The organism is Pseudomonas parasichuanensis, assembly GCF_021601385.1.
GTDB classification, from domain to species: Bacteria; Pseudomonadota; Gammaproteobacteria; order Pseudomonadales; family Pseudomonadaceae; genus Aquipseudomonas; species Aquipseudomonas parasichuanensis.
Map to the genome: position 1 here is coordinate 56,011 of NZ_BQHO01000015.1, position 55,035 is coordinate 111,045.

Consider the following 55,035-nt stretch of genomic DNA (forward strand, 5'->3'; position numbering starts at 1 on the left):
CAAGGTGCTGTCGGAGCGCGAGCTGGAGATTGCCCGGCTGGTGTTGCGGGGGTATTCGTCAAAGGCCATGGCCGAGCGCCTGGCGATCTCGCCGGAGACGGTCAAGGTGCATCGCCGGCACCTCTACGCCAAGCTGGATATCTCGTCGCAACCCGAGCTGTTTTCATTGTTCCTGCAGTCGTTGGGGCATGATCCGCAGGACCCGTGAGGCCCGACCGGCTAAAGTTGAACCACCTCGGCCAGAAGGCGCGCGCCCAAGGCAAAAATGCAGCCTCACCCTGCAGATTTGCCAATTGTGCAGGGAAAATTCCCATGACAGGATCCTGCGACCCGCCCGCGCATTCCAGGCTTCACTTGGAAAATCAATAACAAAGCAGGGAGAACGCGATGACCGCGCACGCTCACACCTCGGCAACGGATCATGTACTGGCCGAGGTCCGTAACCATATCGGCCACCTCACCCTCAACCGCCCCGCCGGCCTCAACGCCCTCACCCTGGACATGGTCCGCAGCCTGCAAAAACACCTGCACCGCTGGGCCCAGGACACCGAAGTGCATGCCGTGGTGCTGCGCGGCGAAGGGCCTAAGGGCTTCTGCGCCGGTGGCGATATCCGCTCGCTGCATGACAGCCACAAGGCCGGCCAGCGCCTGCACCTGGACTTCTTCGAAGAGGAATACGCCCTCGACCTGTGCATCCACCGCTACCGCAAGCCGGTCATGGTGCTGATGGACGGCTTCACCCTGGGCGGTGGCATGGGCCTGGCCCAGGGCTGCGACCTGCGTATCGTCACCGAGCGCAGCCGCCTGGGGATGCCCGAGGTGGGCATCGGCTACTTCCCTGATGTCGGCGGCAGTTATTTCCTGCCCCGGGTGCCCGGCGAGCTGGGTATCTACCTGGGCGTCAGCGGCACCCAGATCAAGGCCGCCGACGCCCTGTACTGCGGCCTCGCCGACTGGTACCTGGACAGCGACAAGCTGGCCGCGCTGAATGAAGGGCTCGACCGCCTGACCTTCGGCGACCATCCGCTCAAGGACCTGCAAGGCCTGCTGGCGCGCCTTGGCACCCAAACCTTGGGCGATGCGCCGCTGGCCAAGCTGCGCCCGGTGATCGACCACTTCTTCGCCCTGCCCGACCTGCCCAGCATCATCGAGCAGTTGCGCGCGGTGAGCATCGGCGACAGCCACCCATGGGCGCTGGACACCGCCGACCTGCTGCAGACCCGCTCGCCGCTGGCCATGGCCGTCACCCTGGAGCTGCTGCGCCGGGGCCGTCACCTGTCACTGGAAGACTGCTTCGCCATGGAGCTGCACATCGACCGCCAGTGGTTCGACCACGGCGACATCATCGAGGGCGTGCGCGCCCTGATCATCGACAAGGACAAGCAACCGCGCTGGAACCCGCCCACCCTGGCGGCGCTCAATGCCCAGCGGGTCGACCAATTCTTCGAAGGCCTGTAAGGCCGGGAGTACGCAGATGCAAGACCTGGAACTGAGCGAAGAACAGATCATGATCCGCGACATGGCCCGGGATTTCGCCCGCGGTGAGATCGCGCCCCACGCCCAGGCCTGGGAAAAGGCCGGCTGGATCGATGACGAGGTGGTGCGCAAGATGGGCGAGCTGGGCCTGCTTGGCATGGTCGCGCCGGAGCAGTTCGGCGGCAGCTACACCGACTATGTGGCCTACGCCCTGGCGGTGGAGGAAATCTCCGCCGGTGACGGCGCCATCGGCGCGCTGATGAGCATTCACAACTCGGTGGGCTGCGGCCCGCTACTGGCCTACGGCAACCCTGAGCAACAACAGGCGTGGCTGCCGAAGCTGGCCAGCGGTGAAGTGATCGGCTGCTTCTGCCTGACTGAACCGCAGGCCGGCTCCGAAGCCCACAACCTGCGCACCCGCGCCGAGCTGGTCGACGGCCAGTGGGTGATCAACGGTGCCAAGCAGTTCGTCAGCAACGCCCGCCGCGCCAAGCTGGCCATCGTGTTCGCGGTAACCGACCCCGAGCTGGGCAAGAAAGGCCTGTCGGCGTTCCTGGTGCCCACCGACAACCCAGGCTTCAAAGTCGACCGCAGCGAGCACAAGATGGGTATCCGCGCCTCCGATACCTGCGCCGTGACCCTGGACAACTGCCGCATCCCGGCCGCCAACCTGCTGGGTGAGCGCGGCAAGGGGCTGGCCATTGCCCTGTCCAACCTCGAAGGCGGGCGTATCGGTATTGCGGCCCAGGCCCTGGGCATCGCCCGGGCGGCGTTCGAAGCGGCGCTGCTGTACTCGCGTGAGCGCATCCAGTTCGGCAAGCCGATCAACGAGCACCAGAGCATCGCCAACCTGCTGGCCGACATGCAGGTGCAGATCAACGCTGCGCGCCTGCTGATCCTGCATGCCGCGCGGTTGCGTACAGCGGGCAAGCCGTGTTTGTCGGAGGCCTCCCAGGCCAAGCTGTTCGCCTCGGAAATGGCTGAGCGGGTGTGCTCGATGGCGATCCAGGTGCATGGTGGGTATGGGTACCTGGAGGACTACCCGGTGGAGAAGTACTACCGCGATGCGCGGATTACCCAGATCTACGAAGGCTCGAGCGAGATCCAGCGCATGCTGATTGCGCGGGAGTTGAAGCACTACGCCCTTTGACTGCGCTTGCGCGATCCCTGTAGGAGCGGCCTTGTGCCGCGAAAGGGGCGCGCAGCGGCCCCATTCCAGGTGTTTCTCCGAGATCGCTGGGGCCGCTTTGCGGCCCTTTCGCGGCACAAGGCCGCTCCTACAGAGGGCGCGCGAGGTCTTGGATCTTGCACACCAGCAGCTAGACTCAATGCACCACACCCGCACCGCAGCGCACGGCCGGGGCGATACCTGAACGGGGGGCTACCACACGTGGAGGTGTGCGATGAGCCAGTTCAAGCGTTTGTTCGTCATGCTCGGCCCGCAGATGCGCTACAGCCCTGCCCTGCAACGGGCTGCAGCCCTGGCCGAATCCAGCGGGGCCCTGCTGGACATCAATGTATTCGTCGACGACGTCGATACCTTCGGGCTGATGAGCGATGGCCGCGAGCGCGAACGGCTGCTCGCCGATAACCGGCAGTGGCTGGCCGATGCTGCGGAGCAATTGCGCGACAGCGGGCTGGATGTGTCGACCGAGCTGCTGTTGACCCGTGACCCGCTGGGCAGTGCCGTCGAACAGATCGAACGCCTGGGCTGCGACCTGCTGGTCAAGGACGTTCAGCACGAACCGGTGCTCAAGCGCCTGCTGGTCACACCGCTGGACTGGCAACTGCTCAAGGACAGCCCGGTGGCCGTGCACCTGGTCAGCGATATCCGCCTGCCCCTGCCGCGGCAGATCGCCGCGGCGGTCGACCTGAACCTGCACGGTGCCGGCGAGCACCTGGACGACCAGGTGTTCCGCAGCGCCCATGCCCTGGCCCTGCAGTGCAACGCCGAACTGCACCTGCTGCACGTATGCGACGCGGCCAAAACCCATATCGCCGACTTCGGCGCTGGCACCGTGACCATGCCTGGCTTCGATGGCAGCGTGCGCGCCGGCCAGCGTGCGGCCTTCAACCGCCTGGGCGATCACTACGAGATCCCCCTGGAGCGCAGGCATTTCCTCGAAGGGCCGGCGACCAAGGCGATCGCCCAATACGTCAGCCACAGCCGCATCGACGTGATCGTCATGGGCACTCACCGGCACGATGCGCTGCACACCTTCCTCGGCGGGACCACGTCGCATGTGCTGGAGCACCCGCTGTGCAACGTGCTGGCGATCAAGGCGGTGCGCTGACAGCGCCCGCCTTCTTGGGGGCTTAGAAGCCCTTGCTGTAGAACAGCGAGTACGACTCGATGCCGTCGTTGGGCTGTTTGATGCCCGCGTTGGAGTAGTGCATGGCGCGGATGCCGATCTTCTGATCGGCCGGCAGTTTGAGGCCAAAGCCGATGCGATCTTCGAAGTTGACCGCCGAGCCCAGACGCTGGTCGCCGACTTCGGTCTTGGAGAACGCCGCCAGGCCGATGCCGGCCTCGATGAATGGGGTGTAGGTGAAGCCTTTGAACTCATAGACAAACACCGGGCTGAACGACAGCGAGTGGGCGCCGCTGTAGTCGCCACCTTCCCAGTAGGTGTAGGCCGCATCCCAGTAGCCGGTCAGGTGACCCGCACTGCTTTCCAGCCAGCGCTTGTCCCAGTCGAACGACGCCCCAAGCCGGTAGGTCATGTCGCCCTGGCTGGTGGCGCCGACTGCGCCGGACAGCTGTGCGGCCTGGGCCAGGTTGGCGCCGGCGAGCGCCAGCACGACAGCGGCCAGGGAACTGGCTAGACGGGTGTTCATCAATGACTACTCCTGAGGGTCTTCACGAACAGGCCCGGCCTGACGTGCGCAGGCCTGCGGCGAATGGGGGCTGGGGCCCCTCGTTATGCACCTGTGGCCTGATGCATCCAGCCAGGTCACAAGCGGTAATAGTTTTCTCGATTATTGTCTGATCACGCTACAAGTTGAAAGTACTTTGCCACTACTGGCCAACGGCTTGTTCAGTCGTAAACCGACTCTTCGTGCTCGCCCAGCAAGCGCCGCTGGCGGGGCGTGGCCGCGGCGAGCACCTCGGGGTTGAAACGCCAGGTGAGATAGGGCGAGAACTTCTGCGCCACCATGCGCCGACCGTAATGCACCTGCAGCATGTCCCGCACCCGCCCGGCACTGCGGTTGGCACCGCCGCTGTGCCAGACATCGCTGCGCATCACCAGCGCGTCGCCGGCCTGGCACAGCACCGGGCGCAGGCCCTGCCCTTGCCAGCTGTCCTCTAGCGCATGGGGCGCGCGGCCAGCGCGGTGGCTGCCAGGGATAATCAGGGTCGGCCCCACGTCCAGGTCGATGTCGTTCAGGTACAGCTGGGCGGTGAGAATCTGAGCGGGCAGGCTCAAACGACCGCACAGCTCGGGCGGCAGCGCCATGAACAGATGGTCCAGGTGCAGGCCCATGCCCGGGTAGCCCGGATGGCTGCGCCAGGCGGTCTGGCCGATGACGTGGCAGTCGCTGCCCAGCGCAGCTTCGGCCAGCTCGATCAGGGGCGGCAAGTCGAGAAACGGCAACCACAGCGGGTCACGGTTGAATACGCACTTGTAGTGTTCGAGCAGGCCCTGATAGTCCCAGTGCAGGGGTTGCAGGGTGTCGATGGCTTCGCGCAACAAGGCGATACGCTGAGCATCAAGCACGCCGGTCATCAGGGCGAAGCCCTGCTCGTGGAGGGATTGAAGGGGGGTCATCGGTGTCCCTCCACGGGCAGCAGTACATTTGTACTCTTTATGGATCAGCGCCAGTTCAAGTCCACCCGTGCCGGCGTCTTGCCGTCAACGTTCACCTGCTGTTGCACGCTCTGGCCGTCGGCATTGCCGGTCACCCGGTAGTGCCCCGGCGGCAGTTGCACGAAGATCAGCGGGCCGACGTCCTGCAAGGCCAGTACCGACTTGCCCTGGGCAGACTGGATGTCCAGCGCGGCGCCGCTCTGGAACTTGCCTTCGGTACCGGTGGACAAGGTGATGTGCAAATCGTAGCCGGGGGTCCGGCGCAAGGCGTTGGCCTCGTCCTGGCCAATGCCGCCCTGCAGGTAGCGGATGCCGTTCTGCTCCTGCGGCTGCAGTTGCACGGCTTGCGGGTCGATGGGGGCGTTGAGGTCGGCGGCGGCCGCCAAGGTCCAGGGCATGGCCAGGGTGATCAGCAGCGCCGCGCAAAGCCCGTAGTGATGAGTACGCATGGTGCATTGCTCCCTTGTAGGGATGGTCTACACAGATTTGATACCTGCCTACAGGGCACGTTCGCGTGATTTGAGACCGTTAGTCAGGGGCCGCACAGGCGAACGCCATCTACAAACCGATACACAACCACCAAACCGTCGACACACTGCAGATACCCGGCCCCCACACACTCCTGCCCACGACAGAGCGACGGCACCCCGCCGTCGTCGCACACTCCGGGAATACCCTCGATGAAGGCCCTGCCCTGCGGCTGGAAGCTGTTTGCCATCCTCGCCGCCATGATCCTGCTGATGACCGCCGCCGTGCTCGCTGCCTATCCACCGGGCGCTGAGGGCCTGCGCAGCGCCATCCGCGCCACCGCGCGCAGTTCATTCGTGCTGTTCCTGCTGACCTTCCTCGCCTCGTCAATGGTCACCTTGCTGCCCGGCGCGGCCAGCCGCCAGCTGTTGCGTGAACGGCGCTACCTGGGCCTGGCCTTCGCGTTTTCACACACGGTGCACGGGGTGCTGATCTACCGCTACGCCCAGCACTTCCCCGAACTGTTCTGGGCGGGGCGCACGGCGCTGGCCAACCTGCCCGGCTCACTGGGTTACCTGTTCATCCTGTTGCTCGCCCTTACCTCGTTCAAAGCCCCCGCCCACTGGCTCGGCCCACGCCTGTGGAAGGGCCTGCACAGCACCGGGGCCTGGGTGCTGGCAGCGGTGTTCTGCCTGTCATTCTACAAGCGCATCCCGCTCGGTGGAGGGTACCCGCTGGCATTCGCCCTGATGTTCGCCGCCATCGCCCTCAAGCTCATCGCCAAGGCCGCCCTGCAACTGCGCCGCCCGGCCACGTCCCACTGAACCCAAGGAGCACTGCCATGTTGACCCACACCCTGACCCGCCCGTTTACCGCCCTCGACCGCATCGGCAGCTGGGGCGCCGACCTGCCACTACGGCTATTCCTGGCCTGGGAGTTCTTCGAATCGGGCTTGGAGAAATTCAACGGGGCCAATTGGTTCGCCGACCTGCAAGGGAACTTCCCGTTCCCCTTCGACCTGCTGCCGGCGGGCCTGAACTGGCAGTTGTCGATGTGGGCCGAGCTGCTCTGCCCACTACTGTTGCTGTTGGGCCTGGGCACGCGGCTGGCCAGCGCGGTGCTGGCGGTGGTGACGCTGGTGGCGATTGCCGCCGTGCATTGGCCGGCCGAGTGGTCAAGCCTTGCGGAACTGGCCCAGGGCTATGCGATCAGCGATCAGGGGCATGGCAACTTCAAGCTGCCGCTGATCTACCTGGTGGCGCTGCTACCGTTGCTGCTCAAAGGCGCGGGGCGCCTGAGCCTGGACCACTGGCTGTGGCGTCGGGCCTGAGTCAATAAAAAGGGGCCCACGCTCGGTGAGCGTGGGCCCTGTTCTTTACCTGGTATTCGGTTAGTGTGCAGGGCCGGCCTCGACCCCGCCCATCTGGCCGAAGCGCCCGGCCTGGAAGTCGTCGAACGACTCGGCGATTTCCGCCTGGCTGTTCATCACGAACGGGCCGTAACCTACGATCGGCTCGTCGATTGGCTCGCCGCTGAGCAGCAGCACGCTGACGTCCTCCAGCGCGTCGATTCGCAGCCCCTCGCCGTCACGCTCGAACAGCACCAGGCTGGCCGGGCCGGCCTCGCGCTCGTCGTTGACCCGTAGCGTGCCGCGCAACACCACCAGCGCCGCGTTGCGCCCGCTGGCAACCGGCAATTGCAGGCTGGCACCGGCCTTCAGGCGCAGGTCCCACACATCCATGTCGGTGAAGGTGCGGGCCGGGCCCTGGTGCTCGAGGTAGCGGCCGGCGATCACCCGCAGGCTGCCCGCCTCGCCTTCCAGCGCCACCACTGGAATATCGCTGGCCAGGAGGGTCTGGTAGCCCGCGGCGGCGCGCTTGTCCTTGGCCGGCAGGTTGACCCACAACTGCACCATCTCCAGGGTGCCGCCGCGCTGGGCGAAGGCCGGCGAGTGGAACTCTTCGTGAATGATGCCGCCCGCAGCGGTCATCCACTGCACGTCACCCGGACCGATCAGGCCACCGGCACCGGTGGAGTCGCGGTGCTCAAGCTCGCCCTGGTAGACGATGGTCACCGTTTCGAACCCGCGGTGCGGGTGCTGGCCGACCCCACGGCGGGCACTGGTGGGGGCGAAGTCGTGGGGGCCGGCGTAGTCCAGCAGCAGGAACGGGCTGATATGCCGGGCCAGATGGTCGTAGGTGAACAGGCTGCGCACCGGGAAACCGTCACCGACCCAGTGGGCATGGGGGCTGCGATGGATACCCTGAATCATTTTCATGAGAAACCTCCTCTCGTGGATGAGCACCACCTTACAGATGAGGTTAATCGTGCGCTAGATGGCCGAAACAGCATGGATCGTTCTACAGATAGAACAATTCAAGCCCCTTGTGCTTCGGCCTGTTCATGGGCCTGACGCAGGCGCTCTCGGCTGTTGCTCAGGTGCAGGCGCATGGCCATTTTCGCGCCTTCGCTATCGTGCCGGGCAATGGCCTCGTAGATGGCCTCGTGCTCATGCATCAGCCGGCCCATGTAATGGGCTTGGTCGTCATGGGCCAGGCGCGCGGAGTTGAGGCGGGTGCGCGGGATGATGCTGGTGCCCAGGTGGTTGATGATGTCGGCGAAGTAGTGATTGCCACTGGCCTGGGCGATGCGCAGGTGGAACTGGAAGTCCGCCGACACCGCGTCCGAGGCGTGGGCCGCCCCTTCGTTCAGTTCATCGAGTGCCGCGCGCATGCCAGCCAGCTGTTCGTCGCTGCGCCGCTGCGCGGCAAGCCCGGCCGACTCGATCTCCAGGGCGATACGCAGCTCCAGCACCGCCAGCACTTCACGCAGGGTGACAACGGTGGCCGGGTCGATACGAAAACCTCCAGCAGTCGGCGCGTCCAGCACGAAGGTTCCGATGCCGTGGCGGGTCTCGACCTGGCCTGCGGCCTGCAACCGCGAAATGGCTTCCCGCACCACGGTGCGGCTGACGCCCTCCTCGACCATGATCTGCGATTCGGTGGGAAGCTTGTCGCCGGGCTTGAGCTGGCCAGTGCGAATGCGCTCGGTCAGCACCGTGACCAGTTCCTGCGCCAGACTACGCGGCTTGCGCCGGGTGCGCGGCTGTACCTGCTGCTCTGTCATGCCCTGTACATCATGTTGTGAAAGACAGGCGTGATGATAGCGCAAGCGGTTGTACGATCACATACGTCTGCTGGGGATTTCACCCCTCATCGCCCCGGCAGGTATCGAATGCTGGCGAACTGCCCTGCCATGGCGCTAGGCTGCGCGTTCCCCCATGTCCACCAAGGAAGGAGCCCGCATGAAGACATTCGATCGCCTGTTACTCGCCAGCGGCCTGCTGATCCCGTTCTGGCTGCTGATCGGCGTCACGCTGACCGCCCAGGCCTACCCCGGCTACAGCCATCTGCAACAGGCCATGAGCCAGCTCGGCGCGGTTGACGCCCCCACCCACACGCTCTCGCCCTGGATCAACAACTTCCCCCTAGCATTGCTGTTCGCCTTGTTCGCCTGGGGCCTGGCGCGACGTTGGCGGCAATCCAGGCTGGCGCAGCTAAGCGCGCTGCTGATCCTGCTGCACGGCGTGGGCAGCCTGGGTACCGGTTGGTTTGCCTGTGATGCAGGCTGTGCGCCGGTGACACCTTCGCTGTCGCAGCAACTGCACAACCTCAGCGGGTTGCTGATGTTCCTCTCCCTGACCGTGGCCTGCGTGCTGTGGATCGGACTCGGCCAACGCCTGGCTCGATCGCGCGGCCTGGCCTGGTGGTCGTTGCTGTGCGCCGTACTGGCAGTGGTCACGGTGCTGCTGATGGCGCGGGCGGCCGAGAGCGGGCAACTGTTCGGCCTGTATCAGCGCCTGAACTACGGGGTTTCGTTGCTGTGGCTGGCGGCCCTGGCCCTGGTGTCGCTGCGCGCCAGCCGCCACAACCCGCTACGCATGGCCATCGCCTGACGGCAAATTGCTGGCCCCCAGGCGTTTGAAGTGCGGGCAAACTCCGTTTTCCTTCAGACGCTTAGGACAGCAACATGCGGGTATTTCTAGCAAGCGTAGCCGGCTGCCTGCTGGCCGTCGCCACCTTCGGCGCCCAGGCCCGGGCACTGAGCCAGAACGAACGCCAAGTCTGTGGCTGGGGCGCGCAGATTGCCGCTGAGGCCCAGCAGGCCAAGCTTTCCGGGGTCACCCTGTACGCCACGCGCAAGAAGCTGCAGGCCCGCAAGTTCGCCAAACCCTGGATGCGCATGACCGCCTTCGGCATAACCGAGCAGACCTACAACAGCCGCTCGCAACTCAAACCGGCGGCGATCAAGCAGACCTACTATGAGCAGTGCGCCCAGCATGCGATTGCAAAGCGATAAATGCTTATAAATCAATAATTTAAAAAGAAACACGAAAGCGATTTATCCAGATCTGTCGCGCTCAACGTCTATCTGGATAAATCATTTAAATTCAATGACTTATAGAACATATCTAATTTAGTACCGAGAATCCTGTCGCCATGGCGCACCACCCTTGAAACAGGCCTCGAGCCACGCCTTGAACGCTTGCATCACCGCCGTGTTCAGCCGCGACGAAGGCCGCACCAGGTAGATCCCCGCTGCCACATCCAATTGCCATTCCGGCAGTACCCGCACCAGCCGACCGGCCTGCAGGTCCTCGACCATCAACCAGTCGCCGCCAGCAAGAATCCCTACGCCCCGCCGCGCCGCCTCCAACAGTGCCTCGTTGTCATTGCCGCGCAGGCTGCCAGTGACCTTTACACTTGCCTGGCGGCCCTGGGCGGTGAGGTGCCACTCGGGGAACGAGCGCAGCCCGCTGAAGCCCAGGCAGTTATGGCTGGCCAGGTCCGCCGGCAACTGCGGCGTACCATGGCGCGCCAGGTAGCCAGGCGCGGCACAGAGGATGCGCAGGTGTTCGCACAGCTTGCTGGCCACCAGGCGGTTGTCGGCCAGCTCGCCAATGCGGATGGCCGCATCGAAACCTTCGCCCACCAGATCGACGAAACGGTCGGCGTACTCGGCGTCAATCGTGACCTGCGGGTGGGCCAGCACGAAGTCGGCCAACAGACCGCTCAACCAGCGCCGGCCCATGGCCGCCGGCAGCGCCAGGCGCAAGCGGCCGCGCACCTGTGCCGCGCCCAGTGCAGCCTCCTGCTCGGCCTCGTCGATCAACCGGCTGGCATGGCGCAGGCGCTCCGCCAGACGCTCGCCTTCGTCGGTGAAGCGCAGCTGGCGAGTGGTGCGCTCCACCAGGCGGATGCCCAGGCGCTGCTCCAGCGCACCCAGGCGCCGGGACAGCACCGAGGGGTGGCGCTCCAACTGGCGCCCGGCGGCGGCAAACGAACCCTGCTCGTGCAGGGCCAGCAAGGTGGCGAGCTCGTCGGCGCGACGGCTGTCGAAGGGGTCCATGGCAAGGCTCTTGTGGAATCAGGGGGTAAGGATCAGCGCCCCCTCCGACCGGCCAAGCTCCAAGTCTTCATGGGCCCTGGCCACTTCGGTCAACGGGTAGCGGCGCCAGATCCGCGGCTGGATGATACCCCCGGCGAGCGCCGCCAGCACAGCTGCCGCACGCCCCTGGTATTCCTCGACGGTACGGGTGTGGGCGGCCAGCGACGGCCGGGTGACGAACAGCGAGCCCTTGGCATTGAGCGTGGCGACCTCGATGGCTGCCGGCGCGCCGGAGCTGCCGCCGAACGACACCAGCAGGCCACGCGGGCGCAGGCTGTCCAGCGAAGCCTCGAGCGAGAGGCGCCCAACGCTGTCGTAGACCACGTCCACGCCCTCTCCGGCGGTCAGCTCGCACACCTCGGCGGCCAGGGTGGCGGCGTTGAACTGCAGCACGTGGTCACAGCCTGCTGCCTTGGCCCGGGCCACGCTCTGTGGCCGCGAGACCACACCGATGACGGCCGCACCCAGGTGCTTGGCCCAAGGCACCATCAACTGGCCGAGCGCCCCGGCGGCGCCGTAGATCAATACCCGCGTGCCAGGCCCGACCGGGTAGGTGCTGGTCAGCAGGTACTGGGCGGTGATGCCCTTGAACAGGCTGGCGGCGGCTTCTTCCTCGCTCAGGCCCGCCGGCAATTTCACCAGGCGCTCGGCCGGGTACAGGCGTGCGCTGGCATAACCGCCAAGCGGGCCGGTGGCATAGCCCACGCGGTCGCCCACCTGCACGTTGGTGACCCCCGGGCCCACCGCGGCTACCCGCCCGGCGCCCTCCAGGCCCAAGCCACAGGGCAGCGGCAACGGTGCACCGCCCTTGCGTTGCAGCACGTCCAGCGGGTTGACCCCGATGGCGGACTGCTCCAGCCATACCTCGCCGGGGCCGGGTTGTTGCACTGCCAGATTCTGCAGGTGCAGGACCTCGGTGCCGCCAGCCTGCTGCAGGACGATTCGCTTGGCCATGATCGTTTCCTTGGGTGATTGCAAAGTCAGGCCAAGGCTAGAGTGCTGCAGGGAATCGAACAATTGGAGCTGCTGAAGATCATTACTGCACTGGGTGCAGCAATTTAGATCTGATGGTGGCCAAGCGCCTGACTTGGGATCGCATGGGGGCCTCCAGGTGCTTGCCGGTGTTTTTGCAGCGCCTGTGAGATCGAGCGCCGCGCGGGCGGCGCTCGATCTCACAGGCGCTGCATCCCCATAGCCATGCACCTGGTGGCCCACATGCGATCCCAAGACAGACGCTTGGCGCCCATGGGCATTCAGCGCTTGCGCGCCACCACGCCGTACAGCATGTCGCCGATATAGATCCCCGCACTGCCCTCGCGCTCCGCATCCAACCGCGCCTGCAAGGTGTCGATGCCTACCTGCCTGGCACTGGCCACGCCCTGTTCGACAATGCGCGGCAGACAGGCGCGAACGATATCAGCCAAGGCGTAACGGCTGTCGGGCGTCTGCACCAGGCATTCGGCGCGCAGGTCCTCCACCGCAAGCCCGGCCTGGCTGAAGATGCGGTGCAGGTTGAAGCCGATGTGCAGGTCGGCGCCCTCTTGCACCAGCATGCGCTGCAGCCACTGCTGGGCCTTGCGGTGCAACGGGAAAGGTTCGAGGCTGGCCGGCGTCAGGCTGGCGTCGTGCTCCTGGAACACCATCACGCCACCCGGCAGCAGGTGCCGGGCCAGCCCCCGCACGGCCTTGAGCGCGTCCGGCTGATACATCAGCACCCGGCGCCCGACGATGGCATCGAACAGCCCCAGCGAAGCGGGTAGCGCGTGCAGGTCGGCCTCGATGAACTCAGGTTGCGCGGCGCCGGCAGGCAGGTCGCGCTGCCGGGCGATGTCCAGTGCCGCGGCGGCCTGGTCGATACCTACCACGGCGCCTTCGCCGTCCACCAGCTTCGCCAGCAACACACTGACATCGCCGGTGCCGCATCCGACATCCAGCACACGCATGCCCGGGCCGATCTCGGCGTCGAGCAACAACCGCGTGGTGAAATCCGCTTTCGCAAGTGCCATGCCGTGCTCCTTAGCGAGGACGTGCCAGTGTGCCGAGCAACGGCCCCCTGGCACAAGGCGGATCTGGCCTATCCTTGTGCCACCCGCGCCCACCGGAGCCCTTCAATGCCAGCCCCACAAGACCCGCTGCTGCACAGCTGGCAACTAAACGCCCAGGCCTGGATCGACGCCGTGCGCAGCGGCGCCATCGAGTCCCGCCGCCAGGTCACCGACCAGGCCATCCTGCTTGCCGTGCTCAGCCGCCAGCCGCAGCGCGTGCTCGATCTGGGCTGTGGTGAGGGCTGGCTGTTGCGGGCATTGGCCGCGCGGGGTGTCGAGGCGGTCGGAGTAGATGGCGATGCCACGCTGGTGGCTGCCGCACAGGCGGCGGGAGCGGCCAAGGTGCACCTGGCCAGTTATGAGCAGTTGGCCGCTGGAACGGTGGATATTGGCCGCGAGTACTCGCTGATCTGCGCCAACTTCGCGTTGCTGCACCAGGACATCATTCCTTTGCTGTGCGCACTGGGCGGGCTGTTGGAGGCCCAGGGAACGCTGGTGATCCAAACCCTGCACCCATGGACAGCGGCCGCCGGGGACTACCAGGATGGCTGGCGCGAAGAATCGTTCGCCGGGTTCAGCGGTGATTGGCAGCCGATGCCGTGGTATTTCCGCACCTTGGCCAGCTGGTTGAAGGCACTGGAAATGGCTGGGTACAGGCTGCTGGAACTGCACGAGCCGCAGCATCCACAGAGCGCGCTGCCGCAATCGTTGTTGCTGGTGGCGCAACGCAGCCCTGTATAGGGGGCGTGCAAACCCTGGATCGTAGATTCCTACAGCGCAGGCGGGGTCAGCTGCAGCACGCGGTCGCGACCGCCTTCGGCGAGCAGGTAGCCACCCTTGCCGTCCGGCACGATCGCTTGCGGCGCCTTGAGGAAGCTGAGCACGGTGTGCCGCGAGCCATCGCCATCGATACGCAACAGCCGGGCACGGTGGGTGGAGTCTTCGCTGATCCACAGCCCGCGGGCATCGCAGAGCAGGAACGTCGGGTTGCGCAGGCCGTCGACCACCACCGGGTCCTGGCCATCCTCGCTGAGTGCCCGAATTTTGCCGTTGGCCTTCTCGGTGTACAGCAGGCGCCCGTCATTGCAGCGAGTCAGCCCCTCGGTTTCGGTCAGCCCCGAGCGCAACACGTCCAGCTGACCACTGCGCCAGTCGTAGCGCATCAGCCGGCCGTCACCCTTGCGGTCTTCGATGGCGTACAAGTGCTCGCCATCGTTGTACAGGCCCTGCACATTGTTGCCTTGGAACAACGGCATGACCTGGCCATTGCGCGACAGGCTGACTGGCGCCTCGCCCACCTCCTGGCTGAACGCCCAGCCGCCTTCAACGGCGACCATGCCATCGGGCTTGGACAAGCCTTCGATCAGCACCGCGCGGCTACCGTCGGCGCCGATCTTGACGATGCTGCCTTTGCCGCCGTTGAGTTCGCGGCTCACCAGCAGGCTGCCGTCGGCCTGTGGCAACAACGAAGCGGCCTTGTCCAGCGCACCGTGCAACACCTGCACGCGCCAGCCATCGGCGGCCTGCACCGGGTAGAAACTCTGCCAGGCAAAGAAGCCCAGGGTGCAGCCCACGAGCCCTGCGCTGGCCGCCAGGGCCAGGCGGACAGTGCGCTTGCGCAACACATGCATCATCGATTCAGCTCCAGGAAAGTGGCGCGATCGTAGCAAGGGCGTGTGAAAAAAATGTCAAAGGTCAACGTTTAGCTACGCGGTAATAATTTATGGATATAAAAATAACAAATCAGTCTAACTAAACGACATAAAAAAATTGAAATACCCCCTGCCGGCTCCGTAGGCTGAAACCACGCATTCCCGTCTGCCCAAGGAGCCTTCACCGTGCCTTCCCGTGTCTTCTCCCCTCTGCGCCGTCTGCTGATCGGCGGCCTGCTGGCCAGCGTCGCCAGCGCCCTTCTGCCTTGGTCCAATGCGATTGCCGACGATGGCAAGACCCTGCGTATCGGTTACCAGAAGTTCAACAGCATCAACATTCTCAAGGGCAGCGGCGCCCTGGAGAAGGCCCTGGCGCCGCAGGGCGTGAAGGTCAGCTGGCATGAGTTCGCCGCCGGCCCGCAACTGCTCGAAGCGCTGAGCACCGGTGCCATCGACCTGGGCCACGCCGCCGACGCGCCTTCGGTGTTCGCCCAGGCCGCCGGCAAGCCGGTGGTATACCTTGCCGCCGAGCAGCCCTACCCACGCGGCATCGGCCTGGTGGTACGCGAACAGGACAAGATCACCTCGGTCGCCCAGCTCAAGGGCCAGCGCGTGGCCACCGGCCGCGGCTGGAACGCCCAGTACCTGCTGGCCGTGGCCCTGGAACAGGCCGGCCTGAACTACCAGGACATCACGCCGGCCTACGTCAACAACGCCGCCGATGCCGTCGCCGCGCTGCAGTCGGGCAGCGTGCAGGCCGTCACCCTGTGGGACCCCTTCCTCGCCGCCGCCGAAAAGCAGCCGGGCCTGAAAAACCTGCGCGACGGTAGTGGGTTGTCGAACAACCGCACCTTCTACCTGTCCACCGCCGACTTCGCCGACCAGCACCGCGCGCTGCTCAAGACCTTCTTCGCTGAACTGGCCAAGGTCAGCCAATGGGCCAACGCCCAGCCCGGTGAGGTCGCCAGCCTGCTGTCGCCGCAACTGGGGATCGGTGCCGACGTGCTCAAGACCGCCAGCGAGCGGCGCAACTACAACGCGGTGGCCATCACCCCGCAGATCGTCGCCGAACAGCAGAAGCTGGCCGACACCTTCCAGGGCCTGGGCCTGATCCCACGCAAGCTGAACGTTGCCGACGCGGTCTACCCGGCCTCCGTGCTGCCCTGAGCAAAGGACTCGACGATGCCCCGCCCGATCCGCTTCAACGCCTTCAGCATGAACGCCGCCAGCCACCAGTCGCCCGGCCTGTGGCGCCATCCGCGCAACACCAGCGTGGCATTCAACCGGCTGGACTACTGGACCGACCTGGCCCGGCTGCTGGAGCGCGGCCTGTTCGATGCACTGTTCATCGCCGACGTGCTGGGCATCTACGACGTCTACCAGGGCGGCCCCGAGGCGGCCCTGCGCGGCGGCGTGCAGGTGCCGGTGAACGACCCACTGCTGCTGGTGCCGGCCATGGCTGGCGTGACCAAGCACCTGGGCTTCGGCGTGACCTTTTCGCTGACCTACGAGCACCCGTACCCCTTCGCCCGGCGCATGTCCACCCTCGATCACCTGAGCAATGGCCGGGTTGGCTGGAACATCGTTACCGGCTACCTCGACAGCGCCGCGCGCAACCTGGGCCTGCCCCGCCAGCTCGGCCACGACCAGCGCTATGACCTGGCCGAGGAATACCTGCAGGTGCTGTACAAACTCTGGGAACAGAGCTGGGAGGACAACGCGGTGGTACTGGAGCGCGAAACCGGGCGCTATATCGAGCCGAGCCGGGTACACCCGATCAACCACCACGGCGAGCACTTCCAGGTACCCGGCATGCACCTGTGCCAACCCTCGCCGCAGCGCACCCCGGTGCTGTTCCAGGCCGGCGCCTCGGCACGCGGCCAGCAGTTCGCCGCGCGACACGCCGAGTGCGTGTTCATCAGTGGGCCGACGCCCACGGTGCTGCGCCGCTACACCGACGGCATCCGCCAGGCCAGCGAGGTGGCCGGGCGCGGGCGTGACGAGGTACTGATCTATGCCCAGGCACTGCTGATCGTCGGTGATACCCGCGAGCAGGCCGAAACACGCTTCGCCGAATACCGCCGCTACGTCGACCTCGACGCCGCCCTGGCCCTGCTCTCGGGCTGGACCGGCATCGACTTCGCCGGCCTGGACCCCGACTCACCCATTGAATATGTAGAGAATGATGCCGGCCGCGCCGCCCTGGCGGCGTTCACCGCCGCCGACCCGAACCGCCGCTGGACCGTGCGCGAGGCGGCCGAGTTCGTCGGCCTGGGTGGGCGCGGGCCGGTACTGGTGGGCAGCGCCAGCGAAGTGGCCGACCAGCTGGAGCAGTGGCTGGAGCAGACCGGCATCGATGGCTTCAACCTCACCTACGCCGTGCAACCGGACGACCTGGCCCATGTGGTCGAACAGCTGATACCCGAACTGCAGCGCCGTGGCCGCTACCCCACCGCTTACAGCGATGGCACCTTGCGCCACAAGCTGTTCGGCCACGGCGACCGCCTGCCTGAGGCCCATGCCGGGCGACAGGTACGCATTCAGCAAGCAAATACCGGGTATTTCAACATTTAATTTGTGGATGCCACGGGCAGGCTCTTATGCTGTCCCGGCATCCCCTGCACGCACCGGCCGGTGTGGTCAAAGGCATGGGGAGAGAACAACAAGTCGAGACCGTTCATGTCGAAACCATCCTACTTCGCCCCCCACGGTGGGCACCCGGCTCAGACCGAGCTGCTGACTGACCGTGCCATGTTCACCGAAGCCTATGCCGTCATCCCCAAGGGCGTGATGCGTGACATCGTCACCAGCCACCTGCCGTTCTGGGACAAGATGCGCATGTGGGTCATCGCCCGCCCGCTGACCGGTTTTGCCGAAACCTTCTCGCAGTACATCGTCGAAGTTGCCCCGGAAGGCGGCAGCGAGCGCCCTGAGCTGGACCCGAACGCCGAAGCGGTACTGTTCGTGGTCGAAGGCCAGATCGACATCACCGTCGAAGGCAAGCACCACACCCTGGTGCCAGGCGGCTACGCCTTCCTGGCCCCGGGCGCCGAGTGGAGCCTGCGCAACAACAGCCAGGCCAATGTCACCTTCCACTGGCTGCGCAAGCACTACCAGAAAGTCGAAGGCCTGCCGGTACCGGAGTCGTTCGTCACCCACCGCGACAACGCCACCGTCATCGAGATGCCGGGCACCGAAGGCGCGTGGAAGACCACCCGCTTCGTCGACATGGCCGACATGCGCCACGACATGCACGTCAACATCGTGACCTTCCAGCCGGGCGGCGTGATCCCGTTCGCCGAAACCCACGTCATGGAACACGGCCTGTATGTCCTGGAAGGTAAAGCGGTGTACCGCCTGAACCAGGACTGGGTCGAGGTCGAGGCCGGCGACTTCATGTGGCTGCGCGCCTTCTGCCCACAGGCCTGCTACTCCGGCGGCCCTGGCCCGTTCAGCTACCTGCTGTACAAAGACGTCAACCGCCACGTGCACCTGACCCTCAACCCGCAGCGTTGAGTTCAGGTTGATGGCCACTAGCCCGCCTTGATGGCGGGCTTCGTTTTTGTGGCCATACTTGCAGCTTGCCTTCGCTGCGACCACCGACCATGCCCCTCTCCCGCCTGCTGCTTGCCCTGCTGCTGTCGCTACCAGCCCCCTTGCTGGCCGCCGACGACTGGCAGCTGGCCTATGACCGCGAAGGCATTCGCGTCTACCTGAGCAGCGTTGCCGGCTCCCCCTACCAGCAGTTCCGTGGCGTCAGCACCATGAATGCCAGCGTGCGCACGCTCACCGACCTGCAGGAAAACCTGCGGGTGGCGTGCAAATGGCTGTATGCCTGCGAGCAGATGCGCCTGCTGGACGTGGAAGGCGACAGCACCTGGGTCTACCTCACCACCAACCTGCCCTGGCCCACCCTGCCGCGGGACATGGTGCTCAAGGTCAGCACCGAGCGGTTGGACGACGGCACGCTGGTGCGTCACCTCAGCGCCGACCCTGGCAGGGTGCCCGAAGAGCCAGGGCTGATCCGCGTAAGGCATATCAACGGGGAATGGATCATGAAGCCGGTGGGCGCAAAGCGGACCGAGGTGACCTATCAGTTGCAGGCTGATCCGGCCGGGGATGTACCGGGCTGGCTGGCGAACCGGTTCGTGGTGGATGCGCCGGTGGTGACACTGCGCACGTTGCGTGCGGTGGCGGAGCGGCAGCCAAAAAGATAATGGGGCCGCTGTGCGGCCCCAAGTACACCGATCAGTCAGCCAAACGCCAGGTGGTCGTACCCTTGCTGTCTTCCAGCACCACACCCATGGCGGCGATCTGGTCGCGAATCCGATCGGACTCGGCCCAGTTCTTGTCGGCCCGCGCCTGCAGGCGCGCCTGGATCAAGGCTTCCACTTCGGCGGCATCGACCTTGCCTTCGGCCCCTGCGCGCAGGAAGTCGTCGGCCTCCAGTTGCAGCACACCCAGCACATCGCCCAGCTCACGCAGACGACCGGCCAGGCCAGCGGCAGCCTCAGGGTCGCTGTCACGCAGGCGGTTGATCTCGCGCACCAGGTCGAACAGCACGGCGCAGGCTTCGGGGGTGCCGAAGTCGTCGTTCATCGCGGCGCTGAAGCGCTCGACGAACTCATCACCGCCTTTGGCCGCCACGCGCGGCAGGCCGCGCAGGGCGTGGTAGAAGCGCTCCAGTGCGCCTTTGGAGTCACGCAGGCTGTCTTCGGAGTAGTTGATCGCGCTGCGGTAGTGGCTGGCCACCAGCAGGTAGCGCACCACCTCCGGGTGGTACTTGTCGAGCACGTCGCGGATGGTGAAGAAGTTGTTCAACGACTTGGACATCTTCTCGCCATTGATACGGATCATGCCGCAGTGCATCCAGGCGTTGGCGTACTGCTTGCCGGTGGCCGCCTCGCTCTGGGCGATCTCGTTCTCGTGGTGCGGGAACTCAAGGTCGCTGCCGCCGCCGTGGATGTCGAAGCTCTCGCCCAGGCAGCAGGTAGACATTACCGAGCACTCGATGTGCCAGCCCGGGCGGCCAGGGCCCCAGGGCGAATCCCAGTACGGCTCGCCCGGCTTGACGCCCTTCCACAGCACGAAGTCGAGTGGGTCTTGCTTGGCCTCGTCGACTTCGATGCGTGCGCCGATACGCAGGTCTTCGATCTTCTTGCGCGACAGCTTGCCGTAGCCGACGAACTTGCCGACGCGGTAGTACACGTCGCCATTGCCCGGGGCGTAGGCATAACCCTTGTCGATCAGGGTCTGGATCATCGCGTGCATGCCGGGGATATGGTCGGTGGCACGGGGTTCCAGGTCGGGCTTGAGGATGCTCAGGCGGCGCTCGTCCTCGTGCATCGCGTCGATCATGCGCGCGGTCAGGGCATCGAACGACTCACCGTTCTCGTTGGCGCGGTTGATGATCTTGTCGTCGATGTCGGTGATGTTGCGCACATAGGTCAGGTCGTAGCCGCTCTTGCGCAGCCAACGGGTGACCAGGTCGAAGGCCACCATGCTGCGGCCGTGGCCCAGGTGGCAGTAGTCGTACACGGTCATGCCGCAGACGTACATGCGCACCTTGTTGCCATCGAGCGGCTTGAAGGCTTCCTTGGTCTTGCTCAGCGTGTTGTAGATGTTAAGCACAACGGTTCCTCAGCTGCCCCAGGAGTCACGCAGGGTGACGGTGCGGTTGAACACCGGGCGGCCCGGCTGGCTGTCTTTCAGGTCGGCGCAGAAGTAGCCTTCGCGCTCGAACTGGAAGCGGTCTTCGGGTTGAGCCTGGCCCAGCGATGGCTCGGCGCGGCAACCGGTCAGCACCTGCAGTGAATCGGGGTTGATGTTGTCGAGGAAGCTGCCGCCGTCTTCGGTCTTTTCCGGGTTGGCGGAGCGGAACAGGCGGTCGTACAGGCGTACTTCGCACTCGACGCTGCCTGCGGCCGGCACCCAGTGGATCACGCCCTTGACCTTGCGGCCTTCGGGGTTCTTGCCCAGGGTGTCCGGATCGTACGAGCAGCGCAGCTCGACGATGTTGCCATCGGCGTCCTTGATCGCCTCGTCGGCGCGGATCACGTAGCTGCCGCGCAGGCGCACTTCACCGGCCGGTTCCAGGCGCTTGTAGCCCTTGGGCGGCTCTTCCATGAAGTCGTCACGGTCGATGTACAGTTCGCGGGCGAACGGCAGGACGCGTACGCCCATGTCTTCTTTCGGGTGGCGCGGCAGCTCGAGCTGCTCGACCTGGCCCTCTGGATAGTTGGTGATGACCACTTTCAGCGGGCGCAGCACGCACATGGCGCGTGGCGCGGTACGGTCGAGGTCGTCACGGATGCTGAACTCGAGCATCGCCATGTCGACCACGCCGTCGGAACGGTTGGTGCCGATCATTTCGCAGAAGTTGCGGATCGATGCCGGGGTGTAGCCACGGCGGCGGAAGCCCGACAGGGTCGACATGCGCGGGTCATCCCAGGCGCTGACGTGCTGCTCGTCGACCAACTGCTTGAGCTTGCGCTTGGAGGTGATGGTGTAGTTCAGGTTCAGGCGGCTGAACTCGTACTGACGCGGGTGCGCCGGTACCGGCAGGTTGTCGAGGAACCAGTCGTACAGCGGGCGGTGGCCTTCGAACTCCAGGGTGCAGATCGAGTGGGTGATGCCTTCGATGGCATCGGACTGACCGTGGGTGAAGTCATAGTTCGGGTAGATGCACCACTTGTCACCGGTCTGGTGATGGTGGGCATGGCGAATGCGGTACAGGATCGGGTCGCGCAGGTTCATGTTCGGCGAAGCCATGTCGATCTTGGCGCGCAGCACGCGCTCGCCGTCCTTGAACTCGCCGGCCTTCATACGGGCGAACAGGTCGAGGTTGTCTTCGACGCTACGCTCGCGGAACGGGCTGTTCTTGCCAGGCTCGGTCAGGCTGCCACGGTATTCCTTGGCCTGATCAGGGGTCAGGTCGCAGACATAGGCCTTGCCACGCTTGATCAGTTCAACGGCCCAGTCGTGCAGCTGGTCGAAGTAGTTGGAGGCATAGCGCACCTCGCCGGCCCAGTCGAAGCCCAGCCATTTCACGTCGCTCTGGATGGCGTCGATGTATTCCTGGTCTTCCTTGGCCGGGTTGGTGTCGTCGAAGCGCAGGTGGCAGACACCGCCGAATTCCTTGGCCAGGCCGAAGTTGACACAGATCGACTTGGCATGACCAATGTGCAGGTAGCCGTTAGGCTCTGGCGGAAAACGGGTGACGATGCTGCTGTGCTTGCCCGCGTCCAGGTCGGCCTGGATGATCGGCCGCAGGAAGTTCACAGGGACGGCGGGGGCGCCTTTGGCAGCGGCGTTGGGCGCGTTGTCGGCAGTGGGCTTGCTCATAGTGTCCTTGAATGCAGGTAGCTGGCCTGGGTAGGCCGATTGAAACAAAGGGCCTATCATAGCCGAAGCAGTCAAGCTGCTGACAGCCGGGCGCAGACAAACTGACGCGATTTGCGCAGCTATTTGTCGCAGCCGCCGGTCTAAACCGGCAGAATGGCCGCCGCGCACCCTGTGGCATGTGCCGCGGCCTGCTGATCCTGCGTCAGCTAACCCGAGCGCCCTGCGCCCCCTATTCCCGATGCCTTGAGAGCGAACTTAAGCATGTCCAAAGTCAAACTGAGCACCAACCACGGCGACATCGTCATCGAGCTGAACGCCGAAAAAGCCCCGATCACCGTGGCCAACTTCATCGAGTACGTTAAGGCCGGCCACTACAGCAACACCGTGTTCCACCGCGTGATCAAGGGCTTCATGATCCAGGGCGGCGGCTTCGAGCCAGGCATGAACGAAAAGCGCGACAAGCGTGCCAGCATCCAGAACGAAGCCGACAACGGCCTGAAGAACGACAAGTACACCATCGCCATGGCCCGTACCATGGAGCCGCACTCGGCCTCCGCGCAGTTCTTCATCAACGCCTCCAACAACGACTTCCTCAACCACAGCGGCAAGAACGTCCAGGGCTGGGGCTACGCCGTGTTCGGTAAAGTGACCGAAGGCACCGAGGTTGTCGACGCCATCGAAAAGGTCGCCACCGGTTCGAAGGCTGGCCACCAGGACGTGCCGAAAGAAGACGTGATCATCGAGAAAGCCGAGATCATTGAGTGATTCTGCTGATCTCCGATCTGCACCTGCAAGAAGAACGCCCGGACATTGTCCGGGCGTTTCTTGATCTGCTCGACGGCCGCGCCCGTCACGCCAAGGCGCTGTACATCCTTGGCGATTTCTTCGAGGCGTGGATCGGCGACGATGCCATGACCCCGTTCCAGCAGTCGATCTGCCGGGCCCTGCGCCAGCTGAGCGACAGCGGCACGGCGGTGTACCTGATGCACGGCAACCGCGACTTCCTTATCGGCCAGGCGTTCTGCGAAGCCGCCGGCTGCACCCTGCTGGCCGACCCCAGCGTGGTCGAGCTCGGTGGCGAGCAGGTGCTGCTGATGCATGGCGACACCCTGTGCACCCGCGACGTGGCCTACATGAAGCTGCGCCGCTACCTGCGTAATCCGCTGACGCTGTGGATCCTGCGGCACCTGCCGCTGTCCACGCGGCACAAACTGGCGCGCAAGCTGCGCAGTGAAAGCCGCTCGCAGACGCGCATGAAGGCCACCGAGATTGTCGACGTGACCCCGGATGAAGTGCCCAAGGTGATGGCCGCCCACGGCGTGCGCACCCTGGTGCACGGCCACACGCATCGCCCGGCGATCCACAAGCTGGTGGTCGATGGGCAACCGGCGCGGCGCATCGTGCTGGGCGATTGGGATCGGCGTGGCTGGACGCTGCAAGTGGATGACCAGGGCTTCCAGCTGGCCCCGTTCGATTTCGCCTGACGCTATGTGGCGCCCCCTGTAGGAGCGACCTTGTGCCGCGAAAGGGCCGCAAAGCGGCCCCAGATTTCAGCGTCGCCGCAGAAATCGCCGGGGCTGCTCTGCAGCCCTTTCGCGGCACAAGGCCGCTCCTACAGCGGCAGCCGGCGAGCCTTACTGGGCGCTGACGACTGCCGCCCTGTCCTTCTCGCTGATCACGTACCGCCGATACTGCGGGTCCGCCTTGATCTGCGCTTCGGTGAACGGAATCGCTGACAGCTGCTTGGCCGCAAAGGCGCGGGTCTGGTCACCGGCATGGGCAGAAGCTGCCTCGCTGGACAGCGAAAACGCCAACAAGCCCTGGACCTGCGGCCCCTGCTCGGTGAAGCTGACCACCTGCAGGTAGCTCGACCCACTGACCACCAGGCGCTTGCCCGGCGCGACCGGCACACTGAGCATGGCGTTATACACCCCCAGTTCCTGCGGACCGCCAGGCACCGGCGTGCCGTCGCTGGCCTGCTGGATCTGCCCCCAACGCTGCTCGGCAGCGATACCGGCTTCGCCAACCTGGACTAACGAGGCCAGCGCAGCCTGGTGCAACAGTTTACCCACTGCCGCCTGCTCCACCGCCAGGCCGCGGGGGGTATGCAGCGGGTCGGCCGGGTCGAACGCCACACGCCAACTTTCGCGATGCTCGGCCAGGGCGCCGGCGATGTTCTCGAAGTGCACCAAGCCGATCCCGGCCTCCAGGTCAGCCTTGCCATTCCAGGCCTGCAGGCTGCCGCATACCGCCGCGACATCCGCCGGCGCGCCTTTGCACCATTGCAACAGGTCGGGCAACAGCAGGCTGGCCAGGTACACCTCGTCATCAAATACCATGCGCTTGAGTGCCTCGCCGTCCAGCTTGCCGCTGCCTTGCAGACGTTGCAGGACGAAGCGGCTGCGCATGCCCAGCGGTTGTTCGGCACGGCTTTGCAGTGGCGAGAAGCCGGTCAGTGGCTGGGCGGGGTTGGCCAACCAGGCCGAGTCATTGGAATGCTGCACGTAGTCGCTGCGTACAAGGCTCGGTTGCAGGCGCGCCGGGAAGATCCCCGGCTGTGCGGCCTGGGCGTCGACCTTCCACTGGCACGCACTGCGCGAGCCGTCCAGCACCACCACCGGGTCGGTGACGCCAGGGTTGCCGCAGCGGGCCAGCAGTTCGTCGTCGACATAGGGCACCACCGACTGGTTCAGGTACAGGGCCTGCCCGGCGGCGTCGACCGCCAGGGTGTTGACCCAGGGGATGCCCTGCAACTGCGCCACCGACGCTTGCAGCGCATCCAGGCTGTCTGCACGATTGATCCGGTACCACTGTTGCAGCACCCGGGTGTTTTCCAGGTTGGCGTCACGTAGCGCATAGGCCGCCTGGTTGTCCCAGTCCAGCCGGCCGGGCCACTGCACCACCGGGCCGAACTTCGACAGGTAGATGGGCCGTTCGACCTGCTGCAGCGCGCCGCCCTCGCCTTTCACCAAGACGCTGACCTTCTGCTGCTCAAGCGGCAGCGACTGGCCATCGAGCAAGTAGCGGGTCGGGTCTTTCGGGTCGAGCTGTAGCCGGTACACGGTGAAGTGCTTCGCTGTGTCGACCGTGTGGGTCCAGGCCAGGTGCTTGTTGAAACCGATGTTGACCACCGGCAGGCCCGGCAACGCCGCCCCCATGACATCCAGCTGCCCGGGGATGGTCAGTTGCATCTGGTAGAAGCGCATCCCGCCCATCCACGGGAAATGCGGGTTGGCCAGCAACAGGCCCTGACCATTGGCCGAACGCTGCGCGCCCACCGCAACGGCGTTGCTGCCGCGGCTCATGGCGAACTGTTGCTGCCGGGCCAGGGCCACGCTGTAGTCGACCGCGGGCCGTTGGGCCGCAAGGTTGGGCGGCGTCGCCGCCACCAGGGCCTCGGCAAACTGACCGACGCCTCCTTCGGCCAACAGGCGCCGGGTCAACTTGACCAAGTCCAGGCTGGTGATCGGCCGCACCCAGTCGCCCGCACCGCACTCGGCGGGCAGGCCCTGGGCCCGACGTTCGCCCAGGGCGCGGTTATAGCCGCGGGCATAGCCTTCGAGCAGGTCGCGCACCGCTGCCGGTTGCGCCTGCAGGAAGCCGTTGACCGCGACGGGGTTGTTGAGCCAGGTAAAGAACAGGTCGCTGGCGAGGTTGTCGCGCTGCTCCACGGTCTTGCCGTCACCACCGAAGTAGCGCGAGCGCTCGCCATTGACCGTCAGCACTTCACCGGCCAGCAGGCACAGATTGTCCTGGGCGTAGGCGTAACCGATGCCATAGCCCAGGCCACGTTCATCCTTGGCCAGGATATGCGGCACACCAAAGCTGGTACGACGGATCTGCGCAGAGGCATCGCCAACAGCCTCGCGCGCCTGCGCCAGCAGGCTGGAGGCCACCAGGGCGGCGGCGAGGCCAAGACGCAGGGTAGGACGCGAAAGAGGGATCACAGGCACTCCTCGTGCAATCGGGGGTTATCCCGATCAGACGAATGGCCGGATGAAAATTTTACGCCCTCTCGCCTGTTGCAACGTCTTGAACAAGGCGTGTCAGTTTTTTTTACCCAGGGACTGCAGTTTTGCCGTTCTCGTTCGTCTTAATAAGTGAGAGAGGCAACAACGATGAATCCGCTGCGGTCGATGAAAAGGAGCATTCGCATGTACAACCCACAACCCTCGCTGCCGACAACCCGCAGCCCGGGCAGCACGCCCTGCGCACAGGAAGTGCGCACTGGCAACGAGCAGATTCGCGAGTTGCTGCGGGTCTACGGGCTGCGCACCAGCCTGATCCGCCTGAAAGTCATCGACGCCCTGCACAGCGCCGACCGCAACGGCCGCAGCATTGGCGTGCGTGGCGTTCACGCCCATCTTGAGCAACTGGACATTCCCTTGTCGTTCCTCAGCGTACGCGAGGTACTCAAGCGGTTGTGCAGCGAAGGTGTCATCAGCCTGGGCAACGACAAGTGCTACAGCCTCGAGCCCCAGGCCCGCGCCGTACTTGAGCAACCCACCTTGCGTTGAGTGTACGGCCGGCCATGACCCGCCGGCCGGCCCGCCTCAGGGCTTGACCTTGCGCCGCAGGATCCCGTTGATCACCACCACGACCACCGCAACGGCGATGGCGATGAACTGGAATGTCTGCTCGCTGATGGTGCCCTGCTTCTGCAGGTGACTCAGGCCGAGCATGATCCCCAGTACCACCAGGATGATCAGGATCGAATATTTCAGGCGCTGCACATGTGTCATCGGGAGTTCCTTGCGACATCGGGGACATGAGGCTCCCAGGGAGCCGGCGCCATGATACCTCGCCGTCATTTCCTACGCTGATTTTCCTACCGACTTACGATGCATGCCTGTTGGCAGTCTCCGACTTGCGGCTTACCTGAACTCGCCGCTTGCCGCACGGACACCTGGGAACATCGTTCCACTGAAACTGCACTGGGGTGATGCATCCAGATTGCCACCACGGAAGGTCTTCTCTAGGAACTTTGGGGCCTGCAGCCTATGGGTGAAGAATTTTCATACGCGGAATCTCGCAGTTACCTTCAATCGTCATGCCGATAAGGCTACGAGTACCGGTCCGATTCGCGCCTAGCGACCCTTTCTGATGCTGTTTGAAAATCGAGCCAAGCCAAGCGCCCAGCAGCGCAATGGCAACCCTCGGTGCGCGGCCGCTGTACAAGCCACGCGTCAAACGATCCCACAGCTCAAGGATGCCTTGCGTGGAAATGCCAGACCTCAGCAACATCGAAATTGCCCAACTGCCTCAATCGCTGCAGACGCTAATCGACTGCATCGGCCTTGAAAGCGCCTACCGGCTCACCTGTGCGTTCGGCGGGCGCCCCAAGTACATTCCCAAACACCGCTCACGTACCAAGTTGGCGGATGTCTTACCGCCCAACGCACTCGACGCGCTGATCAAGCGTTTTGCCGGCCTGGCCCTGGAGATCCCCAAGGCCGATCATTTCCAACGCCAGCTGCGCAACCAGCAAATTCAGAAGGAAAGCGCCAACGGCCTGTCACGCAGCCTGTTGGCGGACAAGTACGGGCTCAGCCTGCGACAGATCGGCAACATTCGTCGACAGGACTGCCAGGTTCGTTAAGCGTTGAACAGATGAGCGAATACATCAGAGGTGTCCGCGCCCGGCCACTGGCAGCCGGCGCGGACGAGCGCGAAAAATCAGAAATCGCGCTTGTAGAAGATGTCCAACGAGCTGGCCAGGCCACTGGCGGCCTCCAGGTAGACTTTCTTGCTCAGCTTGTAGCGCAGGGCAATGGTATTCGCAGGCTCGAACACCCCTACACCGTAACGCAGGCTCAGCCGCTCGGTCAGGTTGCCACTGGCGACCACGCTGGTGCTGGTACCAGAGCCTTGTGTGTCGAGCTGGAAATCGTCGATCCCCAGGTTTGACGCCAGGCTGCCAGTGAGCCCCGCACTGCCCGCCAACCCAAGGCCCAGCGCCGCCTCGGCCAACATGTTGCTGTCCTCGCCAGAAGCCCCCAACGGGCGGCCCAGCACCAGGTACGACAACGCCTGCTCCTGGCTCATCGCCGGTTCCGAAAACACTTTGGTCGTGGGTTGTTCAGCACTGCCGCTCAGGCGAATACCGGCAATCACGTCATCCACCTGACGAATCGCTTCGATATCCAGATAGGGCTGGTCGATGGGGCCCGCGAACAGCAAGCGCGCCCGGCGAATGGTCAAGCGCTGGCCGTAGGCCCGATAGCGACCGTCTGCCAGGCTCAGCTCCCCCCGGGTATCGAGGTTGTCGCCGATGTGCACATGGCCCAGCAGATTGGCCGTGAGCCCGAAACCACTGAACGACAGCTTGTCGCGGCCGACCTCAACGTCGATGTCCATCGCCACCGCCATGGGCGGTTTGCCCTCCTGCGTCTGATGGCCGACGATCACCGTGTCGTCCGATACCTGCACGGTCGACGGCGGCAGCTCACGCACGGTGATCTTGCCCTTGGGCACCAGCACCTTGCCGGTGACCGCCAGCTTGTCATCGACCAGGCGGATGACCAGGTCGGGCGCCACCTCGAGCACCGCGTAGGGCTCGACGGTCACCGGCAGTTGCTGGCCGCTCAGACGCACCTCCATGCCCAGCGCCTGCCCCCAGGTCATCTGCCCGGCCAGCTCGCCACGCCCGGCGTCGCCACTGCGCCAGTCGCCCTTGAGCTGCACCTGTTCGCCGGCGATCAGCGCCTGCAGCGACAGTGCCTGCAGGCTCACCGGCAGTTCTGCACCGCTGACTTCTGCGCCGCTCAACGCCAGGCTGCCGTTGACCTGTGGTGCCAACAGGCTGCCCGACAGGCGCCCACTGCCATTGAGCTGGCCAGCCAGGCGCTCGACCATCGGCAGGAACGGACGGGCGACCGACAGCTGCAACCCGGACAGGCGGAACTCGCCGGTCAGCGGCTTGTTGCGCGCCAACGGATCGAGGCGAGTGTCGAGGGTCAGCTCACCCAGGCGCTCACCGCGAAAGTCCAGGCGGGTATCCACCCGACGCGGTGCCAGGGTGCTGTCCAGGCGCAGCACCTGGTAGGGGAAATCAACCCACTGCCCCTTGTCACGCACGCGCAAGGTGCCACCACCGGCATCGACACGAATACTGCCCTTGGGGCCACTGGCCGGGATATCCAGGTTGATGTCGGCATTGAGCAGCCCCTGCCAGGCGAAGTCCTTGGGCAGCCATTGCGCCAGGCTGTCCAGCGGGAACTGCTTGAGGTGATAGCGCAGGCGCGGCTCTGGTGCCAGGCGCTGGTCCTCGCCACACAGGCTGGCCTGGCCTGCGCGCCAGCAATGGGCACCGAAATCCAGCTGGCCGCTGGCCAGGCGCTGCAGACGCGCCGGGCCTTGCAGTTGCCAGTCCTGGCCGCCGGCCTGGATACGCCCGCGGGCCAGGCGACCGCGCCAGTCGCCCTTGCTCAGGGTACCGTCGAGTGCCAGGTCGAGCTTGAGTTGCGGGCCATCGAGCGCCAGGGTGACCGCCTGCTGGCGAATATCGCCCTTGCCCTGCACATCCAGGTTGCCCAACGAGGTATCGCCCAGGCGGATAGCGCCGGCCTTGAGCGAGAGCTGCCCACGCTGGGCATTGTCCAGGCGCGCGTCCAAGTCCAGCCGCTGTACACGGTTGTCGGCCTGGGCCAGTTGCTGGCCGTGCAGCGTGAGGCTGCCCTGGGGCGCTGCGAGGGTACCGGCCAGATCCAGGCGGCCCTTGACCTGGCCCTGCAGCTGCGGCCAGAGCTGACCAAGCCGTGGCAGGTCAAGATCGACACGCCCGGCCAGGCGCTGCTGCAGGCTGCCACTGCCGTTGATGCGGTTGTCGCCCAGCTGCACCGCCAGGCTGCCCAAGGTCCAGTTATCACCCTTGCCGTCGGCATCCACCTTGAGCACGGCCGGCTGGCCACGCAGGCGCCCTTTGAGGTCGAGTTGCGCCTTGAGCTGCAATTGCTGGTTTTTCAGCTCGCCCTGGCTGCGCAATGGCCCGGCCAAGGTACCGGGCAGTTCGGCCAGCCAGTAGGCCGGGTCGAGCGCCGCCAGTTGCAGGTCGACATCCCAGGCCAGGGTGTCGGCAAAGCGCAAGGCGACACTGCCGGCAGCCTTGCCCTGCCCTGCTGTCAAGGCCAGCTGCGCCAACCGCACCTGGCCCAGGTCGCCGTCGAACGGGCTGGCGACAGTGAAGGCGCCGGCCGGGCCATCCAGGTCACCGTTGAACACACCCTTGTAGTTGCCATCGCGGTACTGCACCTGGGCGTTGAAGCGCTTGAGGGTCACCTGCGGTGGCTGCTCCAAGGGGTACAGGCGCAACCAGGGGAAATCGAGCCAGTCGATGCTGGCGTCGGCGCTCAAGCCTTGCTGCCAGTCGGCATTGGCCTGCAGTTTTACCCGCTGAGTGTCGCTGGCGTTGAGGTCCAGGGCATCGAGCCGGGCGCCTTTGGCGTCCACTTTGCCGGCCAGCACCAGGCCCACCGGCCCCTGCTCCGCCGGCAGCGTGGCCGCACCGGACAGCTGGTAACCCTTGAGCAGGTCACCCTGGGCGTCGAGCCTGAGCTGGTTGAGCTGCAGGGTGTCTGGCAGGCTGGTGGCGGGCTTGAACGCGTCGGAACGCAGGGTCAGCTTTGCCGGCAGGTGCTCGGCCAGGGCCTGCAACTCGCCGTTCAATCGGGCATCGAGGTAGCCACTGCTGGTGGCGTCCAGCGTCAGGGTCTTTTGCAGTTCGCCCTTGGCGTTCAACACCAATTGCCACGCCTGGCCATCCACGGCGGGCAGTTGCAGGGTGCCTTGCAGTTGCAGCGGCCAGTCGCCTTGCGGTTGCAGCGCCCCTTGCAGCACAAGGTGCAGGTCGTCGCGTTGCAGCTGCAGGCTGTCGACACGCAGGCCGGTCGAGGTCCAGTGCGCGGCCAGTTGCAGATTGCCCAGCAACTCGCTGCCATCGAGCCGCAACTGGCCGCCCTTGACCTCGCCCAGCTCGATGGCCAGCGGCAGGTTCAGCGCCGGCAATTGCAGTGGGCCGCTGTCAGGCTCGCTCTCACTCGGGGCGAAGGCCATGTCGATACGCTCGGCCTGCAGGCGCTCGATGCACAGGGTGGCGCGCAACAGGCAAGCCGGGGACCAGGCCAGCTGCGGGGCTTGCAGCTCGACCCGGTTCTCGCCGTCAACCCAGCGCAGTTGGCTGGCTTGCCAACGGCCACCCAGGCGCCCTTCGAAATCACTGACCTCAAGCCCCGGCACCAGGCCCATTACCCAGCGGCTGCCAGCCTGGGTACCCAGCACCAGCCCCAGCGCCAGGGCGATCAGCAGCAACAAGGCACAGATAACGAGCAAGATGGATCTGAACACGCGCATCACAGCTCGGGCCCCATGGAGAAGTGCAAACGGAAACCGCCATCGTCATCCAGCGCATGGGCCAGGTCCAGGCGCAGGGGGCCGACCGGTGAGACCCAGCGCACGCCGATACCGACGCCGGTCTTGAGGCTGGGCAGCTCCAGGCTGTTGAACGAATTGCCCTGGTCGATGAAAGTCGCCACACGCCACTTCTCGGCGATCGAGTACTGGTACTCGGCACTGCCGGCCACCAGGTAGCGGCCGCCGATACGGTCGCCCTTGTTGTTCTCTGGCGACAAGGACTGGTAGTCGTAGCCTCGCACGCTCTGGTCGCCACCGGCGAAGAAGCGCAGCGAGGGCGGGATGTTCTGCTGGTAGCCGTTGGTGGCGCTGCCGCCGAACTGCACACGGCCGAGGAAGCGGTGGTTGTGGCCGAGGGTGGTCAGGCCTTTGAGCAGCACGTTGCCGTGCACCAGGTTGGTATCCGAACCCAGCCCTTCCTTGGCCGCCTGCAGGTCGAACTGCAGCCGGTAGCCCTGGTGCGGGTCTATGCGATTGTCGCTGCGCAGGTAGGCGAAACTGACCCCTGGCATCAGCAGGTTGCTCAGGCCCGAGTCGTCACCCAGGCGGTACTCTTCACGCTGGTACTTGAGCGAGATCACCCGCTGCCAGCCGCTGGGCAGCTTGCTGTGCCATTCCGGGCCGACGGTCAGCAGCTTGCTGAGGGTGTCGGTACCGGCGATGTCCTCGTTCTGGTAGCCGCCGGCAAAACGCAACTTGTCGGTGAGCGGTGGATCGAGCGGGATGTCGTACCACAGGCCGACGTTCTGCCGGGGCGCCGACAGTTCGGTCTCCCAGCCATAGCTGTGGCCTTGCGGGTTGACCCAGTGGCGGGTCCAGTTGGCCTTGGCGCGTGGGCCGACGTCGGTCGAAAAGCCCAGGCCCAGGCCCATGGTGCGTGGTTTGCGGGTGTCGAGGCGAACTTCGACGGGAATGTCTTCGCCCACGGCGGCGGTCGGCGCGGCATCCACCCGTACGCCTTCGAAGTAGCCGCTGGATTGCAGGTCGTTGTTGAGTTCGGCGATCAGCTCCGAGTCGTAAGGAGTGCCCGGCTGGAACTGCACCATGCGCTGCAGCAGCTCCTGGTCCAGGGGCGTGTCACCGCCGAAGTGCACGGCACCCAGGCGATAGCGTGGGCCGCTCTGATAGACCAGTTCGATATCGGCGACGCCCGCCTGCGGGTCGACCGCCAGGCGCTGGCGGGTAAAGTGGCCGCTGAAAAAGCCATAGCGCGACGCCTGGTTCAGGATAAGCCGCTTGGCATCTTCGTAATGCCCATGATTGAGTTGCTCGCCGGAACGCAGCGCCTTGCTGTCAGGGACACGAAATGCCTTCATTTCGCTGGCAGGCCCTTCGATGCGCACCGTCACGTTGCGCAGGCGCACCGGCTCACCCGGCTCGACACGGATGATCAGTTGTGGGGGTTTGTCCTTGTCACTCGGCGGCTTCACCTCGCTGTCGATGCGCGCCTGGTAGTAACCCAGCGCCTGCGCCGCCTTGCGTGTCTGCTCCTCGGCGCCGCGACTGAAACGCAGCAGCGCTTCTTCATCGCGCTCGCCGAGGCTGCCGATATAACCTTCGATATTGGCCTTGAGCGGCTTGTTGGCGGGTTTCACCCGAACCAGCAATTCGCTCTGCGCCCATGCCATGGAGCTGGCGGCCAACAACAGCAGGCCCCAGCAGAGTCTTCCTGAATACGTCATGGGGCGCATGCTACCAGAGCGAGCCGGTCAAGGGTGCCGCCTGTCAATACCGGTCACACTACTGTCGCTTTGGATGACAGCGGATTGGGATGAAAGAACACTCTTTCCCGGATTGGCCCTACTGCCACCTCCCCGATCTCCTGATAGCCCTGGCGTTCGTAGAAGGCCAGGTAGTGTGCATTGCCGCTATCCAGTACCACGCCCTGGGTCGTTGGGTCATCAGCGCACCAGTCGTGTACCGCCTGCAGCAACTGTTCGCCATAGTGCTGGCCCTGGAACTGCGGGTGCACACCCAACAGCGGCAGCACATGCACCTGCCCGCTCGGCAGGCAACCGGCAAGCGCGGCCTGGTAATCCAGGTAACGCCGCGTGCAGCGCAAGCCCGTGCCGAGGATCATGCGCAGGCGCCACGCCCAGCTGTCGGCCACACCCAATCGACGTTGTGGCGGCACGATCAGCGCAATCCCTACCAGGCGGTCATCCACCAGCAGGCCGATCGCCGGCAGTTGCAGGTAGAAGTGCTGGCGCAGCCATTCGCGCACCAGCACCCGCAGGCGCTGTTCATAGCCGGGGCGCTGGGCTTCGAACAGCCAGGCGAAGGTCGGTTCATGGCGGTAGGCGTGATACAGCAGCGAGCGTGCCTCGCGAGCGTAGCCTTCATCGAGCAGGCAGATCCGGGCTGGGGCGGCTGGGGCGTCGGGCATCGCGGGCAGTCCTCCTGGAATTGGCGTGCAGTGCCTTGGAGGTGCCACAGCGCACTTCGTTCACCTCACCTGAGCACGTTAGCAGCGCCTGCCAGCGGCCGCCACGCTGGCCGAGGCGGGCGTTGTCGGCTAGGATTCGAGGCTTTTACCAGGATTGTCTTTCCATGAAAGTCGTCTCGTTCAACATCAATGGTCTGCGCGCCCGCCCGCACCAGCTGGCGGCGCTGATCGACAAGCACCAGCCGGACGTGATCGGCCTGCAGGAAACCAAGGTCAGCGACGAACAGTTCCCGCTGGCTGAAGTCGAGGCGCTCGGCTACCACGTGCATTACCACGGCCAGAAAGGCCACTACGGCGTGGCGCTGCTGTCGCGGGAAAAGCCGCTGTCGCTGTTCAAGGGTTTCGCCAGTGACGAAGAGGACGCCCAGCGCCGCTTCATCTGGGGCACCTTCGCTGATCGCAACGGTACGCCGATCACGGTGATGAACGGCTATTTCCCGCAAGGCGAGAGCCGTGACCACCCCACCAAGTTTCCGGCCAAACAGCGGTTCTACAGTGACCTGCAAGTATTGCTGGAGAACCAGTTCAAGAATGACCAGCCGCTGCTGGTGATGGGCGATGTGAACATTTCGCCGCAGGATTGCGACATCGGCATCGGCGCGGACAACGCCAAGCGCTGGTTGAAGACGGGCAAGTGCAGTTTCCTGCCTGAAGAGCGCGAGTGGATGGAGCGGCTCAAGGGGTGGGGGTTGGTCGACACGTTTCGCCATCTGCACCCGGAAGTGGCTGATCAGTTCAGTTGGTTCGACTATCGCAGCCGGGGGTTCGAGGATGAGCCCAAGCGTGGGCTGCGGATCGACCTGATAATGGCTTCGCAGGCGTTGTTGCCGCGGGTCAAGACGGCGGGGATTGATTATGAATTGCGGGGGATGGAGAAGCCTTCGGATCATGCGCCGATTTGGCTTGAGTTGGGCTGAGGGCTTGGGCTTCAGAGTGTTTGTTTTGGTAGATGTATGCGCATTCGGCGGTGATGGCGACTTATAGTCACTTTTCCGCCCTTACGGCGGGTTACTTTGGTCGTGGCCAAAGTAACCAAAGCCGTTCGCTCCCATCATACGGCCCCTGCGCTGCGCTCCGGGGTCCCCTCGACTCCGGCGCCTTCCGGGCCCGCGCGGCCTCCTGAAGTCGCAATTTGTGTTGCCTGGACTAATGCGCGCTTAGAAGCAAAAGCAGAGCAAAAGCAGAGCAAGAGCAAGAGCAAGAGCAAGAGCAAGAGCAAGAGCAAGAGCAAGAGCAAGAGCAAGAGCAAGAGCAAGAGCAAGAGCAAGAGCAAGAGCAAGAGCAAGAGCAAGAGCAAGAGCAGTGATATTGCTATCTAGGTTTGGCTGTTGTTTATGTATTGATTGTTCTGGCCCTATCGCCGGCAAGCCGGCTCCCACAGGTACAGTGCAAGCCTGAAAGTTTCGCAGTTCCTGTGGGAGCTGGCTTGCCAGCGATTGCAATCCTGAGTTCCCAACTAATCCCACTAGCGACAGCTAACGCCAGCCCAGGCGCCGCCCCTAACTTCGCGACTTCAGGAGGCTGAGCGCAGGCGTCTGGAGGGCCCTGGTGCGCAGCACCCTTCGGCGTTAGCCGAAGGCGCGAGATGTAGACTTGCGCAGCAAGTCGGAGGCCGCGCGGGCCCGGAGGACGCCGGAGCGAAGGGACCCCGAAGCGCAGCGTAGGGGCCGTATGATGGGAGCGAGCGGTTTTGCCTACTTTTTCCAAGAAAAAAGTAGGCCGCCGTAAGGGCGGAAAGGTGACTACGCGTCGACATCACAAATGAATGCGCATAAAACAACAAAAACCAACCAAGGAGCTTTCGAACCAATGAACCAATGAACTAATGAACTAATGAACTAATGAACTAATGAACATCGCATCCAAACATACTTAATCCCGCACATCCAAACTCCCGGACAGAAATTTTCAAGCCCTCCCCTGCCCCCATCAGCTCCCCCTACGACCATCGTCGCACCCACACATTTCAAAAACCTCGCGACCCCCAAAAATCAGCACCATTTCCCCTCATGATCTAGTCTTTTAGCCACACATTCCCCATTCAACCCCTGCGACAATCAGCCCCAACAGCAAATGTACTAACTTGTTAATTAGCTTGCTAAGGGCTTAAACTGCGCCGCATTCCACCTGCGAGATCCCTGGCATGAAAGACAACCCCCGCGCCACCGGCGCCCCCACAATCATCCTGGTCGGCCTTGGCGTAATCATCGCCCTGCTCGGCCTGCTGCTGGCCGCCGGCGGCGTCAAGCTCGCCGGCCTTGGCGGTTCCTGGTACTTCCTGGTCGGCGGCCTGGCCATGGCCATCGCCGGCCTGCTCATCGCCCGCCGCAAACCCGCCGGCGCCTGGCTGTACGCCGCGTTCCTGCTGGGCACGCTGATCTGGGCCGTGGCCGACGCCGGCCTGGTGTTCTGGCCGCTGTTCTCGCGCCTGTTCATGTTCGGCGCAATCGGCATGCTGGTGGCATTGGTCTACCCACTGCTGGTACGCGCCCAAGGTGGCAGCAGCGGCCGTGGCGCCTATGGCATCGCCGGCGTACTGGCCGTGGTGCTGGCGATCGCCGCCGGCAACATGTTCGTCGCCCATCCCAGCGTCGCCCCCACCGGCAAAGGCCCGGGCCTGACCCCGGTCGAAGCTGGCAAGGAGCAAAAGGACTGGGCCCACTACGGCAATACCGAAGGCGGCAGCCGCTTCGCAGCCCTGGACCAGATCAACCGCGGCAACGTCGACAAACTGCAAGTGGCCTGGACCTACCACACCGGTGACGTGGCCATCAGCGACGGCAACGGCGCCGAAGACCAGCTCACCCCGCTGCAGGTTGGCAACAAGGTGTTCATCTGCACCCCGCACAACAACCTGATCGCCCTCGATGCCGACACCGGCAAGGAACTGTGGAAGAACGCCATCAACGCCCAGTCCAAGGTCTGGCAGCGTTGCCGTGGCATGGCCTACTTCGATGCCAGCGCGCCGATCGCCCAGCCTTCCCAGTCGGGCAGCTCGCCCATCACTGTCGCCAGCGTAGCCGCCGGTGCCAACTGCCAGCGTCGCCTGCTGACCAACACCATCGACGGCCGCCTGATTGCCGTGGACGCCGACACCGGCGAGTTCTGCCAGGGCTTCGGCAGCAACGGCCAGGTCAACCTGATGACAGGCCTGGGCAATGTGCCCGACTCGTACTACCAACTGTCTTCCGCCCCCTTGATGGCCGGCACCACCGTGGTGGTCGGCGGTCGTGTGGCCGACAACGTCCAGACCGACATGCCCGGCGGTGTGATCCGCGGTTTTGATGTGATCACCGGGGAAATGCGCTGGGCCTTCGACCCAGGCAACCCAGAAGATCGCAAAGCCCCTGAAGGCGACAGCACCTACGTGCGCAGCACCCCCAACAGCTGGGCGCCAATGTCGTACGACCCGGCCATGAACACCGTGTTCCTGCCGATGGGCTCCTCGTCCACCGACATCTACGGTGTCGAACGCAACCAGCTGGACCACACCTACGGCGCTTCGGTGCTGGCCCTGGACGCCACCACCGGTGACCAGAAGTGGGTGTACCAGACCGTGCACAACGACCTCTGGGACTTCGACCTGCCGATGCAGCCGAGCCTGATCGACTTCACCAAGGACGACGGCCAGACCGTGCCTGCGGTGGTGATCGGCACCAAGGCCGGGCAGATCTACGTGCTCGACCGCGCCACCGGCAAACCGCTGACTCAAGTCGATGAAGTGCCGGTCAAGCCGAGCAACATCCCCAACGAGCCGTACTCGCCGACCCAGCCAAAATCCGTAGGCATGCCGCAGATCGGCGCGCAGACCCTGACCGAGTCGGACATGTGGGGCGCCACCCCGTTCGACCAGCTGCTGTGCCGCATCGACTTCAAGAAGATGCGCTACGACGGCCTGTACACCGCGCCCGGCACCGACCTGTCGCTGAGCTTCCCGGGTTCGCTCGGTGGCATGAACTGGGGCAGCCTCTCGACCGACCCGGTACACGGCTTCATCTTCGTCAACGACATGCGCCTGGGCCTGTGGATCCAGATGATTCCGTCGCAGAACACCGGCAAGGCGGCAGGCGGTGGCGAAGCGCTGAACACCGGCATGGGCGCCGTGCCGCTCAAGGGCACTCCGTATGCGGTGAACAAGAACCGCTTCCTGTCGGTGGCCGGCATCCCTTGCCAGGCACCGCCGTTCGGCACCCTGACCGCGATCGACATGAAGACCCGGCAGATTGCCTGGCAAGTGCCGGTCGGTACTGTCGAGGACACCGGCCCCCTGGGTATCCGCATGCACCTGCCGATCAAGATCGGCCTGCCGACCCTGGGCGGCACCCTGTCGACCCAGGGTGGCCTGCTGTTCATCGCCGGCACCCAGGATTTCTACCTGCGCGCCTATGACAGCAGCAACGGCAACGAAGTCTGGAAAGCCCGCCTGCCAGTGGGCAGCCAGGGCGGCCCGATGACCTACGTTTCGCCCAAGACCGGCAAGCAGTACGTGGTGGTCACCGCCGGCGGCGCGCGCCAGTCGACCGACCGTGGCGACTACGTGATTTCGTACGCCCTGCCGTAAACCGCGTTGCCAGCTTCGCGGGTGAACCCGCTCCCACAGGATTCAGCAACGCCTGTGGGAGCGGGTTCACCTGCGAAAGGGCCCTGAAAGACAACCGAGATACCGAAATGTACCCCGCTATTCGCCACACCCCCACTGCCCTGCTGCTGGCCCTGGCCAGCACCACCGCCCTCGCCGACAGCGACCTGCTCACCCGCAACACCCTGACCGGCGACTGGGGCGGCCTGCGCCACCAACTCGAAGAAGACGGCGTCAAGTTCACCGGCGACTACAGCGGCGAAACCGCCTACAACGCCCACGGTGGCTTGCACCGTTCGGCGCGCTACTCGCAGAACGTCAAGCTCGGCGTGCAATTCGACCTGGCGAAGCTGTACAGCCTGGACGGCAAGGTCCAGCTGACCATCAACGACCGCCGCGGCAACAGCGCCTCGGAAGACCTGGTGGGCAACCGCCTGCCCATCCAGGAGAACTACGGCGGCCTGTACACCCGCCTGACCGAACTGAGCTACGAGCGCAATTTCACCCCGGCGCTCAACGTCAAGCTCGGCTACATGGCCATGGGCAACGACCTGGGTGGCCTGGACAGCGGCATCCTGTGCAACTTCATGAACGCCGGCTTCTGCGGCCACCCGCTGAACATGTCCGGCGGCAGCGGCTGGACCAACTACCCCAACGCCCACCTGGGCGCGCGGGTCAAATACGACCTGTCGTCGGCCTGGCAGCTGCGGGTGGCTGCGTTCAACGTCGACCCCGAAAGCAACGGCAATTCCAGCCGCGCCTGGCACCTGGGGCCCAAGCACACCACCGGCACGGTGGTTCCGGTGGAGCTGGTGTACAAGCTGCAGGGCGAGCTGCCGGGCGAGTACAAGCTGGGCTACTACTACGACAGCTCCGATGTGAAGCGCATTGGCAGCAGCAAGGAAGTGTCGGGGCGCGGCGGCCATTACCTGCTGATCGACCAGGCCGTATGGAACGACCCTGCTTCGCCGGGCCGCAGCCTGCACGCCTTCGGCCAGTACTCGGCATCGAGCAAGGCGGCCTCGCCTTTCACCAAGTGGTATGGCACCGGCGTGGTGCTGTACAAGCCGTTCGAAGGCCGCCCGAAGGATACCGTGGCGCTGGGGTATGGCCGTGCGGTGCCGAACCCGCGTAGCCGGGATGTGCTCGAAGACGCTGCGTTCGATGCCGGTCAGGGCTTCCCCAACCTGGACAGTGCCGAGCAGTTGATCGAACTGAGCTATGGCTACCAGGCCACGCCTTGGCTCAACCTGCGGCCGGATGTGCAGTACATCGTCGAGCCGGGGGCGTTTTCCGGGAAAGCTATCGATAACGCGCTGGTGGTGGGCCTCCAGGTCAAGGCGACCTTCTGACGTTCAGGGGTCATACATGGGAGCAGCCGTCTTGCGCTGCTTTTCTGTAGGAGCGGCCTTGTGCCGCGAATGGGCTGCTGTGCAGCCCATTCGCGGCACAAGGCCGCTCCTACAGTAGACGTGCGAACCATAAAGTAGGCTTGCCCCGCGACCTGCTCATCAAGCCGTGCGCAAATACTCCACCAACCTGATCAGCATCGCATCACACCCATGCAACTGCTCCACGCTGACGAACTCATCCGGCTTGTGCCCCTGGTCCATGCTCCCTGGCCCACATACCACGGTAGGGATGCCGGCCTGGTCGAACAGACCACCCTCGGTGCCGAACGCCACCGTACCGAAGTCATCAGACCCACTGAGCAGCGCCACCAGCCGCGCCGCCTCGCTGTCGGCCGGCGTCGCCAACCCCGGATACGCGCTCAACGGCTTCAGGCGAATGTCACTGCCGGCACTCACCGCCCGCATGCGCGGCAACAACACGGCCTCGGCATAGGTCTGCAAACGGTCAGCCACTGCCTGCGCCTCGAACCCCGGCAAGGCCCGCACCTCGAAATCGAATTCGCACTCCTCGGGCACGATGTTCAACGCCCGACCGCCCTTGATCACCCCGGTCTGTACCGTGGAGAACGGCGGGTCGAAGCGCTCGTCATGCTGCTCGGGCCGCGCCAGCTCGTCACCGATTTCACCCAGCTTGCCGATCAGCCGCGCGGCATACTCGATCGCATTGACCCCATAGGGCGCATACGCCGAATGGCAGGCCGCGCCATGCACCTGGCAACGCATGGCCAGCTTGCCCTTGTGGCCCAGCACCGGCTTGAGCTCGGTGGGCTCGCCAATCAGGCACAGCCGCGGCTTGTGTGGCCGCTGCTGCAGTGCCTCGAGCATCGAGCGCACGCCCAGGCAACCGACTTCCTCGTCATAGGAGAACGCCAGGTGCACCGGCAGCTTCAACGGTTGCGCCAGGAAGGCCGGTACCGCCGCCAACACCGAAGCGATGTAGCCCTTCATGTCGGCGGTGCCGCGACCATACAGCCGGCCATCACGCTCGGTCAGCTGAAAGGGCTCGACGGTCCACGCCTGGCCGTCCACCGGCACCACGTCGGTGTGCCCGGACAACACCACGCCGCCGCGATCGGTCGGGCCAATAGTGGCGAACAGGTTGGCCTTGGTGCCCTCCTCATTGAGGAACAGCTCGCTGTCGACCCCAAGCCCGGCCAAATAGTCGCGGATAAAACCGATCAGCTCCAGGTTCGAATCACGGCTGACGGTGGCGAACCCCACCAGCCGCGCCAGCAAGGCCTGGCTGGACGACTCATTCATCGCCCGGCACTCCGTAGCTCGGCGCAACGGTGGGGTTGAGTGCGCGGGTCACGTAGTCCTGCATCTGCGGGCGATAGGCCTGCCACAGCTGGTCCAGCTCGCCGATCGGGTCCTGCTCGGCCCAGTCCACGCGCAGATCAACCAGTGGCCAGGTCAGCTCGCCGGCAATCTTCAGCGCCGCCGAATGCACAGGCCCCGCCTCGCCTCCGGCGGCCATGGCCGCGTGCATCGCTGCCAGCAGGCGGTCAGCCAGGTGGCCGCCGGCCTGTTCAAAGGCGACGACCATTGCCTCGATCACGGCCTGGGACGACAACAGGTTGCCCGCCGCCGCGCATTGTTCACCGGCTACCGCGTTGTGCACGCCCAGGGCCTCCTTGCCGGTGAACAGCGCCACCTGGCCTTGGCTGTCGATCACCGTGACCTGGCGGAACTCGCTCCAGCCGTTGGCGCTGAGCACCTGGTCCAGCACGGCGGCAGGTGGTAGCTGGCCCTGTTCGAGGGCATCGAGGATCTGCGGGCCGAGCGCAGGCAAGGTGATGTTCTGGGTCGCGACTGCGCCCACACCGGCACGCACCCAGGGGCAGCGCGCGCCCACGGCGATGCTCGACGAACTGATGGCGATGCCGACCTGGCCGGTGTCCTGGCAGCGGCCAATGATGGAAAAGGTCATGGGTGCAGCTCCTGTCTGGGTTTGCCTGCATTCTCGGCAAGCCCTGGCAGGTGCGAAACGAGCATTTTCTTAGGTATTGCACAGGAAAAAACTATCGAAGGACCGTTGTAGGAGCGGCCCAGCACCCCTTCGCCAATTTATCGGCAAGCCCCAGCTAAATACTATTTTCGCGATTTACCCACCATCCCTAGTCTGGCCCCAGGCAACGGCGGTCCTCCCAACCGACCTCAACAACAACCGCCTGAACAAGGGCTCGGACATGACACTGAACAATTACCAAATCGACACCCTCGTGGTCGGCGCCGGCCAGGCCGGCGTGGCCATGAGTGAACACCTGAGCAAGCTTGGCGTGCCGCACCTGGTGCTGGAGCGCAACCGCATCGCCGAGGCCTGGCGCACCGGCCGCTGGGACTCGCTGGTGGCCAACGGGCCAGTCTGGCACGACCGCTTCCCGGGCCTGGAGTTCGACCTCGACGCCGATGCCTTCGCCGGCAAGGATCAGGTCGCCGACTACTTCGAGCAGTACGTACGCAAGTACAACCTGCCGGTACGCACCGGCGTGGAAGTGAAGCAAGTAACGCGCAACGCCGACCGCCCGGGCTTCACCATCGAAACCAACCAAGGCGTGATCCACGCCAACCGCGTGGTGGCCGCCACCGGCCCGTTCCAGAAGCCAGTGATTCCGGCCATCGCGCCAAAGGATGAACGCCTGCACCAGATCCACTCGGCCGCCTACTTCAACCCCGAGCAACTGCCCGAAGGCGCGGTGCTGGTGGTCGGCGCCGGCTCCTCGGGCGTGCAGATCGCCGAAGAACTGATGCGCGCCGGGCGTCAGGTCTACCTGTCGGTGGGCGCCCACGACCGCCCGCCGCGCAGCTACCGCAACCGCGACTTCTGCTGGTGGCTGGGCGTGCTCGGTGAGTGGGACGCGGAAATCGCCAAGCCCGGCCGCGAACACGTGACCATCGCCGTGTCCGGCGCCCGTGGCGGCCACACCGTTGACTTCCGCGCCCTCGCCCACCAGGGCATGACCCTGGTCGGCCTGACCCAGTCGTTCGAAGGTGGCGTGGCGCGCTTCCAGGACAACCTGGCCGACAACATCAACCGTGGCGACGAAAACTACCTGGCCCTGCTGGACGCCGCCGACGCCTACATCGAGCGCAACGGCCTCGACCTGCCGCTGGAGCCCGAAGCCCGCAAGCGCCTGCCCGACCCGGACTGCGTCAGCAACCCGCTGCGCGAACTGGACCTGGCCAAGGCCAATGTCACCAGCATCATCTGGGCCACCGGTTATGGCGTGGACTTCAGCTGGCTGCAGGTGGACGCCTTCGACGCCAACGGCAAGCCCCAGCACCAGCGCGGCGTATCGAAAGAGCCGGGCGTGTACTTCCTTGGCCTGCCCTGGCTGTCGCGCCGTGGCTCGTCGTTCATCTGGGGCGTATGGCACGACGCCAAGCACGTCGCCGGCCATATCGCCACCCAACGCACCTACCTGGCCTACCGCGATCGCGACCAGCGCGCCGCGCAAGAGCAGGACACCTCGATCAACAACGTCAGCACCCTCGGAGCCCACTGATGCCAACCCATACCCGCATCCGCATGTTCAACACCAAGGTCACCTACCCTAACCAGACCCTGGACAACGACCTGTGCCAGGCGGTCCGCGCCGGTAACACCATCTACGTGCGCGGCCAGGTCGGCACCGACTTCGAAGGCCGGCTGGTCGGCCTGGGCGACCCACGGGCCCAGGCCGAGCAGGCGATGAAGAACGTCAAGCAGCTGCTTGAAGAGGCCGGCTCGGACCTGTCGCACATCGTCAAGACCACTACCTACATCACCGACCCACGCTTCCGCGAGCCGGTGTACAAGGAGGTTGGCAAGTGGCTCAAGGGCGTGTTCCCGATTTCCACCGGGCTGGTGGTGGCGGGCCTGGCCCAGGCTGAATGGCTGATGGAGATCGATGTGATTGCGGTGGTGCCGGATCAGGTTTGATCCTTTGACAATGTCGGGGGCGCTTTGCGCCCCTTTCGCGGGCAAGCCCGCTCCCACAGGTAGGGCGCAGCCTTCGGGTTTGGCGCCATCCTGTGGGAGCGGGCTTGCCCGCGAAGCGTTTTAGAGCTTGGCCAGCTCTTCCCGGCAAAACTCCACGAACAGCTGCGCCGGCTTGGTCAACTGCACCCGTTTCAGGTGCGCCGCGGCCAGCCCCGACAGTGTCACCGGCTCGGCGATGTCCAGCATCACCAGGCGCTGACCGTCGTAGGTGAACTCGGTATGCGGCCGGGTCACCAGCAGCGAAAAACCGAAGCCCTGCCCCACCATCCCACGCACCATCTCGATCGACGGCGAACTGAAGACGATGTTCGGGGTAAGCCCCAGTTCGTTGAACAGGCTGACGAAGTAGGTACGGCTGGGCGCCACGTCGAGCAGGATCATCGGCTCCGGGCACAGGTCGCGCAGCGACACCTGGGCCTGGCTGGCAAAACGGTGTTTCTCCGGCAACAGCACGTAGGGTTTCTGCGGCGGCATCAGCGGCTCGGCTTCGATGGTGCCGTCCAGGTCATGGTCGTAGAGAAACGCCAGGTCGAAGGTGCCGGCGGTCAGGCCCTGGATCAGCTCCTGCTGCTCGCCGTCGCGCAGGCGGATGTCCACCCCGGGGTAACGCGCGCGAAAACCGGCGATCAGCCGTGGCAGGTACAGCGGCGCCACCGTCTCGAAACAGCCGATGTCGATGTGCCCGGCCACCGTGTCGTTGTCGGCCAGGGCGTTCTGCTCGAATTCATGGGCCATCTGCAGCAAGGCCCGGGTTTTGGCGTAGAAGCGCTTGCCGCTGGGGGTCAGCGACACGCCTTGGGCGTGGTGGCGGATGAACAGCTGCACGCCAAAGCTCTCTTCCAGGCTCTTGATCGCCGTGGAGATGGACGGTTGGGCGATATAGAGCTGACGCGAGGCTTCGGCGACGCTGCCGGCCTCCACCGTGGTGACGAAATACTTGAGTTGACGCAAGGTATAGGCGGCCATGGGCACCTCTGTGGCGCCGTGAACGGCGCGCGGGAATTTTTCCCACAAGCTTACCCCGGAGGCGGCCTGCCGGGCGCTGCGCGCATGCAAGGATTTGCCTGGGGGTTGAGCATATTTTGCGTGGCGTGCCCCGCGGGGCACGCCGGTTCAACGCTCAGCCCCTGACCCCAAGCATCCCGCGCTCGACAATGAAGTCGATCACCGCTTGCAAGCCCTCGCCTTTTTTCAGGTTGCTGAAGGTCCACGGCCGCTCGGGGCGCATGCGGTGGGTGTCGCGTTCCATCACCTCAAGCGAAGCCCCCACGTAGGGCGCAAGGTCAGTCTTGTTGATCACCAGGAAGTCCGATTTGGTGATGCCCGGCCCGCCCTTGCGCGGGATCTTCTCGCCTTCGGCGACATCGATCACGTAGATGGTCAGGTCGGCCAGCTCCGGGCTGAAGGTGGCGCTGAGGTTGTCGCCGCCGCTCTCGACGAAGATCACTTCCAGGTTGCCGAACTTGCGCGCCAGCGCTTCCACGGCCGCCAGGTTCATCGAGGCATCCTCGCGGATCGCGGTATGCGGGCAGCCTCCGGTTTCCACGCCGACGATGCGTTCGGGTTCCAGGGCGCCGGCCTCGGTGAGGATGCGCTGGTCTTCCTTGGTGTAGATATCGTTGGTCACCACGGCGATCTGGTAGTGATCGCGCATGGCCTTGCACAGGCATTCGAGCAGCGCGGTCTTGCCGGAACCGACCGGGCCGCCGACACCGACACGCAGGGGTTGCTGGTAGTTTTCCATCTAGGCAGTCCTCAGGAACGGAACAAACGGGTGTATTGGGTTTCGTGGCGTGACGAGGCGATGGCCAGCAGTGGCAGGCCACCGCCGAGCTGGTCGTCGTCCAGCATCAGGGCCTGATCGAGTACCGCGGGCAATGCCTCGCCCAGATCGCGCAGCAGGGTCTGCGCCGCCTGCTGGCCGAACGGCACCAGCTTGACCCCGGCCATCACCGCGCCCTCCAGCCAGGCAAAGCCAAGGCCGAGGGCGAGCTGGCGCAGCGGGATCGACCAGTGCGCACCCAGCCAGGCCATGCCACCGAGCTGGCTGAGCTCAAGGCTGGGCCGCCAGGCCGGGGCCTGGCCCAGCTGCCAGCCATCGAGCAGGCGCGCCAGGGCGCTGCCGCGCTGCTGCTCTTCCAGGCGCAGTTCGGCGGTTTCGCGGTTGGCCAGCAGAAAGCGGCTCCAGTGCGCGAACGCTTCGGCGTCGCCCGCCTGGCAGGCGTGGTACAGGCGCGCCAACAGCGGCCAGTCGAGGTAGCCGAGGGTGTCGTACAGCTGTTCACGCTGCCAGGCGGCGAAGCTTGCGGTATCGCGCACCCAGCCGCCTTCGACCGCCCACTCCAGGCCCTGTGAGTAGGTAAAGCCCCCCACCGGCAGGCCGGGGCTGGCCAGCTGCAGCAGGCGCAGCAGCGCCAGGTCGCTGTTCATCAACCAGCCAACACCAGCGCGGCACCGGCCAGCAAGCCACCGCCAAAGGCCTTCTGCAGGCCGGCATGACGACGCAGCAGGCAACCGACGGCAAAGCCTGCGGCCAGCAACAGACCGCTGACGGTGACAAAGCCGGCGCTGAACTGCCAGAACGCGCTGGGCGTGGCCTCGACGCCGTGGGCCCAGCCATGGAACAGGGCGAACACCGGCATGATCAGCGACAGCAGCAACTGGCGGCTGGGCAGCAGCATGGCGGCGGCAGCCACCAGCAGGGAGCCGAGGATCATCTGCTCCATGCCCACCACATCACCGAACAGATGGCCGCACACCGCGCCGCCGAACATCGCCGCCAGGGTGGCCAGCGGCAGGGCCAGGGTGCGGCCGGTCAGCGCGGCGAGCACGCCGGTGCCGAGCAGCATCAGCAAATGATCGAGGCCGGTCAGCGGGTGCAGCAGGCCGTCCTGCAGCGGGTTGGCGTCGTGGCCTGGGTGGGCGAAGGCCGGCAGGGCCACCATCAGCAACATCAGGGCGAAAGTCTTTTTCATTGTCAGCTCCAGGGTTCAGGAATGGGCTTGCAGGCGCACGAACGGATGGTCGTGGGCATGGCTGTGGCTATGGCTGTGCGGTGCGCTCTGGTAGGCGCCGGCCTCGGGCTCGAACGGCGCCTGCTCGGCCGTAACCGTCAACCCCAGGCCACGCAGCATGTCGTCGAGCACATGGTCGTGCTGGAAACGCAGCAAGCCCGGCTCGATCTGCAACGGCACGTGGCGGTTGCCCAGGTGGTAGGCGGCGCGCGCCAGCAGGTGCGGGTCGCTGCAACGCACGGTCGATACCGCTTCGGGCGCGGCGAGCACACGGATCACCTGGCCGCCTTCGGCATCGGCGAGCAGCTCGCCGCCGCGCAGCAGGTGGCCGCGTTCGAGCATCAAGCCGGCTTCGCGGCCGTCGTCGAGGGTCACGCGCAGGCGGCTCTTGATGCGGCTGTCGACAGTCAGGGTGACGCTGCCGGTCACCGTTTCGGCGTCGGCAAGCCGACGGGTGAGAACGATCATGTTCACTCCTTCAAAACAGGAAATAACGCTGGGCCAGCGGCAGTTCGCTGGCCGGCTCGCACACCAGAAGCTCGCCGTCGGCGCGCACCTGGTAGGTCTGCGCATCCACTTCGATCACCGGTTGCAGGGTGTTGTGGACCATGTGCGCCTTGCGCACCTGGCGGCAGCCGTGGGCCACGCCGATCAGGCTGTGCAGCTTGAGCTCCTCGGGCAGCCCACGGTCCATGGCCGCCTGGGACAGGAAGGTCATGCGCGTGGCATGCCGCGCCGCACCCAGGGCGCCGAACATCGGCCGGTAGTGCACCGGCTGCGGCGTGGGGATCGAGCCGTTGATGTCGCCCATGGGCGCCGTGACGATCATGCCGCCCTTGATCACCAGCGCCGGCTTGACCGCGAAGAACGCCGGCGCCCACAGCACCAGGTCGGCCAGCTTGCCCACCTCCACCGAGCCGACCTCATGGCCGATGCCATGGGTCAGCGCCGGGTTGAGGGTGTACTTGGCGATGTAGCGCTTGACCCGGAAGTTGTCGCTGTAGCTGCTGTCCGGCGCCAGCGGGCCGCGGCGCAGCTTCATCTGGTGCGCCACCTGCCAGGTACGCAGCACCACCTCGCCGACCCGGCCCATGGCCTGGGAGTCGGACGAGGTCATGGCGAAAGCGCCCATGTCGTGGAGGATGTCCTCGGCGGCGATGGTCTCGCGGCGGATGCGCGATTCGGCGAAGGCCACGTCCTCGGCGATGCTCGGGTCCAGGTGGTGGCAGACCATCAGCATGTCCAGGTGCTCGTCGACCGTATTGACGGTGTACGGCAGGGTCGGGTTGGTCGACGACGGCAGCACGTTGGCCTGCCCCGCCGCGCGGATGATGTCCGGGGCATGGCCACCACCGGCGCCTTCGGTATGGAAGGTGTGGATGGTGCGGTCACCGATGGCGGCCAGGGTGTCCTCGATGCAGCCGGACTCGTTCAAGGTGTCGGTGTGGATCGCCACCTGGATGTCCATCTCCTCGGCCACGCCCAGGCAGCAGTCGATCGCCGCCGGGGTCGAGCCCCAGTCCTCGTGCAGCTTGAGGCCCACCGCACCCGCGGCGATCTGCTCGCGCAGCGCTTCGGGGCGCGAGGCGTTGCCCTTGCCCAGCAGGCCGATATTGATCGGCAGGCTGTCGGCGGCCTGGAGCATGCGCGCCAGGTACCAGGGCCCCGGGGTGCAGGTGGTGGCGTTGGTGCCGGTGGCCGGCCCGGTGCCACCACCGATGAAGGTGGTGACGCCGCTGGTCAACGCCTCCTCCACCTGCTGCGGGCAGATGAAATGAATGTGCGAGTCGATGCCGCCGGCGGTGACGATCTTGCCCTCGGCGGCGATCACCTCGGTGCCAGGCCCCACCGGCACGGTCACGCCGGGCTGCACATCGGGGTTGCCCGCCTTGCCGATGGCGGCGATGCGCCCGTGCTTGACGCCGATATCGGCCTTGACGATGCCCCAGTGGTCGATGATCAGCGCATTGGTCAACACCAGGTCCATCGCCTCGGCCGCCAGCATCTGGCCTTGGCCCATGCCATCGCGGATCACCTTGCCGCCGCCGAACTTGACCTCTTCGCCGTAGACCGTGAAGTCTTTCTCCACCTCCACCCACAGTGCGGTGTCGGCCAGGCGCACGCGGTCGCCGACGGTGGGGCCGAACATGTCGGCGTAGGCCCGACGGGAAATACGGCTCATGCCTTGTTCTCCAGCGCGCCCATCACCTTGCCCTGGAAGCCATACACCTCACGTTTGCCGGCATAGGCCACCAGCTGCACGGTGCGCGCCTGGCCCGGCTCGAAGCGCACCGCGGTGCCGGCCGGGATATCCAGGCGAAAGCCCAGGGCTGGCGCGCGTTCGAACACCAAGCAGTCGTTGACTTCATAGAAGTGGTAATGCGAACCGACCTGCACCGGGCGGTCGCCATGGTTGGCCACGCTCACACTGACCGTGGAGCGGCCGACGTTGAGCTCGATGTCGCCAGCGGCGACCTGGATTTCTCCGGGGATCATGGGCTGCACCTCAGACAATGGGGTCATGCACGGTCACCAGCTTCGTGCCGTCGGGGAATGTGGCTTCGACCTGGACGTCGTGGAGCATCTCTGGCACGCCATCCATCACCTGTTCGCGCGCCAGCACCTCACGGCCCAGGCTCATCAGTTCGGCTACGGTGCGGCCATCGCGGGCGCCTTCGAGCACCGCCGCGCTGATCAGCGCCACGGCCTCCGGGTAGTTGAGCTTCAGGCCACGGGCCAGGCGCCGTTCGGCCAGCAAGGCGGCGGTGAACAGCAGCAGTTTGTCTTTCTCTCTTGGGGTCAGCTCCATGGCGGCTCTCTTCAAGTTGCCCAGATGCGCGGCGGGCACGGCGCCAGGCCGAGCACGGCCGGGCGCAGCAGGTGCCAGAGGCGCTGCAGGTGGTGTTGCAGGTGTTGGTTGTCGTGGTCGAGCAGGCGGATCACCAGCAACTGCCCGAGCAGGGTCGCGCCGGCTGGCGTGGGCAGTTCGTCGAGCAGTGCGCGCACCTGCTCCAGTACCTGTCCGTCCGCAGGCGCTGCGCAGAAGGTGGCGAGCAGCGGGTGGCCGCCGAGCTTGTCCAGGCGCCCGCCATCGATGCGCAGGCGCTCGTGCAGGCCGGGGTCGTCGGGCAGTTCGATGCGCAGGCGGCTGTCGAGGGCGCCCTGCTCGAACCGTTCGTTCATCACCGGGCGGCCCAGGCACAGGGTCTCCCAGGCCAGCAGGCGGGCGCCGGGTTCCAGGGTGAAACGGCTGTCGAGGCGGGCGCGGGCGCCGTTGAAGAAAATGCTGTCCTGGGGCAGCCACTCCAGGGTGCTGCCGGCCGCCAGGTGAAAGCGCTGCGCCAGCCGCGCGGTCGGGCCGATGCTGCGGTAGAACTTGCTGGCGCCGGGCATGGTCAGCAGCGCATGGCTGCCCGCTTCAAGGTGAATGTCCAGCTCCAGGCGGTCACCGGCGACGATGCCGCCGGGCGGGTGCAGCACATAAACGTGGCACGGGGCGCCCTCGGGGTAGAACGGCCGCTGCACCAAAAGAGGTCCGGCGTGGCGACGCGCACCAAGGCGGGTCACGCCTTCGCGTTTGACGAAGCGCAACTGCAGGTGCGCGCTCCAGCCCGCCTGCTCGTCGTGTGCCGTGTGCGGCTCCGGCAAGGACATCCTAAACCCCCGTCATCCGTGGCCTGGGCCGCTCTGGCGTGGCGATTCGAGCGCCATGCCAGGGCGTCTGCCTGACCAATCGATCAAAATTCTTGAACGGGATGTTGCAGGTTGCAGGCCAAGTAATCAGATGAATCCGAATGAATTTTCCTACGATGTATTCAATCGACGCTGCCACGGGCCTCGCCCTGCGCAAATGCGGGGCAAACACGCGCCCTCAAGCGGTGCCGACGGCGTTACACTGGCGCCCCAGGAAAACGCACAGCACAGGAGTTCCGATGCAATTCGCCCCCGCCATCCCCATCCTGCGAATCTTCTCGGTCGACAAGGCCCGGGAGTTCTACCTGGACTTCCTCGGTTTCACCCTCGATTGGGAGCATCGCTTCGCCCCGGACCTGCCGCTGTACATGCAGATCCACCGCGACGGGCTGATCCTGCACCTCTCCGAACACCACGGCGACGCCACCCCCGGCTCGGCGATTTTCGCCCGGGTCGAAGACCTCAAGGCCCTGGAGCAGGAACTGCTGGCCAAGCAGTACGGCTACTCCCGCCCACACGCCGAAAAGGTCGACTGGGGCCTGGAAATGACCATTGCCGACCCGTTCGGCAATCGCCTGCGTTTCTGCCAGCAGATCGACGACGCCTGATGGCCGGCAACAAACGCGCGCTGGCGCGCCTGGAACGGGAAATGGTCGCCTGCCTCACCGAGGCCTGCGCCATCGCCCAGGCCGAGATCGTCGGCTTTGCCTGGCTCACCCACCAGGTCGACCTCGACGACTTCCCCGCCAGCCTGCGCATCACCTGGGTGTTCACTGACGACACGGCCAAGGCCGATGCCCTGGCCGGTGCGGCCAAGGCACGGATACTGGCGCTGACCACCCAGGCGCTGGCCGAGGCCGGTGTGCAGCTGGACCATGTGGCGTGGCATGTGCGCTATGACAGTGAAGAAGCTTGCTGGCGTGACCAGGGTGGGGACTGGAATCGGCGGCTGCGCTGACTACGCATGCAGGCTGTCGGGTGCCTGCCGAGGTTATTGCAGCGCCTATGAGATCGAGCGCCGCGCGGGCGGCGCTCGATCTTGAGGGCGCTGCAAAAACACCGACGAACACCTGGTGGCCTTCACTCAATATCCCGGCAAGGATCCAGTGGCCCAACTCAAATCCCGAACCAACCCAGAACCAAGCCGCCGCCCAGCCGTGCGCCCGGCCAATTCGTGACTGGCCGTTTCCGATCCGCGCCGGATGTATTAAGGTGGCGTGGTGCGCATATAACAGCAGCCCGCCGTGTTCGGGCTTTGAGCTATGAGGGTGTCATGAGCAACGCAAGCATTAACTGGGACAAGCTGGGCTTCGACTACATCAAGACCGACAAGCGTTACCTGTCCGTATGGCGTAACGGCGAGTGGGACAAGGGCACCCTGACCGACGACAACGTGCTGCACATCAGTGAAGGCTCCACCGCCCTGCACTATGGCCAGCAGTGCTTCGAGGGCCTGAAGGCCTACCGTTGCAAGGACGGTTCGATCAACCTGTTCCGCCCCGACCAGAACGCCGCGCGCATGCAGCGCAGCTGCGCCCGCCTGCTGATGCCGCACGTGCCCACCGACGTGTTCATCGAGGCCTGCAAGCAAGTGGTCAAGGCCAACGAGCACTTCGTTCCGCCGCACGGCAAGGGTGCCCTGTACCTGCGCCCGTTCGTGATCGGCACCGGTGACAACATCGGCGTACGCACCGCGCCCGAGTTCATCTTCTCGATCTTCGCCATTCCGGTGGGTTCGTACTTCAAGGGCGGCATGAAGCCGCACAACTTCCAGATTTCCAGCTTCGACCGTGCCGCCCCCCAGGGCACCGGCGCAGCCAAGGTCGGTGGCAACTATGCCGCCAGCCTGCAACCAGGTGCCGAAGCGAAGAAAGCCAACTTCGCCGACGCCATCTACCTGGACCCGCTGACCCACACCAAGATCGAAGAGGTCGGTTCGGCCAACTTCTTCGGCATCACCGCCAACAACGAGTTCGTCACCCCGAAATCGGCCTCGGTACTGCCGGGTATCACCCGCCTGTCGCTGATGGAACTGGCGCAATCGCGCCTGGGCCTGACCGTGATCGAAGGCGATGTCGAGATCAACAAGCTCGACCGTTTCATCGAAGCTGGCGCCTGCGGCACCGCCGCGGTGATCACACCGATCGGCGGCATCGAGTACAACGGCAAGCTGCACGTGTTCCACGACCTGGAGAAGGTCGGCCCGGTCACCCAGAAGCTCTACAACGAGCTGACCGGCATCCAGAGCGGTGACGTCGAGGCACCGGCTGGCTGGATCGTCAAGGTCGCCTGATCCGGCGCTTTGACATGAACGGGGCAGGCCAGCGATGGCCTGCCCCGTTTTCGTTTCTACGCACATCCGGCAACAATCTGTAGGCATTTCCCGCACCAAGCAGTGAACCTGCCTACAAAAAAACGGTCTTTCGCTGACGGTCAATTCACCCGACCGGATCGCCGGCCCAGTCATCGGGCCTTCTTTTGCCCTGTATCAGCGAAGACCACCATGCCAGACAAGCAGCCCGCCACCTCCGCCCGCCCCGCCCTGCGCGGCGGCCTGATCGCCGCCCTGATCGCCCTCGCCGCCCCGGTACACGCCGAAGAGCCGGCCAGTGATGCGCGCTGGGTCAGCGACAGCCTGAGCACCTACGTGCGCAGTGGCCCCACCGATGGCCATCGGATCGTCGGTTCGCTCAAATCCGGGCAAAAAGTCAGCCTGGTGACCAGCCAGGGTAACTACAGCCAGGTGCGCGGCCAGAGCGGCGACCTGGTGTGGATCCTCAGCAGTGACCTGCAGGCGCTGCCGGGCCAGAGCGAGCGCCTGCCGCAGCTCGATCAGCAGGTGGCCGACCTGTCCGGCCAGTTGAAAACCATCGACGACGGCTGGAAAAGCCGCGTGCAGGGCATGCAGGAGACCCTGGATTCGCGAAAGGCGCTGATCGACGAACTGGAAACCCGCAACAAGGGGCTGAACGAGCAGCTCGCCGAGGCTCAGTCGACCCTGCGCGACACTCAGGCGCGGCTGGGGGATGAGAACAAGCAGGTGATGATGCGCTACATGGTGTATGGCGGCAGCATTGCCGGTGCCGGGTTGCTGCTGGGGTTGATCCTGCCGGCACTGACCCGCGGGCGTAAGCGTAACGACCGGTGGTTCTGATAGAGACGAGAGCAGAACTCGCTTAGGCGGCGGATACCCTGTGGGAGCGGGTTCACCCGCGAAGCAGGCGACTCGGTTATGGCACCGGCTTTGCCGGTGTTCGCGGATAAACCCGCTCCCACAGGCCCCTGCTAACTCAATGAGTTAGTGTTTCCTTGTGTCGCGAAAAGGCTGCGCAGCAGCCCCCAGCCGCCTCAAGCCGAACGGTTGGTCACGCCAAAAGGCACATGCACCGACGGCACCACGGTACTGGTGCTCTTCAAATGCCCGGACTGATCATCGAAGAAGATGTGCGGCTTGAGCACCTGCAGTACCCGGCGTTTCTCGATGCCACCAAGGAAGAACGCATCGTTGGCCATCACCCCCCAGCTCTTCAAGGTATTCAACGCCCGCTCATGGGACGGCGCGTTGCGCGCAGTGACGATCGACACCCGCAGGCGGTTCTCGTAACCGGGGTGGTCAAGCTTGAACCGCTCCTCCGCCGCCTGGATCCGCGCGATGCGCACGAAGAACTCCTTCAGCGGCCCGGGGTTGTGCGGCTGGGTCTTGTTCAGCACCTCGTGGGCATGGAAGCTGCCCAACCCGCCGGACTGCATCACCGCCTCCGACTCGTCCCCGGCCAGCACGCCATCGAAGTCGAAGGCGATGCGCAGGTTGTCGTCGCTTTCATCGTCATCGAACTGCGAGTCGAGCACCTGCCCGGCCGGGTAACCGGCCTGGATCGCCGCGTCCACATGCTGCTTGTCGGCGGACAGGAACAGCGCGATGTTCAGTGCCGGAATGTATTCATAAGGCGAGCGGCCCTGGGTGAAGATCGCCCGGGTCATGTTCAGCCCGTAATGGCCGATGGTCTTCATCACCCTCAGACCGGTGTCAGGGTCGTTCTGCGACAGCAGCACCACCTCCACCAGCGGGTCCTCCGGGTCATCGCGCAGGTCATTGAGCGCTAGCAGCCGCTTGATGAATGGGTAGGCGATGCCCTTGCCCAGCGGCACATCCAGGTGCTGCTCCTGGTACTTGCGGTACTGCGCCTCGCCGTCGCGGCGGAACACCGCATCGGCTTCGCTAAGGTCGAACACCGCGCTTGACGCGACGCCAATCACCA

54 protein-coding genes (2 of these 54 cut by a window edge) are annotated in these 55,035 nt (G+C 65.1%); 26 read left to right on the forward strand and 28 right to left on the reverse strand.

The window, feature by feature from the left end; translation table 11 throughout:
• The 4 genes from L6D77_RS13905 to L6D77_RS13920 all read left to right on the forward strand — a co-directional run.
• A protein-coding gene (locus tag L6D77_RS13905) for a helix-turn-helix transcriptional regulator (protein WP_232884002.1) crosses the window boundary here: on the forward strand, positions 1-208 show its 3' portion. It extends 584 nt beyond the left edge of the window; only the last 208 of its 792 coding nucleotides appear in the window; the start codon falls outside the window, past its left edge; its stop codon occupies positions 206-208.
• A 179-nt stretch (positions 209-387) separates the two neighbouring features.
• Entirely contained in the window at positions 388-1,458 is a 1,071-nt protein-coding gene (locus tag L6D77_RS13910; RefSeq protein ID WP_232884003.1) for an enoyl-CoA hydratase/isomerase family protein, read from the forward strand.
• A gap of 16 nt (positions 1,459-1,474) precedes the next feature.
• Entirely contained in the window at positions 1,475-2,626 is a 1,152-nt protein-coding gene (locus tag L6D77_RS13915; protein ID WP_232884004.1) for an acyl-CoA dehydrogenase family protein, read from the forward strand.
• Positions 2,627-2,879: 253 nt separating this feature from the next.
• Entirely contained in the window at positions 2,880-3,770 is an 891-nt protein-coding gene (locus L6D77_RS13920) for a universal stress protein (protein ID WP_232884005.1), read from the forward strand.
• A gap of 22 nt (positions 3,771-3,792) precedes the next feature.
• Here the strand turns inward: L6D77_RS13920 and L6D77_RS13925 are convergent, their stop codons facing one another.
• The 3 genes from L6D77_RS13925 to L6D77_RS13935 form a co-directional block, all read right to left on the reverse strand.
• Complete coding sequence (locus L6D77_RS13925) at positions 3,793-4,314, reverse strand: acyloxyacyl hydrolase (RefSeq protein WP_232884006.1); 522 nt, start codon at positions 4,312-4,314, stop codon at positions 3,793-3,795.
• A 200-nt stretch (positions 4,315-4,514) separates the two neighbouring features.
• A complete protein-coding gene (locus L6D77_RS13930) occupies positions 4,515-5,246 on the reverse strand; it encodes a phytanoyl-CoA dioxygenase family protein (protein ID WP_232884007.1) in 732 nt (243 codons plus the stop codon).
• A gap of 44 nt (positions 5,247-5,290) precedes the next feature.
• Positions 5,291-5,734, reverse strand: coding sequence for a carboxypeptidase regulatory-like domain-containing protein (locus L6D77_RS13935; RefSeq protein WP_232884008.1), 444 nt, complete (start codon positions 5,732-5,734; stop codon positions 5,291-5,293).
• A gap of 231 nt (positions 5,735-5,965) precedes the next feature.
• Here L6D77_RS13935 and L6D77_RS13940 point away from each other — a divergent pair, with 231 nt between their 5' ends.
• Positions 5,966-6,577 (forward strand): ferric reductase-like transmembrane domain-containing protein, encoded by a 612-nt coding sequence (locus L6D77_RS13940; protein ID WP_232884009.1) that lies wholly within the window; start codon positions 5,966-5,968, stop codon positions 6,575-6,577.
• A gap of 17 nt (positions 6,578-6,594) precedes the next feature.
• Positions 6,595-7,083, forward strand: coding sequence for an HvfX family Cu-binding RiPP maturation protein (locus L6D77_RS13945; protein ID WP_232884010.1), 489 nt, complete (start codon positions 6,595-6,597; stop codon positions 7,081-7,083).
• Between the two features lie 60 nt (positions 7,084-7,143).
• Here L6D77_RS13945 and L6D77_RS13950 read toward each other — a convergent pair whose 3' ends face one another.
• Positions 7,144-8,031, reverse strand: coding sequence for a pirin family protein (locus L6D77_RS13950; RefSeq protein WP_232884011.1), 888 nt, complete (start codon positions 8,029-8,031; stop codon positions 7,144-7,146).
• A gap of 98 nt (positions 8,032-8,129) precedes the next feature.
• Positions 8,130-8,879 (reverse strand): FadR/GntR family transcriptional regulator, encoded by a 750-nt coding sequence (locus tag L6D77_RS13955; RefSeq protein WP_232884012.1) that lies wholly within the window; start codon positions 8,877-8,879, stop codon positions 8,130-8,132.
• Positions 8,880-9,057: 178 nt separating this feature from the next.
• On the opposite strand from L6D77_RS13955, the gene L6D77_RS13960 reads away from it, so the two are divergent.
• Together L6D77_RS13960 and L6D77_RS13965 are read left to right on the forward strand one after the other, a co-directional pair.
• Complete coding sequence (locus tag L6D77_RS13960; RefSeq protein WP_232884013.1) at positions 9,058-9,708, forward strand: DUF998 domain-containing protein; 651 nt, start codon at positions 9,058-9,060, stop codon at positions 9,706-9,708.
• Between the two features lie 74 nt (positions 9,709-9,782).
• A complete protein-coding gene (locus L6D77_RS13965) occupies positions 9,783-10,112 on the forward strand; it encodes a hypothetical protein (RefSeq protein WP_232884014.1) in 330 nt (109 codons plus the stop codon).
• A 117-nt stretch (positions 10,113-10,229) separates the two neighbouring features.
• Here the strand turns inward: L6D77_RS13965 and L6D77_RS13970 are convergent, their stop codons facing one another.
• The 3 genes from L6D77_RS13970 to L6D77_RS13980 all read right to left on the reverse strand — a co-directional run bounded on the left by L6D77_RS13970 (position 10,230) and on the right by L6D77_RS13980 (position 13,207).
• Complete coding sequence (locus tag L6D77_RS13970) at positions 10,230-11,162, reverse strand: LysR family transcriptional regulator (RefSeq protein ID WP_232884015.1); 933 nt, start codon at positions 11,160-11,162, stop codon at positions 10,230-10,232.
• Between the two features lie 18 nt (positions 11,163-11,180).
• On the reverse strand, positions 11,181-12,155 hold the full coding sequence (locus tag L6D77_RS13975) for a quinone oxidoreductase family protein (protein WP_232884016.1): 975 nt from the start codon (positions 12,153-12,155) through the stop codon (positions 11,181-11,183).
• Between the two features lie 299 nt (positions 12,156-12,454).
• Positions 12,455-13,207: a class I SAM-dependent methyltransferase gene (locus tag L6D77_RS13980; RefSeq protein ID WP_232884017.1), complete on the reverse strand. Its 753-nt coding sequence runs from the start codon at positions 13,205-13,207 to the stop codon at positions 12,455-12,457.
• 105 nt (positions 13,208-13,312) lie between these two features.
• Here L6D77_RS13980 and L6D77_RS13985 point away from each other — a divergent pair, with 105 nt between their 5' ends.
• Positions 13,313-13,987 carry a class I SAM-dependent methyltransferase gene (locus L6D77_RS13985; RefSeq protein WP_232884018.1) on the forward strand — a complete coding sequence of 225 codons (675 nt, stop codon included), beginning with the start codon at positions 13,313-13,315 and terminating at the stop codon, positions 13,985-13,987.
• A gap of 29 nt (positions 13,988-14,016) precedes the next feature.
• Here the strand turns inward: L6D77_RS13985 and L6D77_RS13990 are convergent, their stop codons facing one another.
• Positions 14,017-14,880 (reverse strand): NHL repeat-containing protein, encoded by an 864-nt coding sequence (locus L6D77_RS13990; protein WP_232884019.1) that lies wholly within the window; start codon positions 14,878-14,880, stop codon positions 14,017-14,019.
• Between the two features lie 204 nt (positions 14,881-15,084).
• Here L6D77_RS13990 and L6D77_RS13995 point away from each other — a divergent pair, with 204 nt between their 5' ends.
• The 4 genes from L6D77_RS13995 (at position 15,085) to L6D77_RS14010 (ending at position 19,115) form a co-directional block, all read left to right on the forward strand.
• The gene (locus L6D77_RS13995) at positions 15,085-16,065 is read left to right on the forward strand and encodes an aliphatic sulfonate ABC transporter substrate-binding protein (protein ID WP_232884020.1); all 981 of its coding nucleotides are present in this window, start codon (positions 15,085-15,087) and stop codon (positions 16,063-16,065) included.
• Positions 16,066-16,080: 15 nt separating this feature from the next.
• Positions 16,081-17,472: an LLM class flavin-dependent oxidoreductase gene (locus L6D77_RS14000; RefSeq protein WP_232884021.1), complete on the forward strand. Its 1,392-nt coding sequence runs from the start codon at positions 16,081-16,083 to the stop codon at positions 17,470-17,472.
• A gap of 105 nt (positions 17,473-17,577) precedes the next feature.
• Positions 17,578-18,414, forward strand: coding sequence for a bifunctional allantoicase/(S)-ureidoglycine aminohydrolase (locus L6D77_RS14005; protein WP_125464268.1), 837 nt, complete (start codon positions 17,578-17,580; stop codon positions 18,412-18,414).
• 89 nt (positions 18,415-18,503) lie between these two features.
• The gene (locus tag L6D77_RS14010) at positions 18,504-19,115 is read left to right on the forward strand and encodes an START domain-containing protein (protein ID WP_232884022.1); all 612 of its coding nucleotides are present in this window, start codon (positions 18,504-18,506) and stop codon (positions 19,113-19,115) included.
• 31 nt (positions 19,116-19,146) lie between these two features.
• Here the strand turns inward: L6D77_RS14010 and cysS are convergent, their stop codons facing one another.
• Positions 19,147-20,529, reverse strand: a complete 1,383-nt coding sequence (gene cysS / locus L6D77_RS14015; protein WP_232884023.1) for a cysteine--tRNA ligase — start codon at positions 20,527-20,529, stop codon at positions 19,147-19,149.
• A gap of 9 nt (positions 20,530-20,538) precedes the next feature.
• On the reverse strand, positions 20,539-22,242 hold the full coding sequence (locus L6D77_RS14020; RefSeq protein WP_232884024.1) for a glutamine--tRNA ligase/YqeY domain fusion protein: 1,704 nt from the start codon (positions 22,240-22,242) through the stop codon (positions 20,539-20,541).
• A gap of 261 nt (positions 22,243-22,503) precedes the next feature.
• Here L6D77_RS14020 and L6D77_RS14025 point away from each other — a divergent pair, with 261 nt between their 5' ends.
• Both L6D77_RS14025 and L6D77_RS14030 read left to right on the forward strand, forming a co-directional pair.
• Complete coding sequence (locus L6D77_RS14025; RefSeq protein ID WP_110994407.1) at positions 22,504-23,007, forward strand: peptidylprolyl isomerase; 504 nt, start codon at positions 22,504-22,506, stop codon at positions 23,005-23,007.
• Entirely contained in the window at positions 23,004-23,726 is a 723-nt protein-coding gene (locus L6D77_RS14030) for a UDP-2,3-diacylglucosamine diphosphatase (protein WP_232884025.1), read from the forward strand. The genes L6D77_RS14025 and L6D77_RS14030 overlap by 4 nt, the downstream gene beginning before the upstream one ends.
• Before the next feature lie 150 nt (positions 23,727-23,876).
• Here L6D77_RS14030 and pvdQ read toward each other — a convergent pair whose 3' ends face one another.
• Entirely contained in the window at positions 23,877-26,189 is a 2,313-nt protein-coding gene (pvdQ, locus tag L6D77_RS14035; RefSeq protein ID WP_232884026.1) for a bifunctional acylase PvdQ, read from the reverse strand.
• 207 nt (positions 26,190-26,396) lie between these two features.
• Here pvdQ and L6D77_RS14040 point away from each other — a divergent pair, with 207 nt between their 5' ends.
• Positions 26,397-26,759 (forward strand): fe2+ zn2+ uptake regulation protein, encoded by a 363-nt coding sequence (locus L6D77_RS14040; RefSeq protein ID WP_232884027.1) that lies wholly within the window; start codon positions 26,397-26,399, stop codon positions 26,757-26,759.
• Positions 26,760-26,795: 36 nt separating this feature from the next.
• Here the strand turns inward: L6D77_RS14040 and L6D77_RS14045 are convergent, their stop codons facing one another.
• Positions 26,796-26,984, reverse strand: coding sequence for a hypothetical protein (locus L6D77_RS14045; protein WP_110994403.1), 189 nt, complete (start codon positions 26,982-26,984; stop codon positions 26,796-26,798).
• Positions 26,985-27,460: 476 nt separating this feature from the next.
• Here L6D77_RS14045 and L6D77_RS14050 point away from each other — a divergent pair, with 476 nt between their 5' ends.
• Positions 27,461-27,841: a Mor transcription activator family protein gene (locus tag L6D77_RS14050; protein ID WP_232884028.1), complete on the forward strand. Its 381-nt coding sequence runs from the start codon at positions 27,461-27,463 to the stop codon at positions 27,839-27,841.
• Between the two features lie 77 nt (positions 27,842-27,918).
• Here L6D77_RS14050 and L6D77_RS14055 read toward each other — a convergent pair whose 3' ends face one another.
• From L6D77_RS14055 to L6D77_RS14065, 3 genes are read right to left on the reverse strand one after another with little or no spacing between them, the layout of a single operon-like run.
• Entirely contained in the window at positions 27,919-31,590 is a 3,672-nt protein-coding gene (locus tag L6D77_RS14055; RefSeq protein ID WP_232884029.1) for a translocation/assembly module TamB domain-containing protein, read from the reverse strand.
• On the reverse strand, positions 31,590-33,332 hold the full coding sequence (locus tag L6D77_RS14060) for an autotransporter assembly complex protein TamA (protein ID WP_232884030.1): 1,743 nt from the start codon (positions 33,330-33,332) through the stop codon (positions 31,590-31,592). The genes L6D77_RS14055 and L6D77_RS14060 overlap by 1 nt, the downstream gene beginning before the upstream one ends.
• Before the next feature lie 53 nt (positions 33,333-33,385).
• Entirely contained in the window at positions 33,386-34,036 is a 651-nt protein-coding gene (locus L6D77_RS14065) for a GNAT family N-acetyltransferase (RefSeq protein ID WP_232884031.1), read from the reverse strand.
• A gap of 164 nt (positions 34,037-34,200) precedes the next feature.
• Between L6D77_RS14065 and xthA the strand changes: the two genes are divergently transcribed.
• The 3 genes from xthA (at position 34,201) to L6D77_RS14080 (ending at position 40,027) form a co-directional block, all read left to right on the forward strand.
• Positions 34,201-35,013 carry an exodeoxyribonuclease III gene (gene xthA, locus L6D77_RS14070; protein ID WP_232884032.1) on the forward strand — a complete coding sequence of 271 codons (813 nt, stop codon included), beginning with the start codon at positions 34,201-34,203 and terminating at the stop codon, positions 35,011-35,013.
• A 1,226-nt stretch (positions 35,014-36,239) separates the two neighbouring features.
• Positions 36,240-38,657 carry a glucose/quinate/shikimate family membrane-bound PQQ-dependent dehydrogenase gene (locus L6D77_RS14075; protein WP_232885635.1) on the forward strand — a complete coding sequence of 806 codons (2,418 nt, stop codon included), beginning with the start codon at positions 36,240-36,242 and terminating at the stop codon, positions 38,655-38,657.
• 107 nt (positions 38,658-38,764) lie between these two features.
• Positions 38,765-40,027 carry a carbohydrate porin gene (locus tag L6D77_RS14080; RefSeq protein ID WP_232885636.1) on the forward strand — a complete coding sequence of 421 codons (1,263 nt, stop codon included), beginning with the start codon at positions 38,765-38,767 and terminating at the stop codon, positions 40,025-40,027.
• Positions 40,028-40,186: 159 nt separating this feature from the next.
• On the opposite strand, the gene argE is transcribed toward L6D77_RS14080, so the two are convergent.
• Together argE and L6D77_RS14090 are read right to left on the reverse strand one after the other, a co-directional pair.
• Complete coding sequence (gene argE, locus L6D77_RS14085) at positions 40,187-41,347, reverse strand: acetylornithine deacetylase (RefSeq protein ID WP_232885523.1); 1,161 nt, start codon at positions 41,345-41,347, stop codon at positions 40,187-40,189.
• A complete protein-coding gene (locus tag L6D77_RS14090) occupies positions 41,340-42,017 on the reverse strand; it encodes a DUF1028 domain-containing protein (protein ID WP_232885522.1) in 678 nt (225 codons plus the stop codon). The genes argE and L6D77_RS14090 overlap by 8 nt, the downstream gene beginning before the upstream one ends.
• A 259-nt stretch (positions 42,018-42,276) precedes the next feature.
• Here L6D77_RS14090 and L6D77_RS14095 point away from each other — a divergent pair, with 259 nt between their 5' ends.
• Entirely contained in the window at positions 42,277-43,593 is a 1,317-nt protein-coding gene (locus L6D77_RS14095; RefSeq protein ID WP_232885521.1) for a flavin-containing monooxygenase, read from the forward strand.
• Positions 43,593-44,009, forward strand: coding sequence for a RidA family protein (locus tag L6D77_RS14100; protein WP_232885520.1), 417 nt, complete (start codon positions 43,593-43,595; stop codon positions 44,007-44,009). The genes L6D77_RS14095 and L6D77_RS14100 overlap by 1 nt, the downstream gene beginning before the upstream one ends.
• Before the next feature lie 120 nt (positions 44,010-44,129).
• Here L6D77_RS14100 and L6D77_RS14105 read toward each other — a convergent pair whose 3' ends face one another.
• The 9 genes from L6D77_RS14105 to L6D77_RS14145 form a co-directional block, all read right to left on the reverse strand.
• Complete coding sequence (locus tag L6D77_RS14105) at positions 44,130-45,035, reverse strand: LysR family transcriptional regulator (protein WP_232885519.1); 906 nt, start codon at positions 45,033-45,035, stop codon at positions 44,130-44,132.
• A gap of 154 nt (positions 45,036-45,189) precedes the next feature.
• Positions 45,190-45,813 carry an urease accessory protein UreG gene (ureG, locus tag L6D77_RS14110; protein WP_232885518.1) on the reverse strand — a complete coding sequence of 208 codons (624 nt, stop codon included), beginning with the start codon at positions 45,811-45,813 and terminating at the stop codon, positions 45,190-45,192.
• Positions 45,814-45,824: 11 nt separating this feature from the next.
• Positions 45,825-46,499 (reverse strand): urease accessory protein UreF, encoded by a 675-nt coding sequence (locus tag L6D77_RS14115; protein ID WP_232885517.1) that lies wholly within the window; start codon positions 46,497-46,499, stop codon positions 45,825-45,827.
• Positions 46,499-47,044, reverse strand: a complete 546-nt coding sequence (locus tag L6D77_RS14120; protein ID WP_153786423.1) for a HupE/UreJ family protein — start codon at positions 47,042-47,044, stop codon at positions 46,499-46,501. Before L6D77_RS14120 ends, L6D77_RS14115 begins: the two co-directional genes overlap by 1 nt.
• Before the next feature lie 15 nt (positions 47,045-47,059).
• The gene (ureE, locus tag L6D77_RS14125; RefSeq protein WP_232885516.1) at positions 47,060-47,551 is read right to left on the reverse strand and encodes an urease accessory protein UreE; all 492 of its coding nucleotides are present in this window, start codon (positions 47,549-47,551) and stop codon (positions 47,060-47,062) included.
• 10 nt (positions 47,552-47,561) lie between these two features.
• The gene (ureC, locus tag L6D77_RS14130) at positions 47,562-49,265 is read right to left on the reverse strand and encodes an urease subunit alpha (protein WP_232885515.1); all 1,704 of its coding nucleotides are present in this window, start codon (positions 49,263-49,265) and stop codon (positions 47,562-47,564) included.
• The gene (locus tag L6D77_RS14135) at positions 49,262-49,579 is read right to left on the reverse strand and encodes an urease subunit beta (protein WP_232885526.1); all 318 of its coding nucleotides are present in this window, start codon (positions 49,577-49,579) and stop codon (positions 49,262-49,264) included. Before L6D77_RS14135 ends, ureC begins: the two co-directional genes overlap by 4 nt.
• A 10-nt stretch (positions 49,580-49,589) precedes the next feature.
• Complete coding sequence (locus tag L6D77_RS14140; RefSeq protein ID WP_232885514.1) at positions 49,590-49,892, reverse strand: urease subunit gamma; 303 nt, start codon at positions 49,890-49,892, stop codon at positions 49,590-49,592.
• Positions 49,893-49,903: 11 nt separating this feature from the next.
• Positions 49,904-50,737, reverse strand: a complete 834-nt coding sequence (locus L6D77_RS14145; protein WP_232885513.1) for an urease accessory protein UreD — start codon at positions 50,735-50,737, stop codon at positions 49,904-49,906.
• A gap of 278 nt (positions 50,738-51,015) precedes the next feature.
• Here L6D77_RS14145 and L6D77_RS14150 point away from each other — a divergent pair, with 278 nt between their 5' ends.
• The 4 genes from L6D77_RS14150 to L6D77_RS14165 all read left to right on the forward strand — a co-directional run bounded on the left by L6D77_RS14150 (position 51,016) and on the right by L6D77_RS14165 (position 53,930).
• On the forward strand, positions 51,016-51,384 hold the full coding sequence (locus L6D77_RS14150; RefSeq protein ID WP_232885512.1) for a glyoxalase superfamily protein: 369 nt from the start codon (positions 51,016-51,018) through the stop codon (positions 51,382-51,384).
• Entirely contained in the window at positions 51,381-51,734 is a 354-nt protein-coding gene (locus L6D77_RS14155; protein WP_232885525.1) for a hypothetical protein, read from the forward strand. The genes L6D77_RS14150 and L6D77_RS14155 overlap by 4 nt, the downstream gene beginning before the upstream one ends.
• A gap of 315 nt (positions 51,735-52,049) precedes the next feature.
• Positions 52,050-53,069 (forward strand): branched-chain amino acid aminotransferase, encoded by a 1,020-nt coding sequence (locus L6D77_RS14160; RefSeq protein ID WP_110992793.1) that lies wholly within the window; start codon positions 52,050-52,052, stop codon positions 53,067-53,069.
• 210 nt (positions 53,070-53,279) lie between these two features.
• The gene (locus L6D77_RS14165) at positions 53,280-53,930 is read left to right on the forward strand and encodes a TIGR04211 family SH3 domain-containing protein (RefSeq protein ID WP_232885511.1); all 651 of its coding nucleotides are present in this window, start codon (positions 53,280-53,282) and stop codon (positions 53,928-53,930) included.
• 194 nt (positions 53,931-54,124) lie between these two features.
• Here L6D77_RS14165 and L6D77_RS14170 read toward each other — a convergent pair whose 3' ends face one another.
• On the reverse strand, positions 54,125-55,035 hold the 3' portion of the coding sequence (locus tag L6D77_RS14170; RefSeq protein WP_232885510.1) for a 5'-nucleotidase. The gene runs 25 nt beyond the window's last position; only the last 911 of its 936 coding nucleotides appear in the window; the start codon falls outside the window, past its right edge; the stop codon is at positions 54,125-54,127.

Coding starts and splice junctions, on each gene's coding strand:
- L6D77_RS13935 (WP_232884008.1), bottom strand. CDS start 5,734: ATGCGTACTCATCACTACGGGCTTTGCGCGGCGCTGCTGATCACCCTG.
- L6D77_RS14010 (WP_232884022.1), top strand. CDS start 18,504: ATGCCCCTCTCCCGCCTGCTGCTTGCCCTGCTGCTGTCGCTACCAGCC.
- L6D77_RS13970 (WP_232884015.1), bottom strand. CDS start 11,162: ATGGACCCCTTCGACAGCCGTCGCGCCGACGAGCTCGCCACCTTGCTG.
- L6D77_RS14150 (WP_232885512.1), top strand. CDS start 51,016: ATGCAATTCGCCCCCGCCATCCCCATCCTGCGAATCTTCTCGGTCGAC.
- L6D77_RS14040 (WP_232884027.1), top strand. CDS start 26,397: ATGTACAACCCACAACCCTCGCTGCCGACAACCCGCAGCCCGGGCAGC.
- ureE (WP_232885516.1), bottom strand. CDS start 47,551: ATGATCGTTCTCACCCGTCGGCTTGCCGACGCCGAAACGGTGACCGGC.
- L6D77_RS13910 (WP_232884003.1), top strand. CDS start 388: ATGACCGCGCACGCTCACACCTCGGCAACGGATCATGTACTGGCCGAG.
- L6D77_RS14020 (WP_232884024.1), bottom strand. CDS start 22,242: ATGAGCAAGCCCACTGCCGACAACGCGCCCAACGCCGCTGCCAAAGGC.
- L6D77_RS14045 (WP_110994403.1), bottom strand. CDS start 26,984: ATGACACATGTGCAGCGCCTGAAATATTCGATCCTGATCATCCTGGTG.
- L6D77_RS14095 (WP_232885521.1), top strand. CDS start 42,277: ATGACACTGAACAATTACCAAATCGACACCCTCGTGGTCGGCGCCGGC.
- L6D77_RS13985 (WP_232884018.1), top strand. CDS start 13,313: ATGCCAGCCCCACAAGACCCGCTGCTGCACAGCTGGCAACTAAACGCC.
- L6D77_RS14135 (WP_232885526.1), bottom strand. CDS start 49,579: ATGATCCCCGGAGAAATCCAGGTCGCCGCTGGCGACATCGAGCTCAAC.
- L6D77_RS14075 (WP_232885635.1), top strand. CDS start 36,240: ATGAAAGACAACCCCCGCGCCACCGGCGCCCCCACAATCATCCTGGTC.
- ureG (WP_232885518.1), bottom strand. CDS start 45,813: ATGGAAAACTACCAGCAACCCCTGCGTGTCGGTGTCGGCGGCCCGGTC.
- L6D77_RS13950 (WP_232884011.1), bottom strand. CDS start 8,031: ATGAAAATGATTCAGGGTATCCATCGCAGCCCCCATGCCCACTGGGTC.
- ureC (WP_232885515.1), bottom strand. CDS start 49,265: ATGAGCCGTATTTCCCGTCGGGCCTACGCCGACATGTTCGGCCCCACC.
- L6D77_RS14100 (WP_232885520.1), top strand. CDS start 43,593: ATGCCAACCCATACCCGCATCCGCATGTTCAACACCAAGGTCACCTAC.
- L6D77_RS13920 (WP_232884005.1), top strand. CDS start 2,880: ATGAGCCAGTTCAAGCGTTTGTTCGTCATGCTCGGCCCGCAGATGCGC.
- L6D77_RS13930 (WP_232884007.1), bottom strand. CDS start 5,246: ATGACCCCCCTTCAATCCCTCCACGAGCAGGGCTTCGCCCTGATGACC.
- L6D77_RS13960 (WP_232884013.1), top strand. CDS start 9,058: ATGAAGACATTCGATCGCCTGTTACTCGCCAGCGGCCTGCTGATCCCG.
- L6D77_RS13990 (WP_232884019.1), bottom strand. CDS start 14,880: ATGATGCATGTGTTGCGCAAGCGCACTGTCCGCCTGGCCCTGGCGGCC.
- L6D77_RS14005 (WP_125464268.1), top strand. CDS start 17,578: ATGTCGAAACCATCCTACTTCGCCCCCCACGGTGGGCACCCGGCTCAG.
- L6D77_RS14145 (WP_232885513.1), bottom strand. CDS start 50,737: ATGTCCTTGCCGGAGCCGCACACGGCACACGACGAGCAGGCGGGCTGG.
- xthA (WP_232884032.1), top strand. CDS start 34,201: ATGAAAGTCGTCTCGTTCAACATCAATGGTCTGCGCGCCCGCCCGCAC.
- L6D77_RS14140 (WP_232885514.1), bottom strand. CDS start 49,892: ATGGAGCTGACCCCAAGAGAGAAAGACAAACTGCTGCTGTTCACCGCC.
- L6D77_RS14115 (WP_232885517.1), bottom strand. CDS start 46,499: ATGAACAGCGACCTGGCGCTGCTGCGCCTGCTGCAGCTGGCCAGCCCC.
- L6D77_RS13915 (WP_232884004.1), top strand. CDS start 1,475: ATGCAAGACCTGGAACTGAGCGAAGAACAGATCATGATCCGCGACATG.
- argE (WP_232885523.1), bottom strand. CDS start 41,347: ATGAATGAGTCGTCCAGCCAGGCCTTGCTGGCGCGGCTGGTGGGGTTC.
- L6D77_RS13940 (WP_232884009.1), top strand. CDS start 5,966: ATGAAGGCCCTGCCCTGCGGCTGGAAGCTGTTTGCCATCCTCGCCGCC.
- L6D77_RS13980 (WP_232884017.1), bottom strand. CDS start 13,207: ATGGCACTTGCGAAAGCGGATTTCACCACGCGGTTGTTGCTCGACGCC.
- L6D77_RS14165 (WP_232885511.1), top strand. CDS start 53,280: ATGCCAGACAAGCAGCCCGCCACCTCCGCCCGCCCCGCCCTGCGCGGC.
- L6D77_RS14065 (WP_232884031.1), bottom strand. CDS start 34,036: ATGCCCGACGCCCCAGCCGCCCCAGCCCGGATCTGCCTGCTCGATGAA.
- L6D77_RS13925 (WP_232884006.1), bottom strand. CDS start 4,314: ATGAACACCCGTCTAGCCAGTTCCCTGGCCGCTGTCGTGCTGGCGCTC.
- L6D77_RS13955 (WP_232884012.1), bottom strand. CDS start 8,879: ATGACAGAGCAGCAGGTACAGCCGCGCACCCGGCGCAAGCCGCGTAGT.
- L6D77_RS14090 (WP_232885522.1), bottom strand. CDS start 42,017: ATGACCTTTTCCATCATTGGCCGCTGCCAGGACACCGGCCAGGTCGGC.
- L6D77_RS14120 (WP_153786423.1), bottom strand. CDS start 47,044: ATGAAAAAGACTTTCGCCCTGATGTTGCTGATGGTGGCCCTGCCGGCC.
- L6D77_RS14160 (WP_110992793.1), top strand. CDS start 52,050: ATGAGCAACGCAAGCATTAACTGGGACAAGCTGGGCTTCGACTACATC.
- L6D77_RS14000 (WP_232884021.1), top strand. CDS start 16,081: ATGCCCCGCCCGATCCGCTTCAACGCCTTCAGCATGAACGCCGCCAGC.
- L6D77_RS14105 (WP_232885519.1), bottom strand. CDS start 45,035: ATGGCCGCCTATACCTTGCGTCAACTCAAGTATTTCGTCACCACGGTG.
- L6D77_RS14080 (WP_232885636.1), top strand. CDS start 38,765: ATGTACCCCGCTATTCGCCACACCCCCACTGCCCTGCTGCTGGCCCTG.
- L6D77_RS14060 (WP_232884030.1), bottom strand. CDS start 33,332: ATGACGTATTCAGGAAGACTCTGCTGGGGCCTGCTGTTGTTGGCCGCC.
- L6D77_RS14025 (WP_110994407.1), top strand. CDS start 22,504: ATGTCCAAAGTCAAACTGAGCACCAACCACGGCGACATCGTCATCGAG.
- L6D77_RS13945 (WP_232884010.1), top strand. CDS start 6,595: ATGTTGACCCACACCCTGACCCGCCCGTTTACCGCCCTCGACCGCATC.
- L6D77_RS13965 (WP_232884014.1), top strand. CDS start 9,783: ATGCGGGTATTTCTAGCAAGCGTAGCCGGCTGCCTGCTGGCCGTCGCC.
- L6D77_RS14055 (WP_232884029.1), bottom strand. CDS start 31,590: ATGCGCGTGTTCAGATCCATCTTGCTCGTTATCTGTGCCTTGTTGCTG.
- L6D77_RS13975 (WP_232884016.1), bottom strand. CDS start 12,155: ATGGCCAAGCGAATCGTCCTGCAGCAGGCTGGCGGCACCGAGGTCCTG.